This window comes from Leucobacter salsicius M1-8, from assembly GCF_000350525.1.
In the GTDB taxonomy this organism is placed as follows: Bacteria; Actinomycetota; Actinomycetes; order Actinomycetales; family Microbacteriaceae; genus Leucobacter; species Leucobacter salsicius.
This window is the reverse complement of record NZ_AOCN01000015.1, coordinates 171,563-229,233: the sequence shown is the minus strand read 5'-3', so window position 1 is coordinate 229,233 and position 57,671 is coordinate 171,563. Positions and strand designations below refer to the sequence as shown.

43 protein-coding genes, 4 tRNA genes and 1 riboswitch (2 of these 48 running past the window's edge) are annotated in these 57,671 nt (G+C 66.2%); of the genes, 23 read left to right on the top strand and 24 right to left on the bottom strand.

The window, feature by feature from the left end:
• Positions 1–1,608: the 5' portion of an AMP-binding protein gene (locus C795_RS0106200; RefSeq protein WP_017792890.1), read on the bottom strand. Its footprint begins 147 nt before the window's first position; 1,608 of the gene's 1,755 nt are visible here — the first part of the coding sequence; the start codon lies at positions 1,606–1,608; its stop codon lies off the left edge, out of view.
• Positions 1,609–1,656: 48 nt separating this feature from the next.
• On the bottom strand, positions 1,657–2,184 hold the full coding sequence (locus C795_RS0106195) for an adenine phosphoribosyltransferase (protein WP_017792889.1): 528 nt from the start codon (positions 2,182–2,184) through the stop codon (positions 1,657–1,659).
• A 132-nt stretch (positions 2,185–2,316) separates the two neighbouring features.
• On the opposite strand from C795_RS0106195, the gene C795_RS0106190 reads away from it, so the two are divergent.
• Positions 2,317–2,390, top strand: a tRNA-Arg gene (locus C795_RS0106190).
• 100 nt (positions 2,391–2,490) lie between these two features.
• Here the strand turns inward: C795_RS0106190 and C795_RS0106185 are convergent.
• From C795_RS0106185 to C795_RS0106175, 3 genes are read right to left on the bottom strand one after another with little or no spacing between them, the layout of a single operon-like run.
• Complete coding sequence (locus C795_RS0106185) at positions 2,491–3,867, bottom strand: cryptochrome/photolyase family protein (RefSeq protein WP_017792888.1); 1,377 nt, start codon at positions 3,865–3,867, stop codon at positions 2,491–2,493.
• Positions 3,864–4,760 (bottom strand): TIGR01777 family oxidoreductase, encoded by an 897-nt coding sequence (locus C795_RS0106180; RefSeq protein ID WP_017792887.1) that lies wholly within the window; start codon positions 4,758–4,760, stop codon positions 3,864–3,866. Before C795_RS0106180 ends, C795_RS0106185 begins: the two co-directional genes overlap by 4 nt.
• Positions 4,761–4,786: 26 nt before the next feature.
• The gene (locus tag C795_RS0106175) at positions 4,787–5,359 is read right to left on the bottom strand and encodes a MarR family winged helix-turn-helix transcriptional regulator (RefSeq protein ID WP_017792886.1); all 573 of its coding nucleotides are present in this window, start codon (positions 5,357–5,359) and stop codon (positions 4,787–4,789) included.
• A gap of 74 nt (positions 5,360–5,433) precedes the next feature.
• On the opposite strand from C795_RS0106175, the gene C795_RS15370 reads away from it, so the two are divergent.
• Positions 5,434–7,620 carry an MMPL family transporter gene (locus C795_RS15370; protein ID WP_051053766.1) on the top strand — a complete coding sequence of 729 codons (2,187 nt, stop codon included), beginning with the start codon at positions 5,434–5,436 and terminating at the stop codon, positions 7,618–7,620.
• 83 nt (positions 7,621–7,703) lie between these two features.
• Here C795_RS15370 and C795_RS0106165 read toward each other — a convergent pair whose 3' ends face one another.
• Positions 7,704–8,390 (bottom strand): fasciclin domain-containing protein, encoded by a 687-nt coding sequence (locus tag C795_RS0106165; protein WP_017792884.1) that lies wholly within the window; start codon positions 8,388–8,390, stop codon positions 7,704–7,706.
• Positions 8,391–8,550: 160 nt separating this feature from the next.
• On the opposite strand from C795_RS0106165, the gene C795_RS0106160 reads away from it, so the two are divergent.
• The 3 genes from C795_RS0106160 to C795_RS0106150 are packed head-to-tail and all read left to right on the top strand — an operon-like array spanning position 8,551 to position 11,690.
• A complete protein-coding gene (locus tag C795_RS0106160; protein WP_017792883.1) occupies positions 8,551–10,272 on the top strand; it encodes a cytochrome c biogenesis protein DipZ in 1,722 nt (573 codons plus the stop codon).
• 42 nt (positions 10,273–10,314) lie between these two features.
• Positions 10,315–10,914 carry a sigma-70 family RNA polymerase sigma factor gene (locus C795_RS0106155; protein WP_026139490.1) on the top strand — a complete coding sequence of 200 codons (600 nt, stop codon included), beginning with the start codon at positions 10,315–10,317 and terminating at the stop codon, positions 10,912–10,914.
• Positions 10,911–11,690, top strand: a complete 780-nt coding sequence (locus C795_RS0106150) for an anti-sigma factor (protein WP_017792881.1) — start codon at positions 10,911–10,913, stop codon at positions 11,688–11,690. The genes C795_RS0106155 and C795_RS0106150 overlap by 4 nt, the downstream gene beginning before the upstream one ends.
• A gap of 100 nt (positions 11,691–11,790) precedes the next feature.
• On the opposite strand, the gene C795_RS15365 is transcribed toward C795_RS0106150, so the two are convergent.
• The 4 genes from C795_RS15365 to C795_RS15360 all read right to left on the bottom strand — a co-directional run bounded on the left by C795_RS15365 (position 11,791) and on the right by C795_RS15360 (position 16,756).
• Positions 11,791–13,347, bottom strand: a complete 1,557-nt coding sequence (locus C795_RS15365; RefSeq protein ID WP_083879145.1) for an amino acid permease — start codon at positions 13,345–13,347, stop codon at positions 11,791–11,793.
• Between the two features lie 225 nt (positions 13,348–13,572).
• Positions 13,573–13,664, bottom strand: a tRNA-Ser gene (locus tag C795_RS0106140).
• A gap of 119 nt (positions 13,665–13,783) precedes the next feature.
• On the bottom strand, positions 13,784–15,058 hold the full coding sequence (locus C795_RS0106135) for an LCP family protein (RefSeq protein WP_017792879.1): 1,275 nt from the start codon (positions 15,056–15,058) through the stop codon (positions 13,784–13,786).
• Positions 15,059–15,238: 180 nt separating this feature from the next.
• Complete coding sequence (locus C795_RS15360) at positions 15,239–16,756, bottom strand: hypothetical protein (RefSeq protein WP_033349205.1); 1,518 nt, start codon at positions 16,754–16,756, stop codon at positions 15,239–15,241.
• A gap of 144 nt (positions 16,757–16,900) precedes the next feature.
• Here C795_RS15360 and C795_RS0106125 point away from each other — a divergent pair, with 144 nt between their 5' ends.
• The 10 genes from C795_RS0106125 (at position 16,901) to C795_RS0106080 (ending at position 29,087) form a co-directional block, all read left to right on the top strand.
• On the top strand, positions 16,901–17,779 hold the full coding sequence (locus C795_RS0106125; protein ID WP_017792878.1) for an exodeoxyribonuclease III: 879 nt from the start codon (positions 16,901–16,903) through the stop codon (positions 17,777–17,779).
• A gap of 45 nt (positions 17,780–17,824) precedes the next feature.
• Entirely contained in the window at positions 17,825–18,685 is an 861-nt protein-coding gene (locus tag C795_RS0106120; protein ID WP_017792877.1) for an exodeoxyribonuclease III, read from the top strand.
• A 208-nt stretch (positions 18,686–18,893) separates the two neighbouring features.
• Positions 18,894–19,901, top strand: a complete 1,008-nt coding sequence (gene trpS, locus C795_RS0106115) for a tryptophan--tRNA ligase (protein ID WP_017792876.1) — start codon at positions 18,894–18,896, stop codon at positions 19,899–19,901.
• A 147-nt stretch (positions 19,902–20,048) separates the two neighbouring features.
• Positions 20,049–22,214: a bifunctional lysylphosphatidylglycerol flippase/synthetase MprF gene (locus tag C795_RS0106110; RefSeq protein ID WP_017792875.1), complete on the top strand. Its 2,166-nt coding sequence runs from the start codon at positions 20,049–20,051 to the stop codon at positions 22,212–22,214.
• Positions 22,211–23,002: a DUF1345 domain-containing protein gene (locus tag C795_RS0106105; RefSeq protein ID WP_232225447.1), complete on the top strand. Its 792-nt coding sequence runs from the start codon at positions 22,211–22,213 to the stop codon at positions 23,000–23,002. Before C795_RS0106110 ends, C795_RS0106105 begins: the two co-directional genes overlap by 4 nt.
• Positions 23,003–23,054: 52 nt before the next feature.
• A riboswitch (FMN riboswitch) is annotated at positions 23,055–23,195 on the top strand.
• A 56-nt stretch (positions 23,196–23,251) separates the two neighbouring features.
• Positions 23,252–24,421: a bifunctional diaminohydroxyphosphoribosylaminopyrimidine deaminase/5-amino-6-(5-phosphoribosylamino)uracil reductase RibD gene (locus tag C795_RS0106100; protein WP_017792873.1), complete on the top strand. Its 1,170-nt coding sequence runs from the start codon at positions 23,252–23,254 to the stop codon at positions 24,419–24,421.
• Positions 24,421–25,107: a riboflavin synthase gene (locus C795_RS0106095; RefSeq protein WP_017792872.1), complete on the top strand. Its 687-nt coding sequence runs from the start codon at positions 24,421–24,423 to the stop codon at positions 25,105–25,107. The genes C795_RS0106100 and C795_RS0106095 overlap by 1 nt, the downstream gene beginning before the upstream one ends.
• Positions 25,104–26,375 (top strand): bifunctional 3,4-dihydroxy-2-butanone-4-phosphate synthase/GTP cyclohydrolase II, encoded by a 1,272-nt coding sequence (locus C795_RS0106090; RefSeq protein WP_017792871.1) that lies wholly within the window; start codon positions 25,104–25,106, stop codon positions 26,373–26,375. The genes C795_RS0106095 and C795_RS0106090 overlap by 4 nt, the downstream gene beginning before the upstream one ends.
• Before the next feature lie 43 nt (positions 26,376–26,418).
• Complete coding sequence (ribH, locus tag C795_RS0106085; protein ID WP_017792870.1) at positions 26,419–26,910, top strand: 6,7-dimethyl-8-ribityllumazine synthase; 492 nt, start codon at positions 26,419–26,421, stop codon at positions 26,908–26,910.
• A gap of 194 nt (positions 26,911–27,104) precedes the next feature.
• The gene (locus C795_RS0106080) at positions 27,105–29,087 is read left to right on the top strand and encodes an ABC transporter ATP-binding protein (protein WP_017792869.1); all 1,983 of its coding nucleotides are present in this window, start codon (positions 27,105–27,107) and stop codon (positions 29,085–29,087) included.
• A gap of 22 nt (positions 29,088–29,109) precedes the next feature.
• Here the strand turns inward: C795_RS0106080 and C795_RS0106075 are convergent, their stop codons facing one another.
• The 7 genes from C795_RS0106075 to C795_RS0106045 form a co-directional block, all read right to left on the bottom strand.
• Positions 29,110–29,868 carry a hypothetical protein gene (locus tag C795_RS0106075; RefSeq protein WP_017792868.1) on the bottom strand — a complete coding sequence of 253 codons (759 nt, stop codon included), beginning with the start codon at positions 29,866–29,868 and terminating at the stop codon, positions 29,110–29,112.
• Positions 29,865–31,496 (bottom strand): polysaccharide deacetylase family protein, encoded by a 1,632-nt coding sequence (locus tag C795_RS16545; RefSeq protein ID WP_017792867.1) that lies wholly within the window; start codon positions 31,494–31,496, stop codon positions 29,865–29,867. Before C795_RS16545 ends, C795_RS0106075 begins: the two co-directional genes overlap by 4 nt.
• 53 nt (positions 31,497–31,549) lie before the next feature.
• Positions 31,550–32,695 (bottom strand): acyltransferase family protein, encoded by a 1,146-nt coding sequence (locus tag C795_RS0106065; protein WP_017792866.1) that lies wholly within the window; start codon positions 32,693–32,695, stop codon positions 31,550–31,552.
• A gap of 80 nt (positions 32,696–32,775) precedes the next feature.
• Positions 32,776–32,848: transfer RNA gene (locus tag C795_RS0106060), tRNA-Thr, on the bottom strand.
• Positions 32,849–32,942: 94 nt separating this feature from the next.
• A complete protein-coding gene (locus tag C795_RS0106055; RefSeq protein ID WP_017792865.1) occupies positions 32,943–34,568 on the bottom strand; it encodes an alpha/beta hydrolase in 1,626 nt (541 codons plus the stop codon).
• A complete protein-coding gene (locus C795_RS0106050) occupies positions 34,565–35,746 on the bottom strand; it encodes a DNA polymerase III subunit delta' (RefSeq protein ID WP_017792864.1) in 1,182 nt (393 codons plus the stop codon). Before C795_RS0106050 ends, C795_RS0106055 begins: the two co-directional genes overlap by 4 nt.
• 152 nt (positions 35,747–35,898) lie before the next feature.
• Entirely contained in the window at positions 35,899–36,534 is a 636-nt protein-coding gene (locus C795_RS0106045; protein ID WP_017792863.1) for an IMPACT family protein, read from the bottom strand.
• Positions 36,535–36,578: 44 nt separating this feature from the next.
• Here C795_RS0106045 and C795_RS0106040 point away from each other — a divergent pair, with 44 nt between their 5' ends.
• Both C795_RS0106040 and C795_RS0106035 read left to right on the top strand, forming a co-directional pair.
• Positions 36,579–36,983, top strand: a complete 405-nt coding sequence (locus C795_RS0106040) for an RNA-binding S4 domain-containing protein (RefSeq protein ID WP_017792862.1) — start codon at positions 36,579–36,581, stop codon at positions 36,981–36,983.
• 64 nt (positions 36,984–37,047) lie between these two features.
• Positions 37,048–37,935, top strand: a complete 888-nt coding sequence (locus C795_RS0106035; RefSeq protein ID WP_017792861.1) for a hypothetical protein — start codon at positions 37,048–37,050, stop codon at positions 37,933–37,935.
• A 68-nt stretch (positions 37,936–38,003) separates the two neighbouring features.
• On the opposite strand, the gene C795_RS17405 is transcribed toward C795_RS0106035, so the two are convergent.
• The 4 genes from C795_RS17405 to C795_RS0106015 form a co-directional block, all read right to left on the bottom strand.
• On the bottom strand, positions 38,004–41,561 hold the full coding sequence (locus tag C795_RS17405; RefSeq protein WP_198008437.1) for a DUF5979 domain-containing protein: 3,558 nt from the start codon (positions 41,559–41,561) through the stop codon (positions 38,004–38,006).
• Positions 41,554–44,421, bottom strand: coding sequence for a hypothetical protein (locus C795_RS0106025; RefSeq protein WP_017792859.1), 2,868 nt, complete (start codon positions 44,419–44,421; stop codon positions 41,554–41,556). Before C795_RS0106025 ends, C795_RS17405 begins: the two co-directional genes overlap by 8 nt.
• Before the next feature lie 185 nt (positions 44,422–44,606).
• Positions 44,607–44,903 carry a chorismate mutase gene (locus C795_RS0106020; protein ID WP_017792858.1) on the bottom strand — a complete coding sequence of 99 codons (297 nt, stop codon included), beginning with the start codon at positions 44,901–44,903 and terminating at the stop codon, positions 44,607–44,609.
• Positions 44,904–44,909: 6 nt separating this feature from the next.
• A complete protein-coding gene (locus tag C795_RS0106015; protein WP_017792857.1) occupies positions 44,910–46,196 on the bottom strand; it encodes an adenylosuccinate synthase in 1,287 nt (428 codons plus the stop codon).
• 160 nt (positions 46,197–46,356) lie between these two features.
• Between C795_RS0106015 and fdh the strand changes: the two genes are divergently transcribed.
• Genes fdh through nrfD form a run of 3 tightly spaced genes read left to right on the top strand, consistent with a single transcriptional unit; the run spans position 46,357 to position 51,795 of the window.
• Positions 46,357–49,677 (top strand): formate dehydrogenase, encoded by a 3,321-nt coding sequence (gene fdh, locus C795_RS0106005; RefSeq protein ID WP_232225446.1) that lies wholly within the window; start codon positions 46,357–46,359, stop codon positions 49,675–49,677.
• Between the two features lies 1 nt (position 49,678).
• Complete coding sequence (locus tag C795_RS0106000; protein ID WP_017792854.1) at positions 49,679–50,710, top strand: 4Fe-4S dicluster domain-containing protein; 1,032 nt, start codon at positions 49,679–49,681, stop codon at positions 50,708–50,710.
• The gene (gene nrfD, locus C795_RS0105995) at positions 50,707–51,795 is read left to right on the top strand and encodes an NrfD/PsrC family molybdoenzyme membrane anchor subunit (RefSeq protein ID WP_017792853.1); all 1,089 of its coding nucleotides are present in this window, start codon (positions 50,707–50,709) and stop codon (positions 51,793–51,795) included. Before C795_RS0106000 ends, nrfD begins: the two co-directional genes overlap by 4 nt.
• Positions 51,796–52,085: 290 nt before the next feature.
• On the opposite strand, the gene selD is transcribed toward nrfD, so the two are convergent.
• Positions 52,086–53,078, bottom strand: a complete 993-nt coding sequence (gene selD / locus C795_RS0105990) for a selenide, water dikinase SelD (protein WP_026139488.1) — start codon at positions 53,076–53,078, stop codon at positions 52,086–52,088.
• A gap of 55 nt (positions 53,079–53,133) precedes the next feature.
• Between selD and C795_RS0105985 the strand changes: the two genes are divergently transcribed.
• From C795_RS0105985 to C795_RS0105975, 3 genes are all read left to right on the top strand, one after another.
• Positions 53,134–53,228, top strand: a tRNA-Sec gene (locus C795_RS0105985).
• Positions 53,229–53,289: 61 nt separating this feature from the next.
• Positions 53,290–54,714: an L-seryl-tRNA(Sec) selenium transferase gene (gene selA / locus C795_RS0105980; protein ID WP_017792851.1), complete on the top strand. Its 1,425-nt coding sequence runs from the start codon at positions 53,290–53,292 to the stop codon at positions 54,712–54,714.
• A gap of 2 nt (positions 54,715–54,716) precedes the next feature.
• Positions 54,717–56,612 (top strand): SelB domain-containing protein, encoded by a 1,896-nt coding sequence (locus tag C795_RS0105975; protein WP_017792850.1) that lies wholly within the window; start codon positions 54,717–54,719, stop codon positions 56,610–56,612.
• Between the two features lie 23 nt (positions 56,613–56,635).
• On the opposite strand, the gene C795_RS0105970 is transcribed toward C795_RS0105975, so the two are convergent.
• Together C795_RS0105970 and C795_RS0105965 are read right to left on the bottom strand one after the other, a co-directional pair.
• Positions 56,636–57,073, bottom strand: a complete 438-nt coding sequence (locus tag C795_RS0105970; protein WP_026139487.1) for a DUF3151 domain-containing protein — start codon at positions 57,071–57,073, stop codon at positions 56,636–56,638.
• Positions 57,074–57,144: 71 nt separating this feature from the next.
• Positions 57,145–57,671, bottom strand: partial view of a tetratricopeptide repeat protein gene (locus C795_RS0105965; protein ID WP_017792848.1) — the final stretch only. Its footprint extends 2,089 nt past the window's final position; 527 of the gene's 2,616 nt are visible here — the last part of the coding sequence; its start codon lies beyond the right edge, outside the window; it ends in the stop codon at positions 57,145–57,147.

The following is a 57,671-nucleotide window of genomic DNA, read 5'->3' as shown; positions in this document are numbered from 1 at the left end:
CCGCACCCTCATGTAGGCGGGCATGGCCACCCGCGCGTGCGCCAGAATTGCTCGCGCGGTGTCGGCATCGGCCGGCACGCCTGCCGCCAGCGCGACATACGCCTTCGTGATGTTCAGCTTCGTGTCATCGGGGGCACCCACAACGGCAGCCTCAGCCACGAACTCATGCTCGATGAGCGCGCTCTCCACTTCGAACGGTGACACCTTGAAATCGCTCGACTTGAAAATGTCATCGGTGCGGCCGACGAACGTGAGTACGCCGCCCTCGCCGCGCACGGCGACGTCGCCCGTGTGAAAGTATCCGCCCTCGGTGGCGTGGGCCGTGGCCGCTTCGTTGCCGATGTACGCGGTCATCAGATTCACGGGGCGCGATCCGGATCGCGCAGTACCCGCATCGTCAGCACCCAGCGGCAGGCAGATCTCGCCTTCATCCGTTTCTTCCCCCGTGAGCGGGTCGACGAGCGCGATCTTGACGCCGGGCAGCGGCAGGCCCATGGCTCCGGGCACGACCGGGTCACCCGGCATGTTGCCGATGAGTGCCGTGGTTTCGGTCTGGCCGTAGCCGTCGCGAATCTCGAGGCCCCACCAGTCCTTGATGCGGGCGATGACCTCGGGGTTGAGCGGCTCCCCCGCCGAGACGACCTCGCGCAATGCGCGGGGCTTCGTGGTGAGTTCGTGCTGAATCAGCATGCGCCACACAGTGGGCGGCGCACAGAACGTGGCGACCTCGGCGCGATCGAGTTCGGCGACCAGGTATTCGGGGTCGAAACGGGGCGAGTTCGCGACGAAGATCGTCGCCCCCACGTGCCACGGGCCGAAAAAGCTCGACCACGCATGCTTGCCCCAGCCGGGCGCGCTGATGACGAGGTGGGTGTCGCCGGGGCGAATGCCGAGCCACGCGAGCGTGCTCAGGTGCCCGAGCGGGTAACTGACGTGCGAGTGTTCGACGATCTTGGGCAGGCTCGTCGTGCCCGACGTGAAGTAAATGATCGCGGCGTCGCCGCTCGCGGTGCGCTTGGGAATCAGCGCCTCTGAAGCCGCACGTGACTCCTCATAGCGATCCCAGTTGAAGAGCATGGCGCGCTGATCCTGGCTGCCGCTGTCGAGATCGACCCCAATGCCGCGGTACTTGCCGGGCACGCTCGCAAACTTCACGGCGTCATTCGGGCCGGCGAAGACCCACTTGACGCTGCCGCGCGCGACACGGTCTGTCAGTTCCGCGGCGCCCAGCACGACCGAGGTCGGCAGGATCACGACGCCGAGCTTCATCGCGGCGAGCATGATCTCCCACAGCTCGACCTGATTGTCGAGCATCAGCATTGCGACCTCGCCCTTGCGCATGCCAAGGCCGCGCAGCCAGTTGGCTACCTGGTCCGAGCGGCGGCGCATAGCTTCGAAGCTGCGCTTGGTGTCGGCCCCGCCACGCTCCGAGATCCACAGCGCGGTCGTGTCGTTGTCGCGCGCGATCTCGTCGAACACGTCGTGTGCCCAGTTGAAGCTGTCGCCGGGCTCGGGCCAGACGAACTCACGGCGGGCGCGATCCGGATCGCCAGCCAGGCTTAGCAGCTGGTCTCGGGCAGCAAAGAATGCACTCGTCGCGTTGCTCATGTGGTCTATTCTCTCGTGACTTTCGGATTTGCCCACTTCGCGGCGGGTTTAGTTCGAGAACACCGTGTGCAGTTCGCGCCCGCCCAGTGCTTCGCGACCGCCTAGCTCCTCGATCTCGAACAGTACGGCGGTCCCCGCAATCTCGTAGCCGAGCTGGTTCATTAGGTCATGGGCCGCGACGAGAGTGCCGCCCGTGGCGAGCACATCGTCGAGAATCAACACGCGGGTGCCCGGCGCGAAGTCGCCGTGGGCCTCGATCACTGCGCTGCCGTATTCCAGCGAGTACTCAACCTTTACGACCGGACGGGGCAGCTTGCCCGCTTTCCGGATCGGCATCAGGCCGGCCCCACTCGCGTAGGCGGCCGCGCTCGCGAACAGGAAGCCGCGGGCTTCAAGCCCGGCGACCACGTCGAAGGTGCCCTCGAACGGCTTGATCATCGCGTCGACCGTGGCCCGCAGCGCCTCACCATCGGCAATGAGCGGGGTGATGTCACGAAACACGATCCCATCGCTCGGGTAATCGGGGATCTCAAGGATCAGTGATTCTGCGCGGGCAAGGTCGTTCTGCGAGGTCATTTCGGTCACGCCTTAGACTACCGCGATCTGACGACCCGCCCGGGCAACACGATTTTGGGGTGCTGAATTTCCTTTCTTGAAACCCTCGTGTAATGTTTAACGAGTTGGCAAGCCAATGGCAAGCACAACAGGGCGCCCGTAGCTCAGCTGGATAGAGCGTCTGACTACGGATCAGAAGGCCAGGGGTTCGAATCCCTTCGGGCGCACAGTATGAAAATCACCCGGTGAGAATTTCTCACCGGGTGATTTTGTTTTTGTCGCCCAGCTGCTTTTGCGCACCGGCTCCCGAGGGGTGCCGTCGAGGTCCTAGCACTGAGGGCGGGTCGCCGCTTTCACCGCGTCAAAGCGCGCGAGCGCATCGATGCGACTGGCACGCAGGTCCACGATCGGCGGGGTGGCCATCGCATCAGTTGCCCACGTTCGCTGGTACTCCCCGTTCGCGTCAAACTTCTTTGCCTGCAGCTCGGGGTTGAAGATGCGAAAGTACGGCGCCGCGTCGAGACCGCATCCGGCGACCCATTGCCAGTTGAATGGGTTACTGGCCTGATCCGCGTCGACGAGGGTGTCCCAGAACCAGGCTTCCCCCTCGCGCCAGTCGATTCCCAGATTCTTGGTGAGCAGCGACGCCGTGATCATGCGGGCGCGATTGTGCATGGTTCCCGAATGCCACAGCTCCCGCATGCCCGCGTCCACCACCGTGAACCCGGTTTCCCCGCGCTGCCAGGCGGTGAGCAGCGCAGCGTGCTCGCTTTCAGGTCGCAAAGCCCAGGCGTGGGGATCAAACCGACCATCAAGGCTCTCCAGGTGCAGGTCGGGGTGGTGGTACAGCGTGTGCCACGCGAACTCTCGCCACCCGATCTCCGACAGGAAGCTGCCCACCGGCTGCCCCGAGTCGATGGCCGCATGCCACACCTGCCGCGGGGAGATCTCGCCCCAGCGCAGGTGCGGGGACAGCTCTGAGGTGCCCTGCACCCCAAGCTGGTCGCGCGCGGCATCGTAGAACTCAGCGGGCCCAGCCAAGAACGCTGCGAGACGTGCATGCGCGTGCGCCTCACCCGGTGTCCAGCGCGCACGCAGCCCACCTGCCCAGTCCGGCCCCTCGGGCAGTAGGCCCCACGCTGCAAGCGCGTCGTTCGCAGGGGTGCGATCGCTGCGAACGAGCACCTGTGGGGCGGCTGCCGGGGCGACGGGAGAGGGGAGCCGCAGCAGCTGCCGCCAGAACGCCGAGTACACCCGGTAGGGAGTGCCCGACTCCGTGGCGATGGTCCACGGTTCGTGCAGCAGGCCACCCCGGTACGAGTGAGCGGCCACGCCCGTGGCACGCAGCGACGCTTTGAGACGCGCATCGATGTCACGCTCGGCACCGCCGTAGCGACGATTCCAGACCACCTGCGTCGCCCGGGATTCTGCCACGACCTGCGGCACAATGTCTTGAGCGGCGCCGCGACGCAGAACGAGTGGCACACCGAGCTGCTCGAGGGCGGCAGCCAGCTCAGTCAGCGAGTGGTGCAGCCACCACTTCGCCGCACCACCGAGTGGCCGCACTCCTGAAGAGACCTCGTCGAGCACGAACAGGCAGATTACCGGGCCTTGCTCGGCCGCTGCGGCGAGCGCCGGATGGTCCGCGATGCGCAGGTCATCGCGAAAACACACGACCGTGGAGTGCGGTGCAGCGTCGCTCACGAAATGCTCGCCCGAATCGCGTCTCGTGCCGTCTCATGGCTGAACGTGAATCCCGTACGCGTGAGCACTGCGGGCTCGACGTTTGCGTCGGCGAGCAGCAGCGAATCGGTGGCGTCCCTGCTCAGCACCGGCCGCAGCGCAAACGCAGGCGCGGGAACCCAGAAGGGGCGGTGCAGCGCCCGTGCCAGCTCTCGCCCGATTTCTGCGTTCGTGGCAAGAACCGGGCCGGCGAGGTTCACGGGCCCCGTGATCCGGCGGTCCAGAATGTGCAGGATCGCGCGCACCTCGTCCTCGAGCGAGATCCACGGCCACACCTGCTTTCCACTGCCGAGTGGGCCGCCCAGACCTAGTCGCGTGAGCCGGATCATGGGGCGCAAGACGCCCTCGGGGTGCAAAATGGGTGAGGTGCGCAGCAGGGCGACGCCCGTCACGTCACTGGCACGGAGCGCCTCGGCCTCCCATTCCGCGCAGAGCCGCGCAAGGAAGGTGTCGCCCCCGGTGGATTGCTCCGTGAGCCGCGCGCCCGGCACCGAGCCATAGAAGCCACTCGCGGAGGCAGACAGCAGCGCGGGAACCGCTTCCCCGCGGGCAGCGAGCGCGTGCAGTGCGTCGACAATCGTGCGCGTCGCGTCGATGCGCGACCGCCACAGTTCGTCGCGATAGCGGGGGGTCCAGGGGAGCCTGCCGACGCTGGCGCCGCCGAGCGAGATGACGGCGTCGACGCCGCTGAGTGCGCCAGGGTCGAGGCGCCCCGTGGCGGGGACCCAGCTCACCTCGTTTGGGGCGGTAGCTGCCCGCCGCACGAGATGCACGACTTCGTCGCCGCGTTCGCGCAACGCTGCCGTAAGTGCGGTACCAATGAGGCCCGAACCTCCTGCGATGACGATGTTCATGGTGCTCCTCTCCCTACTGCATACGGTCAGTGCGCGCCGGTCGCCCAGGGCTCCTGTGAAATGTCGAGTTCGTTCGCCATATCGGACAGGAATCGGGTGACCACTTCGCGCTCGTCCGCGGTGAGTCGTGCCGCAGCCTGAAACCGCTTCGCCTGCTGGCGTCCGACGGTCTGCATTGCGGCTTCGTGTGTCTCGGGTGTGATCTCGATCGCAAATGCACGGCGGTCACGGGGGTGAATCGCGCGCGTGACATGCCCGCCCCGCTCCAGGCGGTCCAGAAGCTTCGTCGTTGAGGCTGTTGAAATCTTGAGGTGAGCGGCCAGCGCCCCCGGGGTCACCACTTCGCCAGTGTTGGACTTCACAATCAGAAAGTGGAGCGCCCGCATGTCGGTGCGGCCCAGCTTCATGTAAGCGAGGGAAGCCTCCGAGAGGCGGTCCTCGGCCGCCCGGAGTGCTCCCAGTGCAGCCATAATGCCACCAATTTGCCGCATCGAATCGGCATCGATGTGGGATCGATCGATGAGGCGGCTCTGCGGGTCATTAGCTTCGACGTCGTAGAGCCCCGGTGCGCCTTCCGGCGCTGGATCATGCTGGGCCATGGTGCTATATTAGCCGACAGAATATATAAACTGTTGGATATTAATTAACCTGGCTAGACAAATCGGAGGGTGTCATGAATCCGGATCCCGCAACCGCTCAGGCTGCACCACAACACGCGAACTCAAGACGTCGGCGCTGGGCCCGTATACTGATTCCTGCCCTACTCATACTCCTGTGGGTGGGTGCGGGGAGCGTGGGCGGCCCCTACTTCGGCAAGATCAGCGAGGTGTCGTCAAACGACCAGACCGCTTACCTACCGAGCTCAGCCGACGCTACCCAGGTGCAAGAACGGCTCTCGGACTTTCGCGATTCCGAAGCGATCCCCGCGGTCGTCGTCATCACGGGCGACGAGAAGCTCACGCCCGAGCAGCTCACGCGGCTGTCCGACACGGTTGCCGCACTGCCTCAGTCGGTGCCCAACGTCTCGACCGATATCTCACCCCTGATTCCCTCTGAGGACGGCAAGGCGGCGCAGGCGTTCGTGCCTATCGAGGGCAAGGACACGATTCGCGAGGCTACCACCGCCATCGGTGACGAGCTACGCGCGGCCGCCCCCGACGGCGTGCAGGTGTATGTCACCGGCCCCGCTGGCTTCACCGCCGACCTCGTGAACGGGTTCTCGGGCATTGACGGAATTCTGCTGGGCGTCGCCCTGCTCGCGGTCTTCATCATTCTGATCGTGGTCTACCGCTCCCTGTTGCTTCCGGTAGCGGTCCTCACCACGAGCCTCATGGCACTCACGGTTGCACTACTCGTCAACTGGTGGCTCGCGAAGTGGGGGCTCTTCATGCTCTCAGGCCAGACCCAGGGCATTCTCTTCATTCTGGTGATCGGTGCCGCCACCGACTACTCGCTGCTCTATGTCTCTCGTTTCCGTGAGCAGCTACGCATCACGCAGGATCGCGGTACCGCAACGAAACAGGCCATTCGTGGCTCATTCGAGCCGATCCTCGCCTCTGGCGGTACGGTCATCGCGGGCCTGCTGTGCCTGCTGTTGTCAGATCTCAAATCCAACAGCTCACTCGGCCCCGTCGCCTCGGTGGGCATCGTGTTCGCGATGCTCGCGGCACTCACGCTGCTGCCCGCGATCCTGTTCGCGTTTGGGCGTGCGGCGTTCTGGCCCAAGCGCCCCCACTACGAACCCGAGGCCGTGGCCGCAGAGCACGGGATGCCCAGGGGCGTATGGGCCCGCCTGGCCAAGCGCATTCGCGAGCGCCCGCGCCCGATCTGGATCGTCACGGCACTCGTGCTGCTCCTGGGCATGTTTGGTGCGAGCCAGCTCGACGCGTCGGGCGTACCGCAGTCAGATCTGGTGCTCGGTGCGAGCGAGGCACGCGACGGCCAGAAGGCGCTCGGCGAGCACTTCCCCGGCGGATCAGGTAGCCCGGTGTACGTGCTCACCCCCGAAGCCGATCTGCAGCGGGCAGCTCAAACCCTCATCGACACCCAGGGTGTCGACAGCGTCACCGTCGTTGCGACCGACTCCCCCAGCGGCACCGCCCCGGTCACCGCCGACGGCGTGCAACCGCTCGGACCTCCTGGGACCCCAGCCCCCGCACCCACGGTGTCGCGAGGAGACGTGCTGCTGCAGGCGACCCTCACTGACGCCGCAGACTCAGATGCGGCGGAGCAAACGGTGCGCTCGATCCGGAGCGAACTCGCGGGCACGAGCGCGCTCGTGGGAGGAGTGACGGCGACCGCTGTCGACACGAACGACGCCTCGATCCACGACCGCACGCTCATCATTCCCGTGGTGCTCCTCGTGATCCTGCTGATTCTGATGGTGCTGCTGCGGTCGATTCTGGCCCCGATCATCCTGATTGCCACGACCGTCCTGTCGTTCGGTACCGCGCTCGGCGTAGCCGCGCTCGTGTTCAATCACGTCTTCGACTTCCCCGGTGCAGACCCAGCCGTGCCGCTGTACGGCTTCGTCTTCCTCGTCGCCCTCGGCATTGACTACAACATTTTCTTGATGACCCGAGTGCGCGAAGAGTCGATCGCACACGGCACGCGCGAGGGCATTGCGCGCGGGCTCTCCATTACCGGTGGCGTCATTACCTCCGCCGGCCTGGTACTCGCGGCGACGTTTGCGGCCCTCGCCGTGATTCCAATCCTGTTCCTCGCGCAGATCGCGTTCATCGTCGCATTCGGTGTGCTGCTCGACACGTTCATCGTGCGCTCGCTGCTCGTGCCCGCACTCGCAACCGACATTGGGCGCAAGATTTGGTGGCCGTCCAAGCTGGCGCAAGGCAAGGAGTAGCTACAACTAGCCGAGGGCGGTGCACCATCCTGAGATGGTGCACCGCCCTCGGCTGCTTGATGGGGGGCTCAAGTCTTGTTGCGCTACTGGCCTGCCGGCGGCATCAGTACCGTGTCGACGAGGTACACCACAGCGTTTGCAGTCTGCACTCCGCCACACACCACGTTCGCGCCATTGACCTTCAGGTTGTCGCCCGATCCGGTCACCTCGAGCGCAGCGCCTTCGACCGTGTCGTGGCTGCCCGCGATGTCAGCGGGCTCGATCTGGCCGGGTACCACGTGGTAGGTGAGGATCTTCGACAGCAGGTCGCTATCGGTCTTCAGTGTGTCGATGGTTGCGGCATCAATCTTGGCAAAGGCATCGTCTACCGGCGCAAACACCGTGAACTCGCTGCCGTTGAGGGTGTCGACTAGGTTCACATCGGGGTTCAGCTTGCCGCTCACCGCCGTGACCAGCGTCGTGAGCATCGGGTTATTCGACGCGGCGACCGCGACGGGATCCTGTGACATGCCCTGGATCGAGCCGTCACCGGTGGGCACGGCCTCTGCGTAGGCGGCGCAGCCCGAGCCGACAAGGTTTGCGGCAGGATCGGCCATGGCGCCGTCCATCTCAGGCGTTTCCTGGGGCGCCGTTGATTCAGCTGCCGCATCATTCTGGGATTGCTTCGTTCCCTCATCGGCGGGCGCATCCATCGAGCAGCCAGTCAACGCAACTGCTCCTGCGAACGTCAAAGCGAAGGCCGCGCCGATCATCTTGCGGGTGGTAGTCATGATGTCCTCCTCATTGTGGAACCACGGTGTCCCGCGGCTTAACTCTCATTCGGAGCCCTCACGAAATCGGATTGCATGTTCTGAGAAATTTTTTTGGCACGGTATCCCGGCAATCCAAATCGCTTGCCGCTCCGAATACCTCGCAACAAGAGGAGGCACCATGGATACAGTGCTCATCGGCCTGCTGGGCGGGCTCATTACCGGCATTTCGCCGTGCATTTTGCCGGTGCTGCCGGTCATTTTTCTGACCGCGGGCGCGCAGTCCGCCCGCATTGGAGAAAGCCCCGAGGTCATTCCGGCTCCGCGCAGCCGCCCCTACTTCGTCATCGCGGGGCTGGTGGTGAGTTTCACCGCGGTGACCCTGGTCGGGTCGATCGTGCTCGGATTCTTCTCGTTGCCCCAGGACGCGATCCGCTGGGCGGGCGTCGCCGTGCTCGTCGCGATCGGTGTTGGCATGTTGTTTCCCCGCGTCGAGCAGCTGCTGGAGCGCCCGTTCCAATGGTTACCCCGCCGCAAGGTCAACGAGAAGGGCAACGGATTTGGGATGGGGCTCGCCCTCGGCGCGGTCTTCGTGCCCTGCGCCGGGCCAGTGCTCGCGGCCATCATCGTGGCTGGCTCCACCGGCTCGATTGGCGTCGGCACCATCACGCTCACCGTCTCATTCGCCATCGGCGTCGCGCTGCCGCTGCTCGCATTCGCGCTCGCTGGCCGCGGGCTCACCGAGCGGTTGCGCGCGTTTCGCAAGCGCGAGCGCGGGATCCGGATCACCGCCGCGATCGCGCTGCTCGCGCTCGCAGTCGGCCTCGCTTTCAATGTGCCACAGGCGATCCAGCGACTGATTCCCGACTACACCGCGGGGCTGCAGCAGGATCTTGCCACGAGCGATTCTGCCAAGCGGGCCCTCGATCTCGGCGGCCTCGTCACCGACGAGAACCGTGAACTCGACCAGTGCACAAACGGTGCCACCGAGCTTGAGAGCTGTGGCACCGCCCCCAGCATTCGCGGCATAGATGGGTGGCTGAATACCCCGGGCGGCGAAGCCGTAGATCTCACGGAGCTGCGCGGCCAAGTCGTGCTGATCGATTTCTGGGCCTACTCGTGCATCAACTGTCAGCGGTCGATCCCCCACGTTGTTGCGTGGGATCGCGCCTACCGCGACGCCGGGCTCCAGGTGATCGGCGTCCACTCCCCCGAGTATCCATTCGAGAAGAACGCGCAGAACGTCGCAGACGCGGCCCGCGGGTTCGGAATTGAGTACCCCGTCGCGCTCGACAACTCGCTTTCTACCTGGACCAACTACCGCAACCGCTACTGGCCCGCGCACTACCTGATCGATGCTCAGGGCATCGTGCGGCACATCTCGTTCGGCGAGGGCAACTACGAGGCCACTGAGCGCATGATTCGCGAGCTGTTGCAAGACGCGAACCCCGGCACGAAGCTCCCAGCGAGCACCGACACGAAGGACACGACCCCCGAGGTCGGTTCAACCACCCGCGAGACGTTTCTCGGCTACGCAAAGGACGTGAACTTCGCCGGCCCCGGCGCCTACGGTGCGGGTGAGCGGCGCTTCTCTCTCCCTTCGGCCCAGCCCGAAGACACCTTTGCGCTCAAGGGCGAGTGGAATATCCAAAGCCAGTTCGCGACACCGACCGCGCCAGCAGGCTCTGCAACAATCAGCCTGAGCTACCGCGCCACTGAGGTGCGCGTGGTGGTCGCGGGCGAGGGCCAGCTTAAAGTGCGCGACGACTCTGGCGCTCGCACCGTCGAGGTCTCAGGCACTCCCCGTTCCTACTCCTTGCTGGGATCCGGATCGCCTACAGCCGGACTGCTCGAACTCGAGGTGCCCGCGGGGGTGGAAGTGTATTCATTCACCTTTGGGTAAGAAACTCCTGCCAAGAAGACGCGGAAAGCGGGTGAGTACGGCATGCTGAGGGAGATGGTGATCGACGGCTGCGACATTCCCGAGGACGGGACAGGCGTTGACCCTGCCGACGGTGCCCTCGTCAGGGTGGCAGAGGGAGACCAGCGGGCATTCGCGTCGCTCTACGACATGCTGTCGGCAAGAGCGTTCGGCCTCATCAAGCGTGTGCTCGTCGACCATGCGCAGAGTGAGGAAGTGCTGCAAGAGGTGTTTCTTGAGGTCTGGCAGCGGGCTACCTCGTATTCGCCCGAGCGAGGCAGCGCACGTACCTGGGTCTTGACCATGGCGCATCGCCGATCTGTTGACAGGGTGCGTGCAGCCCAGGCCAGCGCGGGGCGCGACATGCGTGCCGGGCTCCGCGAGCTGTACGCAGCTCCGGTTCCAGTTGAAGAGCACGTCGAACTGCTGGTCGACGGCACCGAAGCTGCGGAAGCGCTTCAGCTCCTCCCCGAGGTGCAACGTGAACCACTCATGCTGGCCTACTTTGGCGGGTACACCCAGCAAGAAATCGCAGTGTTGCTTGGCGCCCCGCTCGGAACGATCAAGACGCGCATGCGAGACGGCCTGTCTCGACTGCGCGTGACCATGGAGGGAGCATCATGAATCTCCAAGATTTTCGGCAGCTCTCAGCTGGCCACGCGCTGCACGCGCTCAGCCCCGAGGACGAGATCGCCTTCGCTCACGCGCTCGTGGCACACCCCGAGTGGCAGCTCATCGTCGACGAGGATCTCGAGGCCGCCGCAACCATTGGCGACGCCTCGCCCAACGCGACCCCCGCCCCGAGCGTGCGAGCCAATCTCCTCGAACTGATCGGCAATATGTCGCAGCAGCCCGCCGGTGGTTCACCGGCTGCTGAGCTCGCTCCACCCGTAGTGTCTGCATCGCTCTCAGCGCCCGTCGACCACAAGTCTCGTGCGCCGAGGGCACGCCGGCGCGCCCTCTGGGTAGGAGCGTTCGCGCTTGCGGCGTCGGTGGCCGTGTTGACTGCCGTCACACTGGGGCCGCAGCTTTTCGGGCCAGGCCCGAGCCTCGCAAATGTGGCCCTCACCGAAGTGTCCCAGGCAAGCGACGCCCAGGAGCAAACCGTTCAGGTTTCTGGCGGCGGCAACGCGACACTGCACTGGTCCGACGAACTCGATCGCGCCGTACTCGTGGCTGAGCAGCTTCCGAAGTTGGCGGACGATAAAGACGTTGAGGTGTGGCTCGTGAGGGGCGAAACTCCCATCTCTGTGGGCGTGCTCGCGCCGGATGATGAGCCGGCGGTGCTCGATGGCTTCCGTCCCGGAGACGTGGTCGCACTGACCGTTGAGGCGGCTGGCGGATCGCCCAGCGGTGCACCGACCACCGACCCCATCGCCGCAATCACGACCGTCTCGTAGGCGGCCCTCTCACCGGCCAACAAAACGCAGGTGGCCCTCGAGGATGCCGTAGTGGTTACGGGACCTTCGAGGGCCACATGGAGCGCAGAGCGCTCGGGTGTTACGCGCGCGGCTGCTGCGATCCGGCGCCTTCTATGTCAGACGCGGCTACCGGAGTCGCCGCCGCAGATGATTCCGCCTGCAGCCGCTGGGCCAGCTCTGCCGCCGAGGGTTCGGGGAACGCGCGCTTCGCACGCACGCGTGCGAGCCGCTTGCGCACCGCAGGCCAGAAGATTGCGAGCACACCAACCGACACCAGGCTCGTCCACACCTGGGTGCGCGTGCCTTCGCCACTCACGACCATGATGACGATGATGCCCACCACTGACGCGATCACGAGGATACCGAGCCAGGGATGCAGCCACATCTTGAGCTCGAGGCCGGCGACCTCCTCCTTGCTCATGCGTGAACGCATGCGGATCTGCGTCGCGGCAATGAACGCGTAGACCAACAGTGCGACGAGGCCGGCCGAGTTCATGATGAAGTCGAAGATGCCCGAATCGGGGGCCGCGAAGTTCACGATCACGGCGGCGTATCCGCCGAGCGTCGAGGCGAGCACTGCCGCCACGGGCACGCCGTTCTTGGACCGCTTTGCCACGATGCCGGGGGCGTAGCCCTGGTCGGCGAGCGCTGCGAACATGCGGGCGGCCGAGTAGAGGCCCGAGTTGAGTACCGAGCAGACCGCGGTCAGCGTGACGGCGCTCATGATGACCCCTGCGGCGGGGATGCCGTACATCGTGAAGAGGTGCACGAAGGGGCCCTCGACCTGGGGGTCGGGCAGCTGGTTCCAGGGCACGATCATGACGATCAGGAACACGGCACCCACGAAGAACAGCAAGATGCGCCACACGACCGTGGTCGTGGCCTGGCGTACGCCCTTCGCGGGGTCCTCGGATTCAGAGGCGGCCATCACAGCGATCTCAGTGCCGAAGTACGAGAAGATCACGATCGCGACGCCCGCGATGATCGGCCAGACGCCATTGGGGGCGAAGCCGCCGTGCTGCCACAGGTTGGGCAGCGAGAACGAGCCGCCGGGCCAGAAGCCGAGCGCAAACAGGACGCCGACGCCGAGGAACACCACGATCGCGACGACCTTGATGCTGGCTAGCCAGAACTCGACCTCACCAAACGAACGCACTGAGACGAGGTTCGTGATGGTGAAGATGAGCATCATGGAGATCGAGAAGACCCACTCGGGCACTCCGGGCATCCAGCCGTGCAGGATCGAACCGCTTACGACGGCTTCGAACGCGATGACCCCCACCCAGAAGTACCAGTACAGCCAGCCCACGAAGTAGGCGGCCCAGTCGCCGAGGCCGACTCGCGCGTACTCCATGAACGAACCGGTGGACGGCCGTGCTGCCGCCATTTCGCCCAGCATGCGCATCGCAAGGAACACGAGGATGCCGCCGATGAGGTACGAAACGAGCGCCGCGGGGCCCACGTTTCGGATCACGTTGCCCGAGCCTACGAACAGGCTTGCGCCGATGATGCCGCCGAGGGTGATCATCGTAATGTGTCGAGAGGCCAGCTTTTTTGAGCCGCTCTTGCTCGACGGTGAAATCACTTGAGCCGCCGATGTGGCCGGTGAAACTGGACGATTGTAATTCGCTCGCATGCTGCCCTTCTTCGCGTCAGTGCGGGTGACCCAGACAGGCTACGGGCGGCGCGGCGCACAGCTCCACGCGGTATTGCACAGTCTTGTGCGCAGGGTTTGTGCACTTTTGCCAGTGCGATTGATTCGCTTGTCGGCGCTGCGTCACGCTCGGGTTTCGTGTCGCCCCGCGAACGCAAAAACCCCTCAAGACTCGCAGCGCATTGCGCGAATCTTGAGGGGTAAATCTGGCGGAGACGGGGGGATTTGAACCCCCGGTCAGGTTTAAGCCCAACACTTCATTAGCAGTGAAGCCCGTTCGGCCGCTCCGGCACGTCTCCTAGGTGTAAACACCATTGCCCATCCTAACGGACGGATCCCGCTCACGAGAAATCGTGAGCGGGATCCGTGTCGGCGTGTCTCAAAAGTCAACGCCCGTTCCGAGAATGTCGAGAATGGCTTAGAACACCGTGCGCCCGGCCGAGCAGGTTTCCTTACTGGCCTGCTGCCCGGTAATACCGTCGGGCAACTTCACCGGTCCATCCGTGGCAGCCGGCGGGGTTGCGCCTTCCTCTGGCACGGGCGCCACTGATGGATCAGCGGCTGGGTCGGTCGTCGGGTCGGTAGCGGGGTCGGCAGCCGGGTCCTCGCCCTCCGTCGCCACGCCTTCACCCACGGCCGAGACCTCAAATGGCTGGCCGCTCATGACAATGTCCATGAGCGCTTGCCCGTTGACATAGTCAGGCGTCAGACGCCCTTCTTCGTAGGGATGCGAGAACGACGGGTACTGCACAAAGTTGATGCGGTCGAGGTCGATGTCCTTGACCGTGCCTGCGATGGCCTGCATGAACTGCACACTCGCCATGTTCTTCGACAGCGTCATGTTTTCGACGCCCGCCTTTGCAAGGCCGTACACCTTCACCGGGTCCGAGAGCGTGTCTGCGCTCTTCAGCTTGCGCAGCAGGGCAGACATAAAGACCTGCTGGTTGCTGATGCGGCTCGTATCGCCGCCGTCGCCGACGCCGTGGCGCGTGCGCAGAAACTGCAGCGCCTCGAGGCCCTGGAGGTTGTTCATGCCGGCGGGCAGGTCGAGGTCCGCATGCGGATCAACGATGGGCTGCGCGAGACAGACTTCCACGCCGCCGAGCGCGTTCGAGACCCCGATCACGCCGTCAAACGAGATCAGCCCGGCGTACGGAATTTCCATGCCCGTGAGTGAAGAAATCGTGGCCGCCACGCACGGCAGCCCGCCGTACGAGATAGCAGTGTTGAGCTGCTGCTCGCTCATTGCCGAGTAGTAGTCGGGCTCCCCGTTCGGTCCCGGGCAGCCCGGGATCGGCACCATCAGGTCACGCGGAAAGCTAATAACCGTGGCGTTCTTGTGGTCTGCCGAGACGTGCAGAAGCAGGTTGACGTCGTTGAGCTCGCCCTCTTCACCATCATTGATGGTCTGGCCGGCACGTGAGTCCGTGCCCGCAAGCAGAATCGTGAGCGCCCCGTCAATCGACTGGCTGCCCGCTCCTACCGCGTCGCCGCTGTTGCCGAGATCGACCGTCTGAATATCCTTTGTGAGACCCCACACCGCATAGGACACTGTGGCGACTCCGCTGAGCACCACCACGATGGCAGTCGTCAGCAGGATGCGCAGCGCGTTGCTCCAGCTCTTTGAGCGGCGCAGCTTGCCATGGCGCACGAACGTCGACCGTTGTGATCCGTCAGCGAGTTTCTTGCTCATTCAGTATTCCCCGTGTCTTTTGATGCGCGTCGCGCACTTGACCGAGCCTTAAACCTACCCGAATCCACTGTGCAGGCCCTTGGAACAAACTGCACGACCACGGTGAGAACGCCGCGACCGTGCAGCTTGTGTCTTGCTCGTGCGACCACCGAGACGAGCTCGGGGCCGCACGACTCCCCGTCAGTCACGCACTACGCGTGCCCTGATCCGGCGGTGTCCGCTAGCCGCAGCCATGGTGACGAGGCCCGCAAGTACCACGGCCCCCGCAACTGCCATTCCCTCACTGCCACCGCTCGCACCGGTGACCGCGAGCTTGGGGGCTACCGAGGTCACGATGACCTTGGGCGGCGGAGTGTAGGAGGTGGTCACAACCGGAGGTACCGGTGGTGTTGGCGGTACTGGCGGTACTGGCGGTTCCGGCGGGCAGGGCGTCAGCTCTGCCGTAGCCGTCGCCACAGTCTCACCAACCGAGGCTTGTGCCGTGTACATGCCTGGACCGCTGAGTGGCACAGTCACGGCGAACTCGGTTGCAGTTGCCACCACGTCTTCCGACCAAGTCCCGTCGCTGCCCACGAGGGCACCGAGGGCACCGAGGGCCCCGGCGCTATCCTTCTGCAGTGTCACGTGATAGGTGGTACCCACCACCGCACCGCTGATGATCAGGGTGCCCGAAGTTGCCGGGACACCGCCTGGGGCTCCGCACTGATCGAATGCGATGGCCAACGCCAGCTCGGGCGGTATCGGCGGGCACGGCGTCAGCGTGGCCGTTGCCGTGTCGGAGTCGTCACCGTGACTCACCGTCACCGCATACTCGGCGGCTCCCGTCAGCGGCACTACAACGTCGAGCGTTATCGCGGTAGCGACCACGTCGTCAGACCATACCTCCGCACCGTCCTTGGTGAGGGAGAAATGGTAGCTCTGCCCAACCACCGCACCGAGCACGTGAGCCTTGGCCGTGGTTGCCATCTCGCCACCGGGCACCGTGCACTCATCGAGCGAGACAGCCACGCTGAGCGGCACCGTCGGCACCGGCTCGTCACACCGCACGATCACGAACGATGTGCTCGAGACCTGGTAGTGGCCGCCGTTGAACAGGGTGACGGTGTATGAGCCCTCGCCGTTCAGCGGCAGCTCATAGTCCCCACTCCCAGACACGAGCACCTCGGGGGCACTCCATCCACCAATCGAGATACCTAGCCAAAAGGTGCCCGCTGGCACCGTGACGTGCGCTGTGATGCTCGTCGGCAGCGGCGCATCGACCGCCACACATTCGGGCGGTGTGACGGATACCGCGGGGGTCACCGGCGGCGGATACTGCGAAGCCGAGCTTCGCGCCCCCTGGTCCGTGCGTTCGGGAGCCGCGACCTGCGGCTCGGGAGCCTCGATGACTTGAGCGGGTTCCGCAGCCGGCTTGGGGGCCGGCTCGGGCGCTGCCACGGGTTCCGGGGCCTCCGCCGGCTCGGGCACCGCCTCAGGCACGGGCACCGCCACGGGCGCCGGATCGGGAACCACCTCGGGAGCAGCCTCCGGATCTGCCGATTCGGCAGCAGTTACAGTGGCCGCCTGATCCGGAACGGTGGCCTGCGCCGCCCAGGCACCGGGCCCAAACGTGAGGACCGCCGCGAACAGGATCGCGGCGAGGCCGCGACCCCCTCGACGACGGGACGGGCCTTGCCCGCCGTAATTTTGAGAGTGCATCGACTTCCCCAATGCTCCAGCGCATCCCTCAGGCGCTCGGTGAATGCCGTGAACGCGCAACTGATTGAGTTGCAGACTATGACCGATCGCGGCTTTTCACATCGTGACGAATTACGTATCTATGCCGACGGCTAGGCTTAAGGCATGCGCATTGCCACTTGGAACGTCAACTCGATCCGTACCCGCGTCGGCCGTGTCGTCGACTGGCTCGTGCGCGAGGACATCGACGTGCTCGCCATGCAAGAGATCAAGTGCCGCCCCGACCAGTTTCCCGTCGAGGCGTTTGAGCGCGCGGGCTACAAGCTCGAGATCCACGGCCTCAATCAGTGGAACGGCGTCGCCTTCGCCAGCCGCCACGAGATGACCGATGTCGCGCGCGAGTTCGACGGCATGCCCGGATTCGGCAAGCCGATCAAGGGCCAGGAAGAGATCCAGGGCGAGGGCCCCAACGGCCTGCCGCTCGAGGCCCGCGCCCTCGGTGTCACCGTGGGCGATCTGCGGCTGTGGAGCCTCTATGTTCCCAACGGGCGCGGCATCGACGATCTGCACTACACCTACAAGCTCGAGTGGCTCGATGCGTTGCGTCGCAACGCTGAGACGTGGCTTGATGAGGATCCGGATCTGCCGCTCGCCCTCATGGGTGACTGGAACATTGCGCCATTCGACGCCGACATGGGCGACCCGTCGTTCACGGTGGGCAAGTCGACGCACGTGTCGGCCCCCGAGCGTTCGATGTTTGAGTCATTCGCGCCGCTTGTCGAGGACGTCGTGCGCCCGATCGTGCCCGAAGGATTCACCTTCTGGGACTACAAGGCTGGCCGGTTCCCCAAGGATGAGGGCATGCGCATCGACTTCATCATGGCGTCGCAGGGCTTCGCCGATGCGGTGACCGGCGCCGCGATTCACCGCGACGAGCGCCGCGGCGACGCCCCGAGCGACCACGTGCCCGTCGTCGCCGAGATTGACCCGTCGCTGCTCGGCGGCACGTTCGAGGATGATTACGACCGCCCGATGGTGTTCTAGCCGCACCCTCCCCTGACCCGAGTTCAACTCGGTAGACTGGCACGCATGGTCGAATCCCTGCGCGTCGCCTCAGTCAACGTCAACGGCATCCGTGCCGCCTACCGCAAGGGCATGGGCGAGTGGCTCGCGTCTCGCGACGTCGATATCCTCGCGATGCAAGAGGTTCGCGCGCAAGACGAGCACCTGCAGCAGTTCTTGGGCGACGCCGGCTGGCACTGGCTCCACGACCCCTGCGACATCAAGGGCCGCGCGGGCGTCGCAATCGCGAGCCGCGTCCCGTCACTCGCGCACCGCGTGGGCCTCGGCGCTGCGGACGCGCAGGTTCGCATCCAGTCGTCAGGCCGCTGGCTTGAGGCCGACTTCGAGCTGGGCGGCAAGCCGTTCACCGTCGTCAGCAACTACACCCACTCGGGTGAGGTCGGGTCGCCCCGTCAGGAAGCCAAGTGGGCGTTCCTCGATGCGATGGGCGAGCGCATGAGCGAACTCGACACCGAGGGCGCACTCGTCTCGATCGTCGGCGACTTCAACGTGGGCCACCGCGAGCTCGACATCAAGAACTGGAAAGGCAACGTCAAGAAGTCGGGCTTCCTGCCGCAGGAGCGCGCCTACTTCGACCGCTACTTCGGCCCCAAGGGCGAAACCGTCGTGGGTGTCGACGGATCAGAAGGCCCCGGCTTCGGCTGGGTCGACGTCGGCCGCCGCTGGGCCGGCGAGGTCGACGGCCCCTACTCGTGGTGGTCCAACCGCGGCCAGGCGTTCGACAACGACACCGGCTGGCGCATCGACTACCACGTGGTCACGCCCGCACTCGGTGAGCGCGTCGAGAACTACGTCATTGATCGGGCGGCCTCCTACGATGAGCGATGGTCGGATCACGCGCCCGTCGTTGTTGACTACCGCGTTTAGTTCGATTTCTGCCGCTGGGAGGCTGGGCTTTGGGCCCGCCGCTCTCCGGTCGCACGGGCTTCGCCGGTGCTCCTGCCAGGCCCGACCAATCGGCGGGCCCAAAGCCCAGCCTCCCAGCTCCCTAGGTCGCTAACGCGGTGGGCAGCAGCGGCGGGTGCGGCCCCGAATTTTTGAATTTCCCTTTTACCTTTAGCGAAGAAGCACCATCATGACTGAAACCTCCAAGCCCGTACTCTTCTCGGGCATGCAGCCCTCCGCCGATTCCCTGCAGCTCGGCAACTACATTGGCGCCCTGAGCCAGTGGACCAAGATGCAGGAGGACTACGACGCGTTCTTCTGCGTGGTCAATCTCCACGCCATTACCGTTCCGCAGGATCCGGCGGGCCTCGTGGCCCGTACGCGCCGTACCGCCGCGCAGTACATTGCTGCGGGCATCGACCCGGCGAAGTCGACCCTGTTCGTGCAGTCGCACGTGTCGGCGCACGCCGAGCTCGCCTGGGTACTGAACACGCTCACCGGGTTTGGTGAGGCTGGCCGCATGACTCAGTTCAAGGACAAGTCGCAGAAGCAGGGCACCGACACCGCTTCGGTCGGACTGTTCACCTACCCGATTCTGATGGCCGCCGACATTCTGCTCTACCAGGCCGCTTCGGTGCCGGTGGGCGAAGACCAGCGCCAGCACGTCGAGCTCACGCGCGACCTGGCTAACCGGTTCAACTCACGCTTCGGCGACACCTTCCTGGTGCCCGAGGCGCACATCTCCAAGGGCACCGCGAAGGTCTATGACCTGCAGGTGCCCACCGCGAAGATGTCGAAGTCGGCCGAGTCCGACGCGGGCCTCGTCAACGTGCTCGACCCCGCGAACGTGACCAAGAAGAAGATCATGCGCGCGGTCACCGACGACGAGGGCGTGGTGCGGTTCGACCGCGAGACCAAGCCCGGCGTCTCAAACCTGCTCACCATCTACTCGGTGCTGTCGGGGCAGTCGGTTGATTCGGTTGTCGCCGAGTACGACGGCCGCGGCTACGGCGACCTCAAGAAGGGTCTCGTCGAGGTCGTCGAGGGCAGCCTCGCCCCCGTCCGCGAGCGCACCGAAGAACTGCTCTCAGACCCGGCCGAGCTCGATCGACTGCTCGCACAGGGTGCCGAGCGCGCGAACGAGGTCGCCGGTCGCACCCTCGACCTCGTGTACGAGCGAATCGGCCTGATGCGCTAACCGCACGGTGAACTCCGCTCGGAGATCCCGCGTTTCTCGGATCAAAATCACGATTTTTGTTCGTTTGACGTGGGATCTCCGCATTTAGGCACACCCCGCCGGTGGCGTCAGGCTACAGCCGCGCCCCTAACTTCATAGACTGTGTGTATGAACGACACTGCGGTCAGCGAAACCAGCACGGGAGCCAACCCCGAAATCAAGGGATCCGGCCGCGCCACAGGCTTCGTTCGGGTGCTGCGACGCACGCCCTTTACCGCCGCCTTCGTGGTCGCAATGCTCGTTGTCGGAGTCGCCACGGGCAGCCTGTGGGCAGCCGCCGCCGACCAGCCGTGGTACCACGAGGTCGCAACCGGGCTCCCCGCGTTTGCTGAGGGCCGCTGGTGGTCAGTGTTCACGGCGCTGTTCTTCGTGGACCACCCGTGGGTCTACCTCACCCTGATGCCGCTCGTGATCGGCGGGCTCGGCTGGGCTGAGTGGCAGTTCGGGTCCCTGCGCACGGCCGGGCTCTTTCTCGGCGGCCACATCGTCGGCGTTGTTGGCGCGGCCGCCCTTCTCGCCGCTGCCTCCCAGTCGGGCTCGCACTGGATCGACCGGCTCTCCACCGTCTATGACGTGGGCCCGTCGTGCGGCGCACTCACCGCGCTCGTATTCGCCATCGCCACCCTGCCCTCCCCGTGGCGGCTTCGCGCTCGCATTGGCATCTTCCTGTGGACAACGATCTCGGTGTTCTATCTCGGCAACATTCATGACCTAGAGCACGCCATCGCCATGGCGGTCGCGCTCACCGTGAGCGGACTCATGCCCGCGTTCCGCCGCCCGGCAGGTCGCCCCAGCACGCGCGAGTGGCGGTTCCTCGCGTTTGTCGGCGTCATCGCGATCGGTGCGATCCAGGTGCTTGACCTCATCGTGCCCTACAACGGCCCGCTCGGGCAGAATCAGCCCATCGCCTCGTTCATCGACGTCGCCATCGACGTGGTTGTCATCGCGTTGATTGCTAACGGCTTGCGCGGCGGACACAAGGTTGCATGGGTGTTCGGGCTTGTTCTGGGCATCTACAACCTCGTCACCGCCGTGCTGGCCGTCCTCGCGGTGCCCCTCATGCTCAAGTTTGAGCTGATTGACACCCCGTTTGACATCATTGGGCTGGCCCTCGCCCCGAGCGTGCTCTGGGCCGCGATGCTCGTCATCCTGCTTGTTGCTCGTGGTGCCTTTCGGGTACCGCTTCGTCGTTCACGTCGTACCCTCTCGGCCGGGCGCCTCACGCGCGAGGAGCTGATTGCGCGGCTCGAACGGTTTGGCGGCGGCACGATATCTTGGATGACCACGTGGAATCTGAACCGTCGCATCAGCACCACGTCTGCGGGGGCCATCGCGTACCAGGCTCACTCCGGCGTCGCCATTATGCTCGGCGACCCGATCGTTGCAGCAGGTGCCGAGAGCTCGACACTCAAGGATTTTGCGAGCGTGACCCAACACGCGGGCCTCATTCCGTGCGCCTTTTCAGTGAGCGCGGCGGTCGCCGAGGCTCGCCCCGAGGGTTGGCGCTCGGTGATCGTCGCCGAGGACACGATCGTGGACCTTCCGGGGCTCCAGTTCAAGGGCAAGGTTTGGGGCGCCGTGCGCACCGCCATCAACCGCGCCGCCCGTGAGAACATCGAATTTCGCATGGTCACGCTCGCCGACGAGCCCTGGTCGACGCTCGCTCAGGTACGCGCAATCTCTGAGCAGTGGTCGGGAGACAAAGGCCTGCCCGAAATGAGATTTACACTCGGCACCGTCGATGAGGCGCTCGACCCCCGCGTACGCGTGGGCATCGCCGTCGACACTGACGGCAGCTTGCACGGCATCACCTCGTGGCTGCCGGTGTACGGCGTTCCCGACCCCGACACCGGCGAGCCCCGAGTGGCGGGTTGGACCCTCGATCTGATGCGCCGCCGCGATGGCGGCTTCGGCCCTGTGATGGAGTTCCTCATCGCCTCGTCCGCCCAGCATTTCTCCGAACAGGGCTACGAGTTCGTGTCTCTTTCGGGCGCACCCCTCGTACGCCCTGAAAACGCAGAAGCTGGCCCCATCGATCAGGTGCTCACGGGCGTGGGTGAGCTCATTGAGCCCCTCTACGGGTTCAAGTCTCTGCACCGTTTCAAGCAAAAGTTCAATCCCCGTCACGAGTCGCTACATCTCATTTTTCGGGACGAGGGTGATCTGCCCCGCATTGGCATCGCACTCACTCGCGCCTACCTGCCCGATGCAAGCCTGCGCGACCTGCTTTCTTCGGCCACCACCAAACCCAATACCCAGGGGAAGGCCGCGTGAGCCGGTCGTCTGCCCCCAACGCCGTATCTGGACGAGGGCTCGGGGAAGGTCGCGGCCCGGTCGCGCCCCGGGCCAGCGGGCCGGCACGGGGCAGATCCTCTCGGGTGCGCACCCCCGTAGCCTTCACCACCGCAATGATCGGGATCCTGATGCAGGTTTGGCTGGTCTGGGTCGGAGGCCACGTGTTGTGGGGCGGCGACAACCCAGATGATCCGAACGATCTGGGCCTGCTCTTAAGTTGGTGCCTCACCGCAACCGTCTACTTGGCCGCGACGGCACTCACCCTGACCGTCATCGCGCGCTCCCCGCACCCCGATTCACGCCTCACCCAGGCAATCGTTGGGCACCCACTCTCGCGCTGGCTGTCGATCATTATGTCCTTTGGAGCGAGCGGGATTGGACTCACAGTCGCAATCGAACTCATCGCCGACCAGACCCTCGACAGGGGGGACAGGGCGCTCGAGGGACTGGGAATGTGGGCAATGCTGCTGTCGTGGGCAATGTTTAACTGGGGTTACGCTCGTGTCTACTACTCGCGCTTCCTGCGGGCGCAGACCCCTCCCCTGGAGTTTCCCGGCACGCCCGAGCCACGACTCATCGACTTCGCCTACTTCGCCTTCACAAATGCTACGAACTTTTCGGTCTCAGACGTGAAGGTCGTCGATTCGCATATGCGGTGGACGGTGGTGTGGCACACCACCCTCGCCTTCTTCTTCAACGCCCTCATGATCGGACTTACGATCAACCTGCTCATCAATGGCAATCTGTTCACGGACATCTTCGAATAGCGACGGCCGCGATAATGCGTGCCGGTTCAGCCCGAATCGGGCTACGATGGGAAACGTGTTCCGGGGTCGGTGAGAATCCGAACCGGCGGTGATAGTCCGCGAGCGTCGCATCCGCGATGTTGAACCGGTGAAACTCCGGTACCGACGGTGATGGGCAGTTCTGCTGCTCTAGTCCGGATGAGAGGAATACAGAAGCCGCGGTGATTCGCGGTTCCTGGCGTACCCGGCACGCAGGAAACGGCGGCCGCCATGCTTGACGACTCACGCACCGAAGACACGATCGTTGCCGACGCGATGCACCGCGCGCTCACCATCGCGCGCCGCGGTCCCGCGCTCAACGCGAACCCGCAGGTGGGTTGCGTCATCATCGATGCTCGCGGTGCGATCGTGGCCGAGGGGTGGCATGAGGGTGCCGGATCGCCCCACGCCGAAGCCGCCGCACTCGCCCGGCTGCCCGACTCATGGCGCTCCCGTGCGGGTGAACTCACCGCCGTCGTCACACTCGAGCCGTGCAACCACACGGGCCGCACGGGCCCCTGCGCCGTCGCCCTGCGCGACGCGGGCATCGGCGCCGTCGCCTACGCGCTCGCCGACCCGGGCGGGGCGTCCTCTGACGGGGCCTCGGCCGGAGGCGCCGAGACGCTGCGCGCGGCGGGGATCAGCGTGCGCGCTGGCGTGCTGGCCGCTGAGGCCCGCGAACTGCTCGCCGGCTGGCTGGAACGACAGTCGCCCGTCGCACCCACCTCACCCGACGTGCTGGAGTCTGCAACTCGCACCTCGCGCGGGATGACAGGGGTGGATACTCCCCGCGTGATCGTGAAGTGGGCACAGACCCTCGACGGCCGCGCCGCCGCGGCCGACGGCTCAAGCCAGTGGATCACCGGGGCCGAAGCCCGCGCCGACGTCCACCATCGACGTGCGGCCGCCGACGCAATCCTCGTCGGAACGGGCACACTACTCGCCGACGACCCCAGCCTCACCGCGCGAGACGCCACAGGCGAGCTGCTCGTGCCCGCCGCCGAACAACCAATCCCGGTCATACTCGGCCGACGGGCAATCCCCACCCAGGCCCGCGTCAATAGCCACCCAGCCCTCGCCGCGCACGGCCTCGATGCGCCGCTGCACCTCACCGGCGAGGACCTCGCCACCGACCTCGAGGCGCTCGGGGCACGCGGGATCCGGAGCATTTTTGTCGAGGGCGGCCCCAGGGTCGCGAGCGCGTTTATTGCCGCGGGGCTCGCCCACGAGGTGCTCGTCTACGTCGCCCCGGCCCTACTCGGCGGGCCGATGCTCGCGCTCGGCGACCTCGGGATCGAGAGCATGGACGGCCTGAAGCCGCTGCGGCGAGCGCGGCTCACCCAGCTCGGCGCCGACTGGTTGATCGAAGCCGATATTGACTCCACAGCGAAGGGAATGTGATGTTCACGGGACTCATTGAAGAGGTCGGCGAGATCATCGCGATCGATCCGGTCGACGACTCACTCAGGCTTACGATTCGGGGGCCGCTGGTCACGAGCGATGCCGCACACGGCGCCTCGATCTGCGTGTCGGGGGTGTGCCTCACGGTTGTTGATCGCGACGATGCGGGCGCATTTACCGCCGACGTGATGGCGCAGACGCTGCACATGTCGACGCTCGGTGCGCTCGAGGTGGGCACGCGCGTGAACCTTGAACGGGCGGTGCGCATGGACACCCGCCTCGGCGGCCACATCGTGCAGGGCCACGTCGATGGCACCGCGCGCCTCACCTCAGTCACCGAGCACGAGGCGTGGCGGGTGCTGCGGTTCGAGGTGGCGCGCGAGATCGCGGCGCTGCTCGTCGACAAGGGCTCAATCACGGCCTCGGGCGTCTCACTCACTGTGTCAGACGTGTCTGATCCCGACACCTCGGGGGCGCACTGGTTCGAGGTCTCGCTGATCCCCGAAACCCTTACCGCCACCACGCTCGGCGCGCTCGTCGTGGGCGACCGGGTCAACGTCGAGACCGACACCCTCGCCCGCCACGTCGCCCGCATGCTGCGCATGGGCGTCGCCCCGCTGTCATCTACCCCGCAAGAATCTGACATTGCTGTCACCACCACTTCGACCGAAGGAATCGCATCATGACCTCATCAGGCATCTCCTCCATCACCGAGGCCATCGCCGCCATCAAGGCTGGTCGCCCCGTGATCGTCGCCGACGACGAGGACCGTGAGAATGAGGGTGACGTCATTCTCTCGGCAGAGCTCGCGTCCCCCGAGTGGATCGGGTGGGCCGTGCGCTGGTCGTCGGGGCTTCTCTGCGCCCCCATGTCAAACGACGTCGCTAATCAGCTCGACCTCCCCATGATGGTGGAGCGCAACGAAGACGTGCGGGCGACGGCGTACACCGTGACCGTTGACGCCGCGCAGGGCGTCACGACCGGCATCAGCGCGAGCGACCGCGCGACCACGCTGCGTGCACTCGCCAACCCCGACGCCGTGCCCACCGACGTACACCGCCCCGGCCACATCCTGCCGCTGCGCGCCGTAGACGGCGGCGTGCGCGCCCGCGCCGGCCACACCGAAGCCGGGGTCGAACTGATGAAGCTCGCGGGCCTCTCCCCCGTCGCCGTGATCGGCGAGATCGTCGCCGAGGACGGCGAGATGATGCGGCTGCCCGGACTCATCGAGTTGGGTGCGCAGGAGAACATCCCGGTCATCACGATCGAACAACTGATCGATCATCTCAATGAGATCGATCCTATTGATCCGGATCAGCAGGCCGCTGCCCCGAGGCAGCGCCGAGTCAGCGAGCGCGCCCGCACGATGCTGCCCACCGAGCACGGCGAGTTTCAGACGAGCGCCTACCGCGACCGCCGCGTCGGCGTCGATCACCTCGCGCTCGTCGCACCGCTCCCCGACGGCTCGATGCCGCGGGCTGGAGCGCTCGTGCGGGTGCACTCGGAGTGCATCACGGGCGAGGCGTTTGCGTCGATGAAGTGCGAGTGCGGGCCGCAGCTGCAAGCCTCGCTCGACCTGATTCACGCGCGCGGTGGCGTCGTCGTGTACCTGCGCGGGCACGAGGGCCGAGGCATCGGGCTGGCGAACAAGCTGCGCGCGTACCAGCTGCAGGAGCAGGGCGTCGATACGCTCGATGCCAACCTGCAGCTGGGGTTGCCCGGTGACGCACGCGATTACACGGCGGCGGCCGAGATCATCGCCGATCTGGGACTGACGAGTATCCGTCTGCTCACCAATAACCCCGATAAGGTGTCGCAGCTGCGCGCCCATGGTGTCGACGTTGCCGAGCGGGTGCCGCTCGTGGTCGGCATCACCGAGCACAACATTGGGTATCTCTCGACCAAGCGCGACCGCATGGATCACGAGCTCCCTGGCGACATTCAGACCCCGTAGTACTGCACCCTTCCCCGTTTCACCCCAGCCAAAGGAGTACCCCATGAGCGGAGCCGGAGCTCCAGATCTGTCCGTCGACGCGAGCGGTCTCGCCCTCGCCATCATCGCGGGCTACTGGCACGACGAAGTCCTGAATCCCATGATCGCGGAGGCCGAACGCGCAGCCATCGCGGCGGGCGCAAGCTTCGAGCTGTTTCGCGTGGCGGGGGCGTTCGAGCTGCCCCTCGCCGCGCAGGCCGCGCTGTCAGTGAGCGCGGGCGGCGCAGCGCCCCGCTTCGACGCGGCCGTCTGCCTCGGCGTGATCGTGCGCGGCGGTACGCCGCACTTCGACTACGTCTGCAACGCCGTCACTGACGGCCTCACCCGGGTGCAGCTCGACGCCGGGCGCCCCGTCGGGTTCGGCGTGCTCACCGTCGACACCGAGCAGCAGGCGCTCGATCGTTCGGGCCGCCCCGGTGCCCCCGAGTCCAAGGGTCGCGAGGCCGTCGAGGCGGCACTGCACCTCGCGGTGGCGGCCCGCGCGATCCGGGGCTAGATCAAGCGCTCGCACCAGAACGCACAGCGTCCATATCAAAATGACGAGTCCACACGGTAATCACGAAATTGTCGTGTGGACTCGTCATTTCGATATCCCCAGCGAGGCCTACTCCTGCGCGCGATCCGGCGCGGCAGGCCCTCAGGCACACAGACCTAAGCCAACTGTCAGGACGCGAGGCTTAGAGTAGGCCCGTGACCGGGCACCCTGAAGACGCAGCATCCACGCGGCAACGACGACGCACCTCGCAGCGGCAGGGGGCGCAGCATCGCGGCCCCCGCGCATCGCTGAAGCAGTTGCTTCCCTATCTCTTCGAGCAGCGCCGCCTGCTCACTCTCGCGATCGTGTTCGGCCTCATTGGCGCGGTCGCATCGCTCGCGCAGCCGCTGCTGCTCGGCCAGCTGATCACGCGCGTTGAGGGTGCCCAGCCGCTCGGCTGGCTACTCGCCGCGCTGTGCGCGATCGTCGTAGTTGGCGCGATTCTGGGCGGCCTGCAGCACTACGTACTGCAACGCATGGGCGAGGGCGTCGTGCTCGCGAGCCGCAAGCAGCTCATTGCACGTATGCTGCAGCTGCCCATCACCCAGTTCGACCGCCGCCGCACGGGCGACCTCGTGTCGCGCGTTGGCAGCGACACGACGCTGCTGCGGGCTGTCCTCACCCAGGGCCTCGTGGAGGCGATCAGCGGCATGCTCGTGTTCGTCGGCGCGCTCGTCGGCATGCTCATCATCGATCCGGTGCTGTTTCTCATCACCTTCAGCGTGATCGTGGTCGCGCTCGTCGTGGTCGTGCTGGTTTCGGGTCGCATTCGCCCCGCGGTCGCACGCGCGCAGGAGAAGGTCGGCGATCTCGCCGCCCAGGTCGACCGCTCTATCTCGTCGATTCGCACGATCCGCGCGGCGGGAGCCACCGAGCGCGAGCAACGCGCGACCGAGCGCGACGCCGAAGAGGCGTACGTGCTCGGCGTCAAGGTCGCCAAGATCTCGGCCCTCATCGTGCCGGTCTCATTCCTCGCGATGCAGCTGTCGTTTCTTATCGTGCTGGGGCTGGGCGGCTACCGCGTCGCCACCGGCGCCATTACGATCGCGCAGCTCGTCACGTTCATCATTTTCCTGTTTCTGATGGTGATGCCGCTCGGGCAGGCTTTCGGTGCGATCTCGGCCGTGAACCAGGCGCTCGGCGCGCTCGGGCGCATCCAAGAGATCACTTCGCTGCCTACCGAGACCGAGGGCGACGCTCAGCTGTCGCCTTCGGGGCGCATCGAGCCGCTACGCGACGTCGAGGCGGCTCCTGTGCCTGCGCTCGAGTTCACCGACGTCCATTTCACCTATCGTTCGGCGGCCCCCGCCCGCACCGACGCCCGCGAGCTCGTGCGCAGCAGCCGCGGCTCGCGTCGTGACGCCGAGGCCGCGCCCGCTGAGATCCTCGAGACTCCCGTGCTGCACGGGGTGAGCTTCACGGTGCCGCGCGGCTCGCGAGTGGCCCTCGTGGGCCCCTCGGGTGCCGGCAAGTCGACGATCCTCGCGCTCATCGAGCGGTTCTACGACCCCGAGTCGGGTGCGGTGTCAATCTTCGGCCAGGACCTGCGCACGCTTGACCGCCGTGAGCTACGCGCCCAGTTCGGCTATGTCGAGCAGGATGCGGCGGTGCTCGCCGGCACCCTGCGCGACAACCTGACGCTCGGGGCGCCCGACGCGAGCGATGCCGCGTGCGAGCGCGTGCTGCGTGCGGTGAACCTGGGTTCGCTGCTCGATCGATCCGGATCGGGCAGCACCGGGTCCGGAAGCACCGAATCGAAGCCTGCGGACTGGCTCGCGCAGGCCCTTGACCTGCAGGTCGGCGAGAACGGGGTGATGCTGTCGGGCGGCGAGAAGCAGCGCCTCGCGATCGCACGCGCGCTCCTCACCGCGCCCCCGTTCCTGCTGCTCGATGAGTCGACGGCGAGCCTCGACGGGGTCAACGAGCGGCTCATGCGTGAGGCACTCGACTCGGTGGCGACCGGGCGCACCCTCGTGGTGATCGCGCACCGGCTGTCCACCGTGGTGGACAGCGACAAGATCGTGGTGCTCGAGAACGGCCGAGTGGTGGGCGAGGGCACCCACACAGAGCTCATCGAGTCGACGCCGCTATACCGCGAGCTCGCCCAGCACCAGCTCCTCGTTCCCGAGGATAACTAGCGGGCAGGCACGCTCAGCCGCGCTAACCCGCGGTGAGCGACTCGAGCAGTGCCGACAGGGCCGGGCGGTAGGCGTTGATCGGGTCTGCCTCGCCGGTGCGCGCGTTTGCGTCGTCTACCGGGGCGGTGCGCGCGAGCACTCGCACCCGTTCATCACCCAGGGTCACCACTGCGCGGATCTCCCCGGGAGCATCAGCGTGGGCCAGGCCTGCGCCCGACGCGAGCGTCTCCTTGAGCACCGTGGGCTGTTGATCACTGCCCGCATCACTGGCAACATTTGCGAGCCAGTCCGCATCGCTCTCGACGGGCTCGGCAGCAGCAAAGAGTTCAATGCTGAGTCCACGGTCGGGGCTTAGCAACTCAATGCCGGTCTCGGAGCCCATCATCACGTTCACGTTGCGCAGGGGTGGCATTGGGGGCCACTCAACCAGGTTGGTGACGCGCGGCTGCGCCACCCAGCCGTCGCCCGGCACAACCTGTACGCCACTCCCCACGTCAGCGGTGGCTACGCCGTCGAGCTGTTCGGCGCGCGACTGGGCGTAGTGACCCGGAGCAAAGGTCACCGCGTAAGCAGCCGCAGCGAGCAACAGACACAGCGCGATCACCACCGTGGTCCTGACCCAGCGGCGCCGGTGCGAAGTGGTGTGAGGCGCGCCCACTGCCCCGTCTACCTCGGCCACGTCAACCTCACATGCGTCAGCCTCAGAATCGTTAATCTCGGCATCCTTCTTTTCGGTGACGTCAGCTTCGATAACCTGGACCGGTTCGGTGTGCAAACTCATCGCCCGAACACCCGGCCGCTCGGCACCGCACCCTCAAACAACTGCGTGACGGTGACGGGCGTAAATCCTCGGTTCTTCAGCGCCTCGAACACGTCGCCAGCGACATTGACGGTATCGGCATGCGTGTCGTGAAACAGAATAATGTCGCCGGGGTTCGCCGCCGAGGCCGAGCGCGCGATGAGCTCGGCCTCACCGGGCCCCTGCCAGTCCAGGGTGTCAATCGTCCAGAGGATGGCGGGCAAGCCCACCGACGACAGCACGCCGGAGTTGAGCGCGCCGTAGGGCGGGCGGTAGCTCGTAACGGGCTGACCCGTCACATCGGTGATCAGCTTGCCCGCGCCGAGCACCTCTTTGCGGGCGGCCTTTAGAGAGATTGAAGTGAGGTCGGGGTGGGTCATGCTGTGGCTTGCAAGCTCGTGCCCGCTCGCCGCGGCTCGCGCAACAATGTCGGCGGCGCCCGCCACGGCATTGCCGAGCATGAAGAATGTGGCGGGCGACTCGTGAGCCGCCAACGTGTCAAGCAACTCGGCGGTGTACCCCGACGGGCCGTCGTCATAGGTGACGGCGACGCAGGCGGCGATGTCGCAGTCGACGGCGTGCGCGGCGTTCCAGGCCGGTACGCCCGAGAACGGTGTGCCCCTGTGCGCCAGCAGCTTCTCACCCACGGGCGTCAACCAACCGGCGGGGGCGGTCTCCCCCTCGATAGTCACCGTAAGTGGAGACGACGTGGCGGGCACGCCCAGCCCCACAAGTTCCTCGGAGGTCACGCCAGCGGGCAAGGTGAACTGAATCGATGCCGCACCAATCCGTGCCGTCCCCAGCGCGGCACTTGCGAGCGCGAGCTGCTCATCGCTCGGCGGCTGCAACGCCGCTGCGCTCAGTGCACCAGCGTCGCGGTGCAGTGCCCGCACGGCCCCATCCCACAGCTCTGCCGCGGCCTCCGGGCTCCACATCACGGTGGGCTCAACCGCCGTCTTCGCCTCGAAGTCAGCAAACAGCACCACGGTTTGGTCGCTCGCGACCTCCAGCGTGCTGCCCGTCACCGTACGGAATGCGACCCCCAGCACTGACCCGAATGCCGACACGACCTCACACACGACGGCGGTGCCGTCACCGTCAGCAGGCCCGAACGCGGGGTCTGCCAACAGCTCTGCGGCTGGCAACGTCGTGCTGCCTGCCACGCAGCCACGGTCGGCAAGGCCCGCGCTGGCATCAAAGGCTTCGGGTGTGAAGTCCGACACCCCTGTACTGGCAATTGCAGCATCAATCAGCTCCGCAACGCGGCTGTTGAAGCCGTCAAGACCCTGCACCTCCACGTATCGGGCCTGCAGGCCGGCACCATCATTGCGAATACGACCGTCAATCAGGCCCGCGGTATCAATCTCGGCGAGCTCCGTGGCGGCCGGCACGACGGCAAGATCAGGGTCAGCGGCTTTGGCGGGGTCGGCAGTTGATCCGGATCGAGAATCTGGGCCAGCGAGCACCGTCGCGACAGAGGCAGTTTCGGGCCAAGCCGGTGGGGTCCAACCGTCGACCGCGGGCAGCGCAGCGCAGCCCGCCAGCAGGCCCACCACCGCCGTAACAGCCGTGACAGCGCCTAGTCCCCTGGTCTTCCCCGCGTGCCGCATCGCACCTCCTGAAATCGCTCCCACCCGACGTTATCGTGCGGAGTGGGCCCGGTCTACTTTTCTGGGCGCGATCCACCCTTTGTGGGCGCAGTGACGCCTGCGGGTTCGCGCGTGAAGAGCCAATCGATCCGGGGCTCGATGAGCGGGCGCGTGACGCGCGCGACGGGCGCGACGGAGAGCAGCACCGCAATCGCAATGCCGATCAAGATCAACAGTGTGACCCCGCCGATGCCGAGCGAGTAGATCGCGTCGATGGCACCGGTTTTGCGCAACACCCAGATGATGGGCGCGTGCAGCAGGTAGGCATAGAGCGTGCGCGTGCCCCACACTGTCAGCAGGCTGTGTCCGCGCGGCACCACAACCAGCAGCGCAAACGTCATGATCGCGGCAATCGCGAGCAGCACAGCTGTGATCGAGAGACCCGCGGCCGTTTCCAGAAGCGCGTTGGGCGGTTCCCACCCGTTCACGGGCGCGTGCTCCAGGAGCCAGGCGTCGTCGTCGCGCCAGGTGAGCCAGGTGTCGATGCGCCATTCCTTGCGCAGGTTCGGCAGCAGCACGAACACGAGACCGATGATTCCGAGCACCGCCCACGCAGCGGCGCGCAGCGCCCGCGTGGGGCGCAGAAACCAGTTGCCCGTGAGCCAGCCGCGCGTCCGTGCCAGCCACCCCAGGACGAAGAACGGCAGGAACGAAAGCGTGCGCGCCGCCGAAAACTCGGTGCCGATCGCCGGGGCGAGCCCGCCCACCAGCGCGAGCACGATTGAGATCAGGAGCGGGTGCCGCATCTTCGCGAGGTAGGGCAACAGAATGCGCATTGTCGCGAGGCTCACCAGGAACCAGAGGGTCCACGCGGGCGACACGAGAAACTTCGACCCCGGTTCCTTGCCCTCAACGCCAAAGTGAATGAGCGCCCAGATGCCCTCCCACAGCAGCCACACGACGATCAGCTGAATCGTCGACTTGACTGCCTTGGGTGTTACCTCGGCGTGCGCGAAGAACCCAGACAGCAGGATCATGGCCGGCATGTGGAACAGGTAGATGTAGGCGTACAGCCCGTAGGTGAGCGCGGAGTCGGTGCGCACCGTCGAAATCATGTGGCCGACCACGACGAGCACGATCAACAGGAACCTGGCGTTGTCCCACAGAGCGATACGGGGGCGGCCCGTCGCGGGGGCAGACTTCTGGGCCGTTTGAGTCACCGTAGACCTCCAGGGTGTGTGCAGTTCAGACTATCGAGCATCCAACGCAAGAAGCCCCCGCAGAGCGAGGGCTTCAACCGAGCCGCCTGCCAGAATCGAACTGGCGACCTATTCATTACGAGTGAATCGCTCTACCAACTGAGCTAAGGCGGCGTGGCACACGATCTCTCGTACACCAGGGAACACTTTAGCACGGGCCGAGCAGCTATCGTGACACGGGGCTGCAGCCCTCGCGTGTCCCACGCGCCTATTGGCTGCAGACCACCGGATTCGTGGGCGCTTTCCCGGTGAGCAGGTAGGTGTTGACCACCTCATCGACGCAGTTGCTGCCGCCGTAAGCGGTGTGCCCCTCTCCCTCGTACGTGAGCAGTACGCCGCTGTCGAGTTGCTCGGCCAGCGCTTCAGCCCAGCGGTACGGCGTTGCCGGGTCACCCGTCGTGCCGACCACCAAAATGGGGTCGGCTCCCTCGGCGCTGACGGGGCCGCGCTCGGTCTTGGCCTCAACGGGCCACTCCGCGCAGGCAATGTCACCGTACCCCTGGAATCGACCAATCGTCGGCGCAATTTTCTCGAACTCGGCGGCCTCGGCGCGTATGCGGGCAACGTCCACGTCGCGCTCGGGATAGTCCAGGCAGTTAATCGCCGAGAACGACTCCGTCGAGTTCGACAGATATTTGCCGTTCTCGCGGTCGTAATACATATCGGCGAGCAACAGCGCCACCTCGGCGTCGCCGTTGGATACGGTGAGGAACAGATCGTTGAGGAACCCCCAGTTACTCTGCGCATACAGCGGGGTAATGATCGCGGTGAGCAGCGTGTTCGCGGTGACGACCCGGCCGTCTTCCCCCACGAGTGGCTGCTCGTCGACCATGTCGAGCAGGCCAGAGATCTGGTCCATCGCCTGGTCGACTGAGCCGGTGAGCGGGCAGTCACGCCGCGTCAGGCAGTCGGTAACGTAGGCGCGCAGCGCCAGCTCAAACCCACGGGTCTGTTCGCGTACGACATCGCTCATCGTCGCGCTCGGATCCATCGCACCGTCGAGCACGAGCCTGCCGACCTTCTCGGGGTACGCGTCGGCATAGCGCGCCCCAATGTAGGTGCCGTACGAGAATCCGAGGTAGTTGAGCTTCGGGTCGCCAACGATCTCGCGCAGCATGTCGAGGTCTGCGACGGTGTCGCTGGTTGCAACGTGCCCGATCAGCGGCCCGGTCCGCTCGGCGCAGGCGTCACCAAACGCCCGCGACTCGGCCGCGGCAATCTTAAGCCACTCGTCGCTGCCGCGTTCGAGCCCCGCGCCCTCGCCCAGGCCGAACAGGTACTCGTCCATCCCGGCCGTGTCGAGGCAGGTCACCGGCGACGACGCGCCGACCCCGCGTGGATCCCAACCGATCACGTCGTACTCGCGCTGAATCTCGGCTGGCACCGAGTAATCGAGGTTGTTGGCGACGTAGCTGACGCCAGACGCGCCTGGCCCGCCAGGGTTGACGAATAGCGTGCCAATCGGGTCGCTCCCCGTCGCGGCGTGCTTCACGAGCCGCAGCGTAATGAGTTCGCCCGCGGGGTCCTGCCAGTCGAGCGGTGCATACACGTCGGCACACTGCATGCCGCCACTGCAGTCGCGCCAGTTGGGGGCTTGTGCGCCCATACCGGCCACGGTTCCCTCGGGCCGGTCGGGCAGGTCACTCGGCGTCAATCCGCCCGCCTGCTCGCTGCCTGAGCCGGGCGCCCCGGGCAGTAGCCCAGCAAGCGCGGTGCACCCGCTGAGCGCGAGGGCCGCCGCGACGACCGCCGCCACGAGCCCCAGCCTGCGGGCCCCGCGGCGCGGGATCCGGCGCGAGATCGCCTGTGCTCCATCAGTTGCCAGTTCGTTCACCGTTCGCTCCCCGCGGTCACGACGCTGGCAAACAGCGCCTCAAGTACGAGCCCCGGCGTGATTTGCCGCCCCAGTCGCTCACGCGCGGTCTCCACCGCGGCAACCGCCACCAGCGCACCCTTGGCGCGCCACCGGTCGGCCAGCTCGGCGATGCGGCGCGCGTGCTCGGCGTTCACCAACTCAGGCGTCGCGCCAGCGGCGGGGCTCGGCTCGCCGCCAGCACCGTCGCTCATCAGCGCCGTCAGCACCACGTCTCGGTACAGCGACAGCAGGTCGGTGAGAATACGGTCGACCCCGTCGCGCACGCCACGCTTGGCTCGCTGCTTCTGATCCTCCTCGAGCGCGCGCATCTGCGCTCGCATCTGCGGCGGGATCGCGGCCCCCGAAGCGAGCCCCAGGCTGCGCATCGCGTCATCGCGCTCGCTCGTTTCACGGCGTTCGGTGGCCGCCGCCGCATCGGCCTCAGCAACCTTCATGAGCGCGGCTGCGGTGCCCATCGCGTCGCCGAGGGTCTCGATCGCGAGCGCGCCCCGGATCACCCGCTCGCGACGCTCCATCGCCTCGGGGTCGCGGGCGAGGCTGCGCGCCATGCCGATGTGACTCTGCGCGAGCCGCGCCGCACGCTCGGCGTCAGCAAGGTCGACGCCATCTCGCGCGTGCAGCAGCGCGGCAATGTCTGCCACCTCGGGTGTGACGAGCCGCAACGAGCGCGTCCGAGACCGGATCGTCGGCAGCAGGTCGGCCTCACTCGGCGCGCACAGCACCCACACGGTGCGCTCGGGCGGCTCCTCGAGCGCCTTCAGCAGCACGTTCGAGGTGTGCTCGGTCATGCGGTCGGCATCCTCGATCACGAACACCCGGTAACGCCCTTCGGAGGGCGCATAATACGAACTCGCCACGACCTCGCGGGCCGCGTCGATCTTGATGATCGTCGTCTGCGTGGTCAGCACGCCCAGATCAGGGTGCGTGCGCGCGAGCACCTGCGCGTACACTCGTTCGCGATCGGCTTCGGTACGCGCGATGAGCGCCGCGGCGAACCGGTAGGCGATGTTCGAGCGTCCGGATCCCGGAGGCCCCGTGATCAGCCATGCGTGCGCCGGAGCACCGCCCGGCGCAGCCGCGCGTTCGAGCGTCTGTGCGGCGACGTGTTGACCGACGATATCTGCCCAGAACTCCATGCCGAAAGGGTATCGTGTGCCGCTGACACGAGACCCGGCGAGGGCCTCGACCTCGCCAGCAGCATCAATCTCGCGAAAACCATACAACCTGGGGATGAAATTGAAGCTTGACGCCGGATCGGTGCGTTTGGCGTTGTCGTATCGCGGCGCCCCTACACCAGGTCGACGTAGCGCGGCTCGCCGCTCTCGAGCGTCGCGGCTCCGGCGCTCAGCTCGGCGGCCAGCGCGGTCAGAGCCGCGACGTCGGGCTCGGCGACGAGGAACTCCTGCACCACCCGGTCAGAGTACTGTGCCTCCCCCACCACAAAGCCGCGGCGGCGGGCCTCCGACTCGATCTGGGCCGCCACGTCGTACGCCGACGTCACCGCGACGGGCACCCGGAGCCCGCGCCGCACCCGCGGCGCCACCAGCACCGCCTCTGCGACCGCGGCGCGATAGGTGCGGGTGAGCCCGCCAGCCCCGAGCAGCACACCACCGAAGTAGCGCGTAACCACGGCGACCACATCACTGAGTCCGGCCGACACGAGCGCGTCAAGCATCGGCGCCCCTGCCGTGCCGCTCGGTTCCCCGTCGTCGCTCGACCTCTGTACCCGGCCGTCGGGCCCCAGCACGAACGCGGTGCAGTGGTGCCGCGCTCGCGGCTCCTCCGCTTTCACCTGGGCGATGATGTCGCGCGCGGCCTGCTCGTCGCTGACCCGTTCCAGCCGCGTAATGAACCGCGAGCGGGAGACCTCGATCTCAATGTCGGTACGCCCCAGGACTGTCTCGTACTCTGCGCGACCCATCATGTGTCCATTCTCCCAGGTCGGGCAGCTCGCGCTACGATCGGGTCATGAGCAGCGTGCGCGTGGACAGTTGGGTGTGGGGTGTGCGGCTGGCGAAGACCCGCAGCCAGGCCACGTCGGCCTGCCGTGCCGGCCATGTGCGCATCAACGATCAGACCGCCAAGGCCGCACAATCCGTGAAGCTCGGCGACGTCGTCAAGGTGCGGCTGCACGGTTTCGACAAGATTTACCGTGTGACCGGGCTCCCCACGAAACGCGGCAGCGCCGTTGAAGCGGCCAAGCACTTCGAGGATCTCACCCCGCCCCCGCTGCCCCGCGAGGAGCGCCCATCCGAGATCTACCGCGACCGCGGCGCCGGCCGCCCCACGAAGCGCGAGCGCCGCGATATCGACCGCCTGCGTGGCCGCGATTCGGCCACCGGCGTTGAGTTCGGCGACGACGAAGACCTCTAGGCACGGCCGCAGCCACGCACCGGTGCCAAACCAGCCCCGGGGGTAGACTCAATCGGTGCACGCCATGACTTTTCCTGCGTGGCAGCAGGCCGCGCAAGCCCACACCGACCGCGCCACCGCTCTGACCGCCGAGCATCGCGCTCGCAATCAACGCGGCGAGAAGCATCCCGTCGAGGACTTCCTCTGGACCTACTACACGGTGCGCCCCCGTGAGCTGCATCGCTGGCACCCCGGAGCGGGCGTCACCCTCGAGGGCGCCGCTGCCGAGCGGGAGGGTTGGAAGCACTATGTTGCGACCGGCCCCGCCAACGCGGATGCCACCATCGACGTCGAACACTTCTTTGAGCGCCGCGCCCAGACGGCCGGCTACGTCGAGAAGCTGCTCACGATCACACTTGATCGCACGGCGCGCTACGGCTGCTTCGGGCTGCACGAGTGGGCCATGGTGTACCGCATGACCCCCGAACAGCTGCGGCACTCGGCCCTGCCCCTGCGCATCGGCCACGAGGCCACAAACGCGGTGGTCGAGTCGCACCCGATCGGCTGCACCCACTTCGACGCGTTCAGGTTCTTCACCCCCGAGGCTGCCCCGCTCAACACGATCGAGCTGAGTCGCGAGGCGCAGCACGAGACGGAGCAGTCCGGCTGCCTGCACGCGGGCATGGACCTCTATAAGTGGGCCGCGAAACTCGGGCCCATCATTCCCGGCGACATCCTGCTCGACTCGTTCGTGTTCGCCCGCGACATCCGCGAGCTCGACATGCGCGCTTCCCCCTACGACGTCACGGGCTTCTTCGGCGCGAGCGGCGACCCGCTCACGCCAGTGCCCATCGAAACCCCCGAGGGCAAGCGCGAATACGCGCAGCTGCAACGCGGCTTTAGCGAGCGCGGCAATCTGATCCGGATCCGGATCCTCGAGGCCATTGCGGCCGCACAGCGCGCCCGGTCGTAACGTCCCAAGACGCAGCTGGGGCCGCTATCCAGTGGATAGCGGCCCCAGCCGAGTTACGCGGCGCCCGGTTATGCCCGGCGCCTGCGGCTGAGCACGAGGGCTCCGCCGCCGAGGGCGAGCAGCACGAGTGCCGCGGCCACGATTCCGGCAATTTCGCCACCGGTGACGTCGAGTCCACCGGGGTTGTTGTTATTGGTGCCGTTGGGGCCGCCGTTCGCGCTAGCGTCGGTCGTGCCCTCAACACCGCCGTCGACTTCCTCGTCCTCACCCAAGAACCCGTTCGACACCAGCACGTGCTGGGGATCGTTGCCGATCACGATGTCGCCCACGTTCTTGGCTTCGACGGTGGTGTCGTTCACCGTGATCTTGACGGAGTTCGCGCCGCCATCGGTGAGCTCGGTGAGCTCACAAACCGCGCCCTGCGGCAGATCCTTCACGGCGTACTGCTCGCCCGACTTCAGCGAGAAGTTCTTCGTGATCGGATCCGCGGCACCCTTGGCAACACACGAGAGTTCGAAGTCGAAGCTCTTGTTGAGCGTGACCTTGTCGAGGTCGAACTCGTTGTCGCTGCGCACGCTCTTCTCGATGACGAGATCGCCGAGCGCATAGGTGTTCGTGAGGCCCACGACGGTTGCTTGGTCGGCAGTGCGCGGCTCGCGGATCTGGATCTGGGCGGTCTGGCCGTCAACCGAGGGGTTCACGCCATCACTGACCTGGAACGAACGGCCAATCTCACCGTGCGCGCCGAGCTCGCCCGTCTCGCTGATTTCACAGTTTGCACCGATCGGCAGACCGTCGACGCGCACCGGAGTGCCGTCGGCAGGCAGCGTCAGCGTCGCCTGCGTTCCCATATCGACCGCGACCCGCTCGGGGTCGGCTACGCCGCTCGGAACGGTGCACTCGAGCGCGACGTCGAAGGCTTCAGGGATCTGCGTGACCCCGTTCGCCTCGATCGTCTTCGAAACCTCGAGCGAACCGGTCTTAAGCGTGACGCCCGCAGGCTGCGGGGCCTTCACCAGGTTGATCGGGTTGTTCCGGGTATCCCAGGCAAAGACGCCGCTCTGGTTCCACGCAAACTGCGGGGTCTGGAACTGTTCGATCGTGGGCTTGAGGCCCTTCGCAGCCTGGTCAACAACGAGGTTCACGGTGTCGTAGCTGAAGTCGACCCACTTGCCGGGACGGAGCGCATTGGCTGTCATGTCAAAATGCACGCGGAATCCCGCGACGTCTGCGGCGTTACCGGTGAACGTCTCGAGGTTGGTCCACGATCCGTTCCCCGGGTTCGTAGTGGTGTTCTCACAGAACGGATCTGTACTCGTCCACTTCGAGGGGCCAGAGCCATCGCCCACACAGGCGGTAGCGTCAGTCGTGACCTGAATCTTGGTAACGGTGCCCGCCGGCATGTCATGGAACTTGAACGAGTCAAGGTCAATCACCGGCTGGAACGTACTGTTACGGGGTGCAGGGCCGCCGACGAGGAGCAGGTCACCGGGGGTCGGCAACATGTCGACAACCACCATCTGGCCGAGATCGTTCGTGCCGGCATTCGCCTGGCGCAGCAACCAGTTATCGGTTGCACCCACTGCCGTGTAGTCGGCGCACTCGGTGCGCGTGTAATCAGCAGGCGCACCGGGGCTGACGCAGTCCGTTACTCCAGGCTTCTTGATGTTCATTGCCCCCGTGACGAGATCCTCGCCGAGGGTCGGCTTGTACTCGCCGTTGACGAACTTCTGCGCACCAATCAGAGTGCCCGCACGCGGCGACACAAAGTTGGCGTTCGCGCACTCCGTGTCGCCCACTGCCGGCGCCTTGGTCGCATCCTGCCCGTTGTTGGTGGGCTGGATGCAACGATCAAGCTCGATCCCGGTCTCAACAACGACCGAGTTCCATGCGCGCTCAGCAGACTTCAGGCCGGGCTGCAGGATGAGACCAAGGTTGATCGGGATCTCCTCGCCCGGCAGCATGCGGGTGCCTGCTGGCCAGGTGAACACGAGATCGCGCTGGTTACTCGACAGCTCGACGCCAATTTCAGCGGGGTCAATCGTCGCGCCGTCACCATTCTTCTGCGAGAAGGTTGGCGCAACGCCGTCCCACACGATGTTCTCGGGCAGGCGGTCGGTGACCGTCTCAAGCGGGAGGAAGCCCGTGCCCGTGTTCTCGAAGACCAGCTGCCACGGCATGCTCACGAGCGGCTCAACCTGGTGAGTCGTCGTGTCGAGCGGTGCACGCTTCTGGACCTTGATCTGCGCGGTGCCCTGTTCGAAACCAATCGTGGCATCTGCGTCGTCAGTCGCCTTGGCACCATCGGTGCCGTAGGCCGTCGTCGACGCAACGTTCTCGATGAGGTCGCTCGCACTCCACACAACAGAGTTGTCCAGGCGCAGCTTCACCGTGAGCGGCAGCTCTGCGCTGCCCCAGTTCGACGACCACGAAGTCGCACCGAGCGGGAAGAGCTTCTGATCGGCACGGTCGAACGTGATACGAACGCCCTGCACCTCAGTCAGTTCACCGGCAAAGCCGGCCTCAGCGACCCACGCACCATCGACCCAGTAGTCGTAGCTGAACTGGTCGCTATCGGTCGGCCTCGCCGCGGGGGCTGGCAGAGCGACAAGCTCAAACGTGCCCCAGAACTCCTCCGTGGTGTCTTCCACGGTGAGCTTCGAGAGCGGTGTCTTCGTTTCGCCCGGGGTCGCCGTCATAACGACGTTTACGGGGGTCTGCGGATCAGCCTCGAGCACCTTCGTGCCGCCGCCGTCGATCGTAATCGCCTTGTTGAGCACGACGTCGATCAAAGCGTCGGTGAGATTCACGGTGGCTGTCTCAGTGTCGACGGGCTTTGCCAACGGATCCACGACCAGATCCTGGCCGAGGGCCAGCGCCTGGTTGCGAACCGGAATCGCGTTGCCATCGGCGCCACCGGTGACGGGGTCACCTGAAACGCGGTACTCGGCGCGCATCTGCACATCGATGCGCATCGTAAGCTTGTCACCCGTGATGATCCGGTTGCCGTTGGTCTCGGGGTCAGTGCCCTGGTAAGTCACCGACGCACCGATCGCATCCGCGAGCTGCGCGGCGGTGGGACCGCCCGGCACGGTGCCCTCGACCTGAGCGATCGAGAACGTCACCGAGTTCGAGGTGCCCTCGTTGTACAGCCACAGCTCAACCGTGCTCTGTGCACGGTCAATGTAGGCCGGCAGACCGGAGAAGCTGAGCCCGGTGATGTTGAGCACGTTGAAGTGTGCACCGTAGTCCGAGCCAGCCTCGTCAGCGAAGTCGCGACCGGCGAACGGGCTCACGCCCATTGCGGTGTTGCCCACGCCTGCGGTCGCGTCGTCCGTGACTCGAATCTTGCCAAGCTTCATCACGCCCTGGGACGTGGGAGCGACCGCTCCGGTGCCCGAGTCGTTGGTCACGGTAAGCGTGTACCAGGTCTTCGGGTAGTCCGAGGGGGCCACATCGCCGTGCTTGGGCACCGTCAGCGCAACCTCATCCTGTGAGGGAAGTCCACCGACGGTCTTATCGAGTGCGACCGACGGGGTGCCATCGAGCAGCAGAATGAGATCGCTAGCGGTGGCGGTGTGATCCTGTCCACCCTTGGTGCCCACGACGCTGAAGGTGTTATCCACGCACGCGGGATCGAGCGCAGGAGTACCACCGGTGGCGCAGTTGAACGTGGCGTTCGAGGTCACCCGCGACGATGGCCGCCGCGCGGGCGGTGTCGTTGGGTGCGAGCAGCAGCCGCACGCCCAGCCTTGTGTCCCGCTCAGCCGCGGTGAGGGTGTAGCCGGTAAAGCCGTTGGCGTTCATCCAGTTGCCACCGGCCGGCACGTTAGCGGGGGCTACCCAGGCAGCACCGTTCCACAGTTCGACACCGGTCACGGTGTCCCACTTCAGCTGCGGGTCCTGCCCAAACGTGATGGCATCAACACCGGTGAGGTTGAAGGCATCGAACACGGTGCCCGCACCCGTGGCGGTGGGGGTAGCCGGGTCGGTGAGCTTGACCTGGTCGAACCCGGTCTTGGTCACTGCCCAGCGCTGAGTTGTGGAGCTCGTGGTGCCCGACTGGGTGACGAGGTGATCGTCTGCCCAGCTCTTTGCTGCCCAGAGCCCGCCACCGACGCCGGGGCCCGTTGCCCACTCGGGGTTTCGGATCGCGCCTTCGATGTCGGCAGTGTCGGTCCCCTTGACCGGACGGTTCTCGAGCTTGCCGGTGGTATCTGCCACCACGGTGTTCTTGTACTTGGTCGGGGTGAAGGGCGCCGTGTTGTTGGGCGTAGTCGTTTCACCGCTGACGCGCAGTGTGTCGCGTGCCTTGAACTTGAGGTTCGGCTTCACCGACGTCGACTGGCCGAAGCCTGCATTGTTCGTGTAGGTGAAGCGCACGCCGGTGGTCGTCTCAGCCGGAGCCAGTGCGATGTCGGTCATCTGCGACGTCGTCAGAGTGTCAACAGGTACCCACTTGTTCTGGGCAGAATCGAAGCGCTCGATGAGCAGGGTGCTGCCGGTGGGAACGTCGATTGGGGCGAGCACGGCGGTTGCGTCGTACGCATCCCAGAAGGTGCCCTCGCCCGTGAACTCGTCAGTGACGACAATCTCGGTCGGCTTCGTGCGGTCGCCGCTGGCGGTTGCAGTGGTGGGCAGCTGCACGATCACGCTGTCTCCGGGAAGCACGACGCTGGGGCTGAGCTTCTTCTCAACCTTCACCTCAATTGCGGGCGAGACAACGGTGAGTTCGGCGCTGTCGTTGTCGGTCACGGGGTCGAGGCCGGGGCGGGCACCTTCGACGTCGACGACGTTCTTGAACGGTCCAGCGGTCCCGCCGTCAGGTGCGAGGGACGGGGTCGTATCGATGGCGTACTTCACCTGGCTCGTGCCGCCGGGGACGATCGCGCCGGTGAACGTGATTTCAAATCCGGTGATGTCAGCGTTGGTGAGCGGAGCAGGAACCACGGGGAGTGCTGCGCCTGCAGTGAGGGATACCGTCTCGGTGCCACCTGCGTGGTGCCAGGTGATGGTGCCACCGGTCGCGCCCGCAGGCCAGACCTGCGCCGTATAGGCAGCGTCGAAGCCGGCAAACTGCAGGTCGGAGGAGAAGTACTTAGCGTCGGATCCAACGCCCGGATCCTTGATCGTGAGCGAGCCGAGCGTCGCGCTACGCGGCGCAGCCTGGTTCTGAGCGGTCAGGAGAGCGTGCACCTGGTTGCCCGCGACCGTGCGCAGCGGGTCAACAGGCTCGCCCTTCGCGTTCAAGAACGCCTTGCCTGCTTCAACGGCAATCGTCATCGGCGTCACCGCGAACTCGGCCTTGGCGGTCTTTGTGACAGGCGGCTCTCCGGCCACCGTGACCGTAGCGTCAACCTTATTGTCGGTGTCGTAGCCCTTTGACAGGTCCTTGTTGAGACCGAGGCGATCTTCATCGCGCTGCGACACGGTGAACGCCTGGCTCACCGTGGCACCGGGCACGATCGCACCGGTGTAGCTCAGTCGCACGCCAGCGATGTCGGCGTTGTCGATCGTCGCGGCGTAGGTCACCCAGTTCCACTCACCGTTGGCAAATGCGTAGACCTCAATGGTCGCACCGGTCGCACCCGCGGGCCAGTTGGCCTCAGCAGCGGGGTCTCCGATGAACCCGGCGAAGTCGACGTAGCGGAACGGGTTGTCCGTACCCAGTTCGGTCGCACCGTTTGTCGCGGACGGGAGGTCCTGCAGCACGAGCGATGCGGCATCCACGTTGGAGGCCTGCGTGGCCCCGATGGTCACCTTCGACCGCGCACCGGGCTCGAAGCCCTGGCTCGACGGATCCCATGTCTTTGCGGGGGTCACGTCGACTGTGCGCTTCACATCCACAGAAATGACGGCGGTGTCGGTTTTCGAGATCTCGCCGTTCGTGGCACCGCCGAGGCCCGTGATCGTCGCTGTGTTGACGAGGTCGAGGCCGTTCGAATCCCAGTTGGGAGAGAGATTCTCGGGAACGGTCACTGTGTACGAGAGCCAGCCCTGCTGGCCGGTCGGCAGTCCGGTGAGACCGTCATCGGTGGGCGCCGTGATGTCGACCGAGATGGTGCGCTCGGCTTCCGTCGCACCAATCGTGCCGGCAGTACCGGGGGTGACGCCAGGAAGGGTCACCGCAACATCGCCTGCGCTACCGGGCAGCGTCGCGAAGACGTCGCTAATCTCCCAGCCTGCGAACGCCGCTGGCAGCATGTCGGTCAGCGTGACTGCGCCGTTCGCGCCAGAACCATCGACATCGTAGTTTTCGGCACTGAACTCAATGCGGTAGGTCACACTCTGGCCCGGAACCAGGTTGCGGTGAGCGTCTTGCTCGTCAACCTTCTTCACGAGCTGCAGTGCGGCGTTTGGAGCCGCCTCTACCGGAGCTATACCGAGACCGCTTGCTGCGGCGGTCGTGCCAAGCAGCAGCGCCGCGACACCTCCAGCAAGCCATCGTTTCAAGACATGGGCACGCTTAAAGCTGCGTTGCTGCACAGGAACTCCCAGGGTCGAATGTGCCTCCTGCTGCTCATAATCTTTTGGGTCCCATCCCAAAAGAAGCAAACAGGTAGCTCCATTACTCCCCCCGGGGAAGTGCGATACCAGACGTTTGTAAAAGCACAAACCCCCGCTGGTTCAGAATCATTTCTAAACCAGCGGGGGTACAAGACCTGCGAAACCTATCGATCTGCAGCGATCTCGGTGTGGTGCTGAATCACTTCGGCCACCACGAAGTTAAACCATTTCTCCGCAAACTCCGGGTCGAGATGCGCATCCTCTGCGAGGCTGCGCAGCCGTGCGATCTGCCTGGTTTCGCGATCCGGATCAGAGGCGGGCATGGCGTGCTCAGCCTTCAGCACCCCGACCTCCTGGGTGCAGCGAAACCGCTCAGCAAGCATGTGAATCAGCGCGGCATCGATATTGTCGATGCTCGAGCGCAGCCGGTCAAGCCGCGCCTGTGGCGTGAGTTCGGTCACGATCGCCTAGTCGAGCAGATCGTGGAGCACGACGACCTGCTCGCGCTCGGGGCCAACGCCCACAGCCGAGATGCGCGATCCGCTCATCTTCTCGAGCGCGACGATGTAGTCCTGGGCGTTCTGCGGCAGATCCTCGAACTTGCGAGCACCCGTAATGTCCTCAGTCCAGCCGGGGAACTCTTCATAGATCGGCACGGCGTGGTGGTAGTCGCTCTGGTTCACGGGCATCTCTTCGTGACGCACGCCGTTGACGTCGTAGGCCACACACACCGGAATGGTCTCGAGACCCGACAGCACGTCAAGCTTCGTGAGCACGAAGTCGGTGACGCCGTTGATGCGGGCCGAGAACCGCGCCATGGGGGCGTCGTACCAACCACAGCGGCGAGGGCGGCCCGTCGTGGTGCCAAACTCGAAGCCCTGCTTGCGCAGGAAGTCGCCCGACTCGTCAAACAGCTCGGTGGGGAAGGGGCCAGCGCCTACGCGGGTCGTGTACGCCTTGATCACCGAGATCACGCGAGTGAGGGCGTGCGGAGGCAGCCCCGACCCGGTGCTCGCGCCGCCGGCAGTCGCGTTCGATGACGTCACGAACGGGTAGGTGCCGTGGTCGATGTCGAGCATCGTGGCCTGGCCCGCCTCGAAGAGAACAGTCTTGTTGTCTTCCATTGCGTTGTGCAGCAGCAGACCGGTATCGCACACCATGGGCGCAAGCATTTCGCGGTAGCTCAGCAGGTCTTCGACGACCTCGTCGGCTGAGATGGCACGACGGTTGTAAATCTTGACGAGCACTTGGTTCTTGAACTCGAGGGCCGCCTCGACCTTCTGGCGCAGGATGCCCTCGTCGAAGATGTCCTGGATGCGAATGCCAACGCGGTTGATCTTGTCGGCGTAGGCCGGGCCGATGCCGCGACCGGTCGTGCCGATCTGGCGCTTGCCGAGGAAGCGCTCGGTGACCTTGTCGAGCGTGCGGTGGTACGCCGTAATGACGTGCGCGTTGGCGCTCACCTTGAGGCGCGACACGTCGACGCCTCGACCGCCAAGGGCTTCGAGCTCACCCTTAAGCACCTCGAGGTCAACAACCACGCCGTTCGAGATGACGGGGGTGACGCCCGGGGTGAGGATGCCAGAGGGCAGCAGGTGCAGCGCGTACTTCTCTTCACCGACAACCACGGTGTGGCCGGCATTGTTGCCGCCGTTGAACTTGACGACGTAGTCGACTCGGCTACCGAGGAGGTCGGTTGCGCGACCCTTACCTTCGTCGCCCCACTGGGCACCGGTGATGAGAACTGCGGGCATTTCAGCCCCTTCCTTTGCGGACACGGCACGTACTCCCCTAGTCTACCGGGCTCGCCGCAAATGGTGGCTTTGGGGCGACGTGAGCCCTCGCCCCGCGCCGGAGCGTTCTTTGCCGTTTGGGCATGGCGCGGCGTGGGTCAGATCGACTAGGGTGACGGGTATGGCGCGGTTCAGTCCTCTTGAGTGGCCGGTTTTTCGGCAACTGCGCTCGAACGACAAGTTCGGGCGAGGCGATGCCGTCATGTCGCAAAAGTCCCGTGACACCGTGCCCCGCACAGCAACCGCCGACCGCGTAGTGCAGAGCGTCTGCCCATTCTGCGCCGTTGGCTGCGGCCAGAAGGTATTCGTCAAAGACGAAAAGGTCATTCAGATCGAGGGCGACCCCGACTCACCGATCTCGCGTGGCAGGCTCTGCCCCAAGGGATCGGCGAGCGAGCAGCTCGTCAATTCGGCGACTCGGCAGACCGAGATTCTCTATCGTGCCCCGCGAGCTCGCGAGTGGCAGAAGCTGTCGCGCGGCACCGCAATCGACATGATCGCCGACCGGTTCATGGCCGCCCGCAAGAAGTGGTGGCAAGACGAAGACGAGCATGGCCGACCGGTGCGACGCACCATGGGCATCGCAGCGCTCGGCGGCGCAACGCTCGATAACGAAGAGAACTACCTCATCAAGAAGCTGTTCACCGCAGCTGGTGCGATTCAGATCGAGAATCAGGCCCGTATTTGACACTCCGCCACAGTTCCCAGTCTGGGAGCTTCGTTCGGCCGAGGCGGTGCTACGCAACCGCTGCAAGACATGGCCAATGCGGATTGCATTGTGATCCAGGGATCCAACATGGCCGAGTGCCATCCGGTTGGGTTTCAGTGGGTCACTGAGGCAAAGGCGCGCGGCGCGAAGGTCATTCATATTGACCCCCGCTTCACGCGCACCTCCGCGGTGGCTGACAAGCACATTTCGATTCGTGCTGGGTCTGACATTGTGCTGCTCGGCGCGCTCATCAACTACGTGATCGAGAACGACGCGTGGCTGCACGACTACGTCGTCGCGTACACCAACGCGGCGACCATCGTGAGCCCCGAGTTCCGCGACACCGAAGACCTCGAGGGCTTGTTCTCGGGCTACGACGCCGAGACCGGCACCTACGACATGTCGAGCTGGGCGTATCAGCGCACCCAAAAAACGGGAGACACCGCGCTGCCCCCAGACGAGCGGTTCCTGCGCGACGAGTCTCTCGAGCATCCGCACACGGTGTTCCAGATCCTCAAGCGGCACTTCTCGCGCTACACTCCCGAGTTGGTGCGCGAGACCTGCGGCATCTCCGAGGACGACTTTGCGTACCTCGCGCGCACCGTGACCGAGAACTCGGGCCGCGACCGCACCACCTGCTTCGCGTACGCCGTGGGCTGGACCCAGCACACGATGGGTGCCCAGTTCATTCGCACCTCGGCGATCCTGCAGCTGCTGCTCGGCAACATGGGTCGCCCCGGCGGCGGCATCATGGCCCTGCGCGGCCACGCGAGCATCCAGGGCTCGACCGATATTCCGACCCTGTTCAATCTGCTGCCCGGCTACCTCCCCATGCCCACGGCCGACAACACGTCGCTCGACCACTACCTTGATGGGGTGCGCTCGGACGATCAGGTCGGTTTCTGGAGCGAGGCGGAGTCGTACACCGTGAACCTCATGAAGGCCTGGTGGGGGGATAAGGCCACCGCTGAGAACAACTGGGCCTTCGACTACCTGCCCAAGCTCACCGGCCCGCACGGCACCTACCAAACCGTCGGCAAGATGATGGACGACGAGATCGACGGCTACTTCATCTTCGGCCAGAACCCCGCCGTCGGTTCGGCCCACGGGCGCATGCAGCGCCTCGCCATGTCACACCTCAAGTGGCTCGTCGTGCGCGACTTCGCGATGATCGAGTCGGCGACCTGGTGGAAGGACGGCCCCGAGATCGAGTCGGGCGAGCTGCGCACCGAGGACATCGAGACCGAGGTCTTCTTCATGCCGGCCGCGAACCACGTCGAGAAGTCGGGCACGTTTACCCAGACCCAGCGCATGGTGCAGTGGCGCCACCAGGCCGTGCAGCCCCCGGGGCAGGCCGAGAGCGAGCTCGATTTCTTCTACGATCTGGGGATCCGAATCCGCGAGCGCATCGCGGATTCGACCGATCCGCGTGACCGACCGCTGCTCGATCTCACCTGGGACTACCCCCTCGATGCCCATGGCAACCCCGACCCCGAGGCGGTGCTCGCCGAGATCAACGGGTTCCATCTTGAGGGCGAGAAGGCCGGCCAGCCGCTGTCGTCGTACACCGAGATGAAGGCAGATGGCTCGACGTCGGGCGGCTGCTGGATCTACACGGGCGTCTATGCCGATGGCGTGAACCACGCGGCGCTTCGGCCTAGAAAGGCCGACCAGAGCCCCGATGGCGACGACTGGGCATGGGTGTGGCCGTCGAACCGACGCCTGCTCTACAACCGCGCTTCGGCCGACCCGCAGGGCAAGCCGTGGAGCGAGCGTAAGAAATACGTCTGGTGGGACGAGGATGCGAAGCGGTGGGTCGGTAAGGACACCCCCGACTTCCCGCTGAATCTCGCTCCCGACGCGAGGCCCGAGGCCGGAGCGACCGGAGCCGCGGGGCTCTCGGGCACGGACGCCTTCGTGATGCAGCCCGACGGCAAGGGTTGGCTGTACGCCCCCAACGGTCTGCTCGACGGGCCGCTTCCGGCACACTACGAACCGCAGGAGTCCCCCGTCGCGAACCCGGTCTATGACCAGCAGCGCTCGCCTACCCGCATCACGATGTCGAGTCAGGACAACCTGAGCGCGGCGAGCGGCACCGAGCCCGGGGCACAGGTGTACCCGTACACGTTCACGACGTACCGCCTCACCGAACACCACACCGCGGGCGGTATGAGTCGCTGGCTGCCGTACCTCTCGGAGCTACAGCCTGAGATGTTCTGCGAGGTGTCCCCCGAACTGGCGGCGGAGTGCGGGCTTGAACCGTACGGCTGGGCTACGATTATTTCGCCGCGTGCAGCCATCGAAGCAAAGGTGCTCGTCACCGATCGCGTCAAGGCGCTCACGATCGGCGGCCGCACGATGCACCAGATCGGCCTCCCCTACCACTGGGGTGTTGGCAGCGACGCCGTGGTGCAGGGCGATGCCGCGAATGACCTACTCGGCATCGTCATGGATCCGAACGTGCTCATTCAGGAGTCCAAGGTGGGCGCCTGCACGATCATTCCGGGGCGGCGTCCCCGCGGCAAGGCACTGCTCGAGCTCGTCTCCGAGTATCAGCAGCGTGCCGGGCTCACCCCCGACACCGCGATCAGCGCCGCAGACGAGGGCCCGCACGCCCATGACCTCGATACCCCGCACGCGCAGGCTACGGTGGTCTCAGGAGCACAGGAGCTCGCCGGTTCGGGCGAGGCCAAGCAGACCGAGCACACGACCGACACGGGAGGGGTGACCTGACATGAGCGGACTCGTTGAGTCAGCCGGCCATCCAGCACGGCACGACGCCAAAGACCACAAGGGGTTCTTCACCGACACCTCGATCTGTATCGGTTGCAAAGCCTGCGAGGTCGCGTGCAAGGAGTGGAACCGCAACCCGGCCGACTCCGATTGGAAGCTGTCGGAGTCGTCGTACGACAACACCGGTTCGCTCGGCGCCGACACCTGGCGCCACGTCGCCTTTGTCGAGCAGGGCCGCGAGGAAATCGAGCAGGCACGCGAGAGCGGCCGCAAGCTCGTGAGCCTCGGCATGCCCTCAATCGGCGGCCCGAAGCCCCGTGGCACCAACGCGTTTCTGCAGCGCGGCGATCTGGGCGACGGTGACCTTTCGGGCAGCGACACGGCCCCACCAGACACCCCCGACTTTCGCTGGCTCATGTCGTCGGACGTGTGCAAGCACTGCACCTACGCCGGCTGCCTCGACGTGTGCCCCACGGGCGCGCTCTACCGCACTGAGTTTGGCACGGTCGTGGTGCAGGAGGACATCTGCAACGGCTGCGGCACCTGCGTCGCGGGCTGCCCGTTCGGCGTGATTGAGCGCCGTGAGGACGGCATCGCTCAGCCCAAGACCAACCGCGACTTCACCCCGGGCGAGCAGGCGCCTACGCCCAATGTTGGCGTCGCCCAGAAGTGCACGCTTTGCTACGACCGACTCACCGACGATCAGACGCCCGCCTGCGCGCAAGCCTGCCCGACGACGTCGATCAAGTTTGGCAGCAAGGAAGAGCTCGCGAAGATCGCTCGCGCTCGCGTGCGCGAGCTCCACAAGCAGGGTCTCACCGAGGCGCGGCTCTACGGCGCGAACGCCGAGGACGGGGTGGGCGGCACCGGATCAGTCTTCCTGCTGCTCGATGAACCCGAGGTGTATGGTCTGCCGCCGGATCCCCGAGTGCCCACGGCCGATCTGCCTCGCATGTTCAAACGGGCCGCCATCGCTGCGGCTGGCATGGTGGGCGTCGTCGCCCTCGCATTTATTTCAGGAGGACGCCGGTGACGGTCTCGGAGTTTGACGCGTATCGCCCCCCGGAGTCCCCGCGTAAGCGCGGCGGCAAGCGCAAGCGTCGCAGCGGTGGGCCTGGGCGCACCGACGGTTCGGGTGAGATGGCTATGGTGCCCGAGGTCGAGTTCACCTCCTACTACGACCGCCCCATCGTGAAGGCGCCGCCGTGGGAGGCGCCGATCGGCATCTACCTGTTTCTCGGCGGCGTCGCCGGTGGTTCGTCGCTGCTCGCAGCAGGTGCGCAGTTCACGAAGAACGAGAAGCTGCGCCGCAACAGCCGCCTCGCTGCCATCGGCGCAGCTGGCGCCGGTGCCGTGGCGCTCATCGTCGACCTGGGCCGGCCCGAGCGATTCCTCAACATGTTTCGTACGTTCAAGGTGACCTCGCCCATGAGCGTTGGATCCTGGATTCTGGGCGCGTTCAGTGCCGGGGCCGGGATTGCGGCGGTCGCCGAGGTGGACCGCATGACGAAGCGCAAGCTGCCGCTTGGCCCGCTGCGCCCGCTCCTCAAGTTCGCCGAGCAGCCAGCAGGCGTGGTCTCGGCCGTGTTCGCGGCCCCGCTCGCCGCCTACACCGGGGTGCTGCTGTCTGACACCGCCAACCCCACGTGGAACGCTGCGAAGGAAGACCTCGCGTTCGTGTTCGCGAGCTCAGCAACTCTCGCCTCGGGCGGCCTTGGCATGATCACCACCCCCGTCGCCGACGCGAAGCCCGCACGGATCATGGCGGTGACGGGCGCCGCGGCCGAACTCGTGGCATCGGAGCTCATGGAACGCCGCATGGATCCGGTCGCGGCCGAGCCGCTGCACCAGGGCCACCCGGGCACCATGCTCAAGTGGAGCAAGTATCTCGCCGCGGCGGGTGGCCTCGCCGCCCTCCTCGGCGGCCGCAACCGTGCGATCGCTGCGGCCTCGGGCGTGACGCTGCTCGCAGCCTCGGCGCTCACCCGCTTCGGCGTGCTTGAGGCGGGTCTCGAGTCCACGAAGGATCCGCGCTACGTGATCGAACCGCAGAAACGGCGCCTTGAGGAGCGCCGCCGCCGCGGCATCACCCACGACTCGATCACAACCGCGGGCTAACCGCGACGGCGGGGTCGCAGAATCCACCCGCCATGGATACTGCGAGTCGCAAGCTCCCGCAGCATGACCGGTTGGGGAGCGCTGTCGCCTCGTCGGTGCACCGATAGGTCATTGGCTTTGCCCGCAAATCGAAAAATGGGCGGGAGTATTTCCGCTTTACAGCGGTCCTTAAACGGAACAACCCCCGCTTATTTTCTCGGAGCAGCCCGGCAGAGGGCGACGGAGGCCCGACGAAGGCCCGACAGAGGCAGGCAGGGGCAGGCAGGGTGCCGGATGCCAGCGATGACCCCCTAGCGCACGTGCACGCCGGCCCCCACGGTGATTTCACCGATCACCGGGTGGCCGGGGATTTCGCCGACGATGAGCAAGCCGCCCGAGGTTTGCGCGTCGGCCAGCAGAATCAAGTCATCCTCGGTGATCGAGTTGTCGGCAGTGAGGTGAGGCCGCACCCAATCAAGGTTGCGGCGAGATCCTCCCGGCACGAAGCCCTCCTCGAGTGACGAGCGAGCACCCTCCACAAGCGGCACCGCGCTCATGTCGAGCGTCGCTGCGACGCCCGAGGCCCGGCACATCTTGAACAGGTGCCCCAGCAACCCGAACCCCGTGACATCGGTCGCGGCACGCACCCCGGCAGCGACCGCGGCCTGGGCGGCGTCACGGTTCAACTCGGCCATCTGTGTAATGGCGTGCTCGAATCGCTCGCCGGTCTGCTTGTGGCGGTTGTTCATAACGCCGACGCCGATCGGCTTGGTCAGGGTGAGGGGCAGGCCGGCGACGGCGGCATCGTTGCCCATGAGCTTTTGCGGGTCGGCGATGCCCGTCACCGCCATGCCGTACTTGGGCTCGGGGTCGTCAACCGAGTGTCCGCCCGTGACGGGGCAATTCGCCTCTGCCGCGACGTCGAGGCCACCGCGCAGCACTTCAGTGAGCAGCTCCATGGGCAGCTTCTCGCGCGGCCAGCCGACAAGGTTGATCGCGGTGATGGGGGTGCCGCCCATCGCGTAGATGTCAGACAGCGCGTTGGCGGCCGCGATCCGGCCCCAGTCATAGGCGTCATCGACCACGGGGGTGAAGAAGTCGGCGGTCGAAAGCACCGCGAGATCGTCGCGCACGAGCACCGCGGCGGCGTCGTCGCCGTCGTCGAGGCCCACGAGCACATTCGGTGCGACCTGGCCGACGAGCCCCTGCACCGCAGCCTCGAGCTCGCCCGCGGGAATCTTGCATGCGCAGCCGCCGCCGTGTGCGAAACCGGTCAGTCGTATCTTGTCCACGTCAACAGTCATGCTTCCGAGACTACCCCGCGCGAACATGTCTGCCAGCTTGTGTAGGATCCTCTGTGGAGGCGTCTGGTCCCTGGTGGTGCCCCCGGTCTTCAAAACCGGTGAGACCGAGCATCTCGGTCTGGCGGGTTCGATTCCCGTCCGCCTCCGCCAGTTTTCCTTCGGTTTGTGCGGCCCAGCCGCGCACACGTACCCCGCACGCAAGGTGGCGCCCATGAGCACGACAGACTACCGCCGCTTGATTCCACGCACCGACGATCTGCTCGCGATGCCCGGCGTGGCTGCGGCCCGCGAATGGCTCAGCGAGACCGAGATCCGGCGCGTCATTACCGAGGCACAGCAGCAGGTGCGAGACGGCGAGGGCCTCCCCCAAGACGTTGGGCGCACGATTCTCGAGCGCCTGGCGCGACGCGAGAGTGCGTCGCTCACCCCCGTCATCAACGCGACCGGCGTCGTAATTCACACGAACCTCGGCCGGGCACCGCTATCGGCCGGCGCACGGCGCGCGGTCGAGCGGGCGGCGGGCTACGCCGACGTCGAAATGGACCTCGCCACCGGGGTCCGCAGCACGCGCGGCGCGGGCACGAAGGCCGCACTGCTCGCGGCGTGCCCGGCCGCCGAGGACGCGCTCGTCGTGAACAACGGAGCCGCGGCTCTGCTGCTCGCGGTCACGGCGCTCGGCGCAACGAGCACCTGGGGCACCGCCGCGAACGACCGCGCACCCGGCGACATCGTCGTGAGCCGCGGCGAGCTCGTCGAGATTGGCGCAGGGTTTCGGCTCACCGACCTCATGGAAACGACGGGCGCTCGGCTGCGCGAAGTGGGCACAACGAACCGCACCCACGCCGCCGATTACGAGCGGGTGTTGGGCGCCACCGTGGGCTGCGTGCTGAAGGTACACCCCAGCAACTTTCGCGTCGAGGGCTTCACCTCGGGCGTCGAGGTCGCGGCCCTTCGGGCGCTCATTGACGCGCACGAGGCGGCGGGCGGGCGGCGCATTCCGCTCATTGTCGACCTGGGCAGCGGGCTCATTGATCCGGATCCCACGATCCCCGACGAACCCGACCTGACCGGTGCGTTACGGGCGGGAGCCGACGTGGTCATCGCGAGCGGCGACAAGCTGTTAGGCGGGCCGCAAGCCGGCATCCTGCTCGGCACCCGCGCGGCCGTGGGCGTGATTGCGAAGCATCCGCTCGCGCGGGCCGTGCGCGCCGACAAGCTCGCGCTCGCCGCGCTCGAGGCCACGCTGCGCGGAGGCCAAACCCCCGTCGGCGCCGCGCTGCACGCCACGTCCGAGGAGCTCAGGGCCCGCACCGATCGGCTGGCCGAGCATGTCTCTGCGGCGGCCCACACTTCCGCGTTTGAAGTGGTGCCGCACGACGGCCGCGTGGGCGGTGGCGGGGCACCCGGGGTGCCGCTGCCCGGGTGGGCGCTCGCGCTCCCCGAGGAATATGCGCCGCTGCTGCGCACCGGCAGTACCCCCGTGGTACCCCGCGTCAGCCAGAGTCAATGCTTGGTCGATTTGCGCTGCGTGGCTCCCGAACACGAGCAGGCGTTGGCCGAAGCCATCGCCGCCGTCGCCACGGCCCTCAGCACAGTCACCACAGTCGACTCGACCACCAAAGACGGGTTCGCCTAACCGTGTACGTCGTCGCCACCGCGGGCCACGTCGACCACGGCAAGTCGACGCTCGTGCGCGCCCTCACCGGCATGGAGCCCGACCGGCTTGCCGAAGAGCAGCGCCGCGGGCTCACGATTGACCTCGGATTCGCATGGACCGGACTGCCGTCGGGCCGCGGCGTCGCCTTCGTCGATGTTCCCGGTCACGAGCGGTTTCTCAGCAATATGCTGGCCGGGGTCGGCCCGGCTCCTGTGGTGCTGTTCGTCGTCGCCGCCGACAAGGGGTGGCAGGCGCAATCCACCGACCATCGCGACGCGATCGCGGCGCTGGGTATCTCTCGTGCGGTCATCGCGATCACGCGTGCAGACCGGGCACCCGACAACATTTCAGAGATTACGGCCGCGATCCGGAGCGAGTTCGCGGGCACTGCGCTCGCCGAGGCGCCGATCATCCCGGTCGCCATTCCCAGCGGCGGCGAGACCACAGGGCTCGCCGAGCTCGTGGCGCAGCTCGACCGCGTGCTGGCCGAGGCGCCCGCCCCCGACGCCGCCGCGCGCGTGCGGCTCTGGGTGGATCGTTCATTCACGATCAAGGGATCAGGCACGGTCGTGACGGGGACGCTCACTGCGGGAACACTGCGGCACGGTGACGCGCTCGTCGCGCTGGGGGGATCCGGATCAACGCCCACCGCCGTGCGCGAGATCCACAGTCAGAATTCTGCGACCGAAGCGGTGACCCCCACTTCGCGGGTCGCCGTGAACCTGCGAGACGTGCACGCCGATGCGATCGGGCGCGGCGACGCGCTCGTGACCCCCGAAGCGTGGTGCATCGTGTCGCAGGTTGATGTGCGGCGCACCACCGGCCGCGGGCTTCGCGATGCTCCACAGGAGTTTACGGCCCACATCGGCACGGCCGCGGTGACCGTGCGGCTGCGTCCCTTCGACGATGATCACGGTCGGCTCAGCTTCGCCCGGTCGCTCCCGCTCCAGGTGGGTGACCGGATCGTGCTGCGCGCCTCGGGCAGTCATGAGGTGTTCGCGGGCGTGACCGTGCTCGACGTCGACGTGCCAGCGCTCACTCGCCGCGGGGACGGGCGCAGGCGCGGCGCGGCACTGGCGCTGCTCCCAGAGACGGGAGACGCGTTCGTTGAGGTGGCCAGGCGGGGCGCGATGAGGCCCAGCCAGCTGCGCACGTTGGGCGTCGGCGGGCTCGAGCAGGTGCCCGACGGGCTCGTCGAGGTGCGACTCAGGGGCGGCGCTGCTGGTGGCGGCGGCTCTGGCGGCGGAGTTGCCAGCGAAGTCTGGTGGGTGTTGCCTTCGGCTATCGACCGCTGGGCGAAGGCCCTACGTTCAGCACTCAGCGCGAAGCGGCGGGCCGACCCGCTTGCAGCGGGACTCGCGCACGGAGCCGCCATCGATGCGCTGAAGCGGCGGAGCCCGGCGCTGCCCGACCCGGCCATGCCCGACGCGGCCATGCCCGACCCGGCGCTCCTCCCACTCGTGGTGCACCGGGCCGGTCTCGAGTCAGCACAGGGCGTGTTGCGGGAGCCCAACGCGCGGGTCGAGTTGGGGGCTGCCGAGGTCGGAGTGGCCGCCCTCGAGCGCCGTCTGCGCGACCGTCCATTTGCGGCTCCCGAAGCCGACGACCTCGTGGCACTCCACCTCGGAACAAAGGAGATCGCTACGGCCGAGCGGGCGGGCCGCCTGATCCGGCTTCGCGACGGGGTGGTGCTGCTGCCGCAGGCGCCCGCGCTCGCGATGCGCCGCCTCTCGGCGCTCGCGCAACCGTTCACAACGAGTGAGGCACGGCAGGCGCTCGATACGACGAGACGCGTGGCGATCCCGCTGCTCGAGCACCTCGATGCGAAAGGCTGGACTCGCCGCCTCGACGGCACCCGCCGAGAGATTGCGCGCTGAGCTCGCGCGGGAGCAGCCGCCGGCTACTGTGACTCGGTAGTTTCAGTGGCCTCGATGGCGGCGATCGTCGCAATCGCTTGTGGGTCTGCGCCATCAAGAAACTCGGTGAGTCGTTCGATCTCACCGCTCTCGCCAATCGCCATGGCGCCGCGGCGCAGCGCATACAGGGCACGCAGCACTCCACGGTTGGGCTCGTGCGACCAGGGAACCGGGCCCGCGCCGCGCCAGCCAGCCCGCCGCAGCGCGTCGAGGCCCCGGTGGTACCCCACGCGCGCAAACGCATACGCCTCGAGCTCGCGGCCCTCAGCGTGAGCCGCGTCGGCAAGCATCGCCCACGCGATTGGAGACTCGGGGAACTCGCGCACCACGGTCTCGGGGTCTGCTCCCGCTGCGAGCTCTGCCGCAGCGGGGTCGATGCCGAGCAGGGTGGGCTCAGGGGCCAAAAGATTTTTGCCGATCATGCGGCCAGTCTACGAGGCCAGCACCGCGAAGGGGAGCTGCGGGCCCGGTAGCGCCCTGATCCGGCCATTGATCAGGCGGGCGGCGGCTCGGCTAAGCCGCGCTCCCAAAAGCGTGCGGCCGCCGCTATCGAAGCGATCTCGCCCGCCCGGGGGCCGAGCGAGCGGGCGACGTCGCGCTTGAGCGCGTGCAGCTCCAACACGGCGGCGCGAGGATTGCCCGCCCGCCCCAGGGCCTCAGCCAGTTGGCCCCGGCCCCGCAGCAGGTCGGGATGGTCCTCGGCCAGGGTGCGGCGCATCACCTCGAGCACCGCACGAAACTCGTGCACCGCGGCCTGCGCCCTGCCCGCCTCGAGTAGCGCCAGCGCCAGGTTCATGCGGGTGTCGAGCGTGTCGGGATCGGTCACACCGAGCAGTTCGGCACGCTCAGCGGCCAGCTGCGCAAACTGTTCGACGGCTGCATCCGGATCCCCGCTGTCGAGCAGCATCACCGCGAGGTTGCTGCGGGTCGTGAGCACTTGGGGGTCGGCGGCACCAAGCACCTTGTCTTGGTCTTCGAGCAGCATGCGGGCCTGCTCCACGGCGGCGAAGGGTTGGCCGC

Bases quoted from the DNA above. Each gene is read 5' to 3' on its own strand.
- C795_RS0106195 (WP_017792889.1), bottom strand. From the start codon at position 2,184: ATGACCTCGCAGAACGACCTTGCCCGCGCAGAATCACTGATCCTTGAG.
- C795_RS0106180 (WP_017792887.1), bottom strand. From the start codon at position 4,760: ATGAACATCGTCATCGCAGGAGGTTCGGGCCTCATTGGTACCGCACTT.
- C795_RS0106175 (WP_017792886.1), bottom strand. From the start codon at position 5,359: ATGGCCCAGCATGATCCAGCGCCGGAAGGCGCACCGGGGCTCTACGAC.
- C795_RS15370 (WP_051053766.1), top strand. From the start codon at position 5,434: ATGAATCCGGATCCCGCAACCGCTCAGGCTGCACCACAACACGCGAAC.
- C795_RS0106165 (WP_017792884.1), bottom strand. From the start codon at position 8,390: ATGACTACCACCCGCAAGATGATCGGCGCGGCCTTCGCTTTGACGTTC.
- C795_RS0106160 (WP_017792883.1), top strand. From the start codon at position 8,551: ATGGATACAGTGCTCATCGGCCTGCTGGGCGGGCTCATTACCGGCATT.
- C795_RS0106155 (WP_026139490.1), top strand. From the start codon at position 10,315: ATGCTGAGGGAGATGGTGATCGACGGCTGCGACATTCCCGAGGACGGG.
- C795_RS0106150 (WP_017792881.1), top strand. From the start codon at position 10,911: ATGAATCTCCAAGATTTTCGGCAGCTCTCAGCTGGCCACGCGCTGCAC.
- C795_RS15365 (WP_083879145.1), bottom strand. From the start codon at position 13,347: ATGCGAGCGAATTACAATCGTCCAGTTTCACCGGCCACATCGGCGGCT.
- C795_RS0106135 (WP_017792879.1), bottom strand. From the start codon at position 15,058: ATGAGCAAGAAACTCGCTGACGGATCACAACGGTCGACGTTCGTGCGC.
- C795_RS15360 (WP_033349205.1), bottom strand. From the start codon at position 16,756: ATGCACTCTCAAAATTACGGCGGGCAAGGCCCGTCCCGTCGTCGAGGG.
- C795_RS0106125 (WP_017792878.1), top strand. From the start codon at position 16,901: ATGCGCATTGCCACTTGGAACGTCAACTCGATCCGTACCCGCGTCGGC.
- C795_RS0106120 (WP_017792877.1), top strand. From the start codon at position 17,825: ATGGTCGAATCCCTGCGCGTCGCCTCAGTCAACGTCAACGGCATCCGT.
- trpS (WP_017792876.1), top strand. From the start codon at position 18,894: ATGACTGAAACCTCCAAGCCCGTACTCTTCTCGGGCATGCAGCCCTCC.
- C795_RS0106110 (WP_017792875.1), top strand. From the start codon at position 20,049: ATGAACGACACTGCGGTCAGCGAAACCAGCACGGGAGCCAACCCCGAA.
- C795_RS0106100 (WP_017792873.1), top strand. From the start codon at position 23,252: ATGCTTGACGACTCACGCACCGAAGACACGATCGTTGCCGACGCGATG.
- C795_RS0106095 (WP_017792872.1), top strand. From the start codon at position 24,421: ATGTTCACGGGACTCATTGAAGAGGTCGGCGAGATCATCGCGATCGAT.
- C795_RS0106090 (WP_017792871.1), top strand. From the start codon at position 25,104: ATGACCTCATCAGGCATCTCCTCCATCACCGAGGCCATCGCCGCCATC.
- ribH (WP_017792870.1), top strand. From the start codon at position 26,419: ATGAGCGGAGCCGGAGCTCCAGATCTGTCCGTCGACGCGAGCGGTCTC.
- C795_RS0106075 (WP_017792868.1), bottom strand. From the start codon at position 29,868: ATGAGTTTGCACACCGAACCGGTCCAGGTTATCGAAGCTGACGTCACC.
- C795_RS16545 (WP_017792867.1), bottom strand. From the start codon at position 31,496: ATGCGGCACGCGGGGAAGACCAGGGGACTAGGCGCTGTCACGGCTGTT.
- C795_RS0106050 (WP_017792864.1), bottom strand. From the start codon at position 35,746: ATGGAGTTCTGGGCAGATATCGTCGGTCAACACGTCGCCGCACAGACG.
- C795_RS0106045 (WP_017792863.1), bottom strand. From the start codon at position 36,534: ATGATGGGTCGCGCAGAGTACGAGACAGTCCTGGGGCGTACCGACATT.
- C795_RS0106040 (WP_017792862.1), top strand. From the start codon at position 36,579: ATGAGCAGCGTGCGCGTGGACAGTTGGGTGTGGGGTGTGCGGCTGGCG.
- C795_RS0106035 (WP_017792861.1), top strand. From the start codon at position 37,048: ATGACTTTTCCTGCGTGGCAGCAGGCCGCGCAAGCCCACACCGACCGC.
- C795_RS0106015 (WP_017792857.1), bottom strand. From the start codon at position 46,196: ATGCCCGCAGTTCTCATCACCGGTGCCCAGTGGGGCGACGAAGGTAAG.
- C795_RS0106000 (WP_017792854.1), top strand. From the start codon at position 49,679: ATGAGCGGACTCGTTGAGTCAGCCGGCCATCCAGCACGGCACGACGCC.
- selD (WP_026139488.1), bottom strand. From the start codon at position 53,078: ATGACTGTTGACGTGGACAAGATACGACTGACCGGTTTCGCACACGGC.
- selA (WP_017792851.1), top strand. From the start codon at position 53,290: ATGAGCACGACAGACTACCGCCGCTTGATTCCACGCACCGACGATCTG.
- C795_RS0105970 (WP_026139487.1), bottom strand. From the start codon at position 57,073: ATGATCGGCAAAAATCTTTTGGCCCCTGAGCCCACCCTGCTCGGCATC.